The sequence below is a fragment of the Lepagella muris genome, assembly GCF_004793975.1.
GTDB lineage: Bacteria > Bacteroidota > Bacteroidia > Bacteroidales > Muribaculaceae > Lepagella > Lepagella muris.
This window is the reverse complement of sequence record NZ_SRYB01000028.1, coordinates 1-57,671: the sequence shown is the minus strand read 5'-3', so window position 1 is coordinate 57,671 and position 57,671 is coordinate 1. Positions and strand designations below refer to the sequence as shown.

Below are 57,671 nucleotides of genomic sequence, written 5' to 3'. Positions count from 1 at the left end.
GGCACTTATGAGTTCGGCTTCTCACTTGGATCAAGCATTAAGCTTGTAAAAGTTGCATTTAGTGGTAATGATGGTGTTGAGTTATACAGAGGTGTGGTATTTGGCGCCATTAAATACGATGGTAAATGGCTCGCCGCACGTATAACTAAGAATAGTGATAAATAGAAAACAACAACCGTTTAGTAGTCATATACTTTTTAGTATATGACTACTAAACCTTACTAACAATCAAATGAAAACTAAACGAAAGAACAATGATATAGAATTGCGCTCTGAGAAAGTACAAAAACTTTTAGGCGAAGTTCCATCCTCTCTTGTTAGATGGGGTACAGTTGTGATAGTAGCTATTTTCTTAATATTATTACTTGTTCTATGTTTTATGCCATATCCGTACTCAAACGGAGAAAGTATAATGTTACATCTTTTATCCAACTAATTGATATCAATATGAATAGAATCGTATATTATCTAATGGTCTTAGCATTGGTTATGCCAATAAGTGTAACCGCTTCTGAACTGTTGGTCCAACGATTTGAAGGAGAAATATTCGGAGGATTGACACTCCCTTTGGAATCCTATCATAGAAGTAATACTCAAATCAGTGGAGCCTTTGGTATTGAAGGTCGTTATAATTTCCCTAACACCAAATGGGACTGCGGTCTTATGATTGCCCTTTCCACAGCCAGACATGGATATAATCATCTCTATAGCGATAACTATGACAGGTGGCAAACTAATCGCACCCTTTCATTTGCCGCTTTAACTAACTATAATATTCGTCAAGGTCGAATTTTTAATCCATTTTTTGGATGTGCTTTAGGGGTTGCTTTCAATGATGTTGTCGGAGATAGATATTTTCCGTCAAAAGGTGTCTCTATGCTGTTTGCACCACGTGTTGGCGTTGAAATTATTAGGCACATAAGGATTACAGGACAGTTCAATATCTGCAGAAAGGGGTATAATAATTTTAGTATTGCAGTAGGTTTTGTCTTGGGCGGTCGACCAAAAAAAATTCATAAATAGAATGAAGAAGTTGCTATTATCCATTTTCGTTTTAGGCATTTGTTTTCTTGAACTCAAAGGAGATAATGTGCCTAATCGATTTTCCGCAAATGTCCATGGAGGTATTTATGCAAATGAGCAAGCTTGGATCATTGAGCCTGAAATGTTATGGCATTTTCATAAACTTTCGGGAATTTCTTTTGGCATCGAGCTTACCAGACAATATAACCAACCAAACCGACAAGCTATAATAGATGGACATGAGGCCGAATTAACGAATAATGAGCGAAATATAGGATGGATAGTTTTCAAGCCTGCCATTATACTCAGAACACCAGACTTATGGTTGAATACTTGTGATGATATGCATCTATGGTTACAAACATCAGCAGGAATCAGCCTTGCTTGCCCATTTAGCAACTCCCTTACATATGAAATTAGAGAATTTAATGGGAATATGGGGACAACTATTGCATATAGGGAATTTAAGAATAATGGTTTAAATTGGTTTTATTGGAATAGTAGATTTAATATTAACTTTTCCTTTGACCGATTCATTTTAGGTGTTGGTTATGGTATTTCCAACTTTGATTATTATTCCTGCAGGCGAAATGTAATATTGGGAAATAATATAAAATTCTATGTTCCTCGAAGAGAATTAAGCCATAGTATATTCATCTCCTTTGGATATAAGTTGTAGATATGTTTTTGAAAAGGTTTAAATTTAACAATGGCGGAATAAACATCCAATATTGATTTGGTGTGTAGAAAAGATTTAATAGCATTTCCAACAGCTCCCGGCGAGATGTCGGGAGCTGTTGTTAAAAGATATTATTATATAATGTTTAAAAGACTAAAGAATCAAAGCAATGAACAAGATTTTGATTGTAGATGCCTCCGTATCCGATAGCAGGGTCATGTCCAATCTTCTTATGAAGGCGGGATATGACCCAGTTTGTGTGGAGAGCTTCGAGAGCGGGAAAACGGAGGCGGCGAAGTTACCACCCGGCGCGGTCATCGTCACGGCAATGCGCCTTAACGACGGTACCGCGACGGATTTCATTGATTGGTTGAAACTGCACGGCATAAATCATCCTGCAATAGGAATCATTGACGGTTATAACGCTACACAGATACACGAGATTTTACGCGGACACAGGGCAATCGACATCATCCAATATAAGGCACTCGACAAAACGCTGGTTGAGACAGTTCAAAAGTACGCGGCCGAAAACACATTGACTACTCCGGAGAATCCGATATTTCCCCGTCAAAGCGAGGAATACCGTCTGATATTGGAAAAGGTAAGGAAGATAGCACGTACAAATCTCAACATCCTTATAGTCGGAGAAAACGGAGTCGGCAAGGAGCCGCTCGCGGAGGAAATCTACCGTCAGAGCGACCGAAAATACAAACCCTGCGCCATCATAGATGCCCTCGTCCTTCAGCACCAGTATTTCGATGCTGCGAGTATTTATGAGGACCTGAAACTGATGTTGAGGAAATCAATCGGAGGCACCCTCATCATCGACCATTTCCATTTCATTAGTCCCGATATACTGAATATCATATCAGAGATATTGAAGACCGAGAAATATGACATCCGATTCATCAGTATCGCAGACAAGAAACTGCATACCAATTCAGAGATAGTCAAGTTCGGTTCGTTTCTTCATTACAAACTGTCACAATACGTTATCACGCTACCGCCGTTAAGGGACACCCGTGACGACATCATCCCTTTGGCAGAGTTTTTCTTAGACCTGTATTCAGAGGAGCTCAAGCTGGAGATAACCGGGTTTGATAATCCGTCGAAAAAGAAACTGCTTGTCTATGATTGGCCGGGCAATATAAGGGAGCTGAAAAATGCCGTGAGGATAGCGGCAATCGAGGCAACCCAAGATGTGATAACAGCAAAGGATCTGGACTTTGACAATCCCGGAAACGGACCTCCTCCACGGTTCGCTCTAAGGGATGACGGTGACGAGAGGAACCGCATCATCGCTGCCTTGACACAAACGGGAGGTCGGCGCAAGGAAGCAGCGGACTTGCTGAAAATCAACCGTAATACCCTCCAGAACAAGATTAAGAAATACGGTATTGACATAAATTTCAAATAAGCGAATTGGTCAATCCGTGAAAAATTCGTAATTTTGCATTGAAAATGTAAATACAAATGACCGTAGAGTCGGTCATTACAATCTAATACATAACATAAGATTCTCTATAGTTCTGATGGAAATCTGGTAAATTGACATTGAACGACACTATAGGTACGAACTTATGCTATGCACTCGCATAGCGTACGTTTGCCTATATCGTTCACGGCATTACCAGAGCCGCCATTAGTATAGCGTAAAACGTGCGCTATTTTTATACTTTATCTTGCACAATCTTGCCTATTTTTTAGGCATCCGCCAATGGATTAGGCGTTTGCCGATTGAATCGCTTTTTTAACACACCGTTAAACAAATACCCTAATACGCATATTATCAACAACTTCCATATTTTAACATTCCTCAAATAATCCATCCGGTTTGTTTTATAGTTCTTATCACTGTGATTCTAAATAAAACATTAAAACAAACTATATGAAGCACTTAATACTTCTGCAATCATCATTCTTCGCCCACGTCAGGGAGGGGAGGCATGATCTTATGGGCATCTCGCTGTCGGAGTTTAAGGAAACCACAACAGCGATGTGTTATGCGCCGGATGTAATCTGGCATGATGTCCACTTCTCCCTATCCTACGTTCAGGAGGAACTGCAATTATTACTCCAGACGGTCGCCACTGAAATCTCCAAATTCATCCACCACGCAATCTCCTTTCTCGGTCGCATGATTGAGCATGTACGCCTGATGATAACCCATCCGCCGCTTCCGACCAAGAAAGACAACTCGGCACTGAGATCACTCGCCATAAAAGGGAAACTCAGCAAAGCCGACATAGTGCAGCTCGGCAGAGCAATACACGAGGCGGCATACAACAACACAGGCGTAAGCATATACGAAGTAATATCAGGACTCGCCGCTTTCTTCGGAATGGAGATAAGCGAGGCATATGCCCACACCTGCTATGCTGATATGAAATACCGCTCCAAGAAAAGCTATTCAGACTTCATCGACAAGCTCCGCGATGTGTTCCTCGCCAAGATAGAACGCGACATCGAAAAATCCGGGAAGTAACCGCTTGCTACATATATGAAACACACGACCCCGACATTGCTGCCGGGGTCGCCTTGTATATGGGGGGAGAATTTCTCACTTGTTGTTGAGCAGATGGCACAGCGCCGGGTCAGAGGCAATCCGCTGTTTTTCAGAACTGACAATCATCCTCACCTCCGCCTTGATGCGGTCGTAGTTGGCTTTGATACAAGCATCCATACAGTCGTTGCCCTCGTTGTCTACAAACTCATGGATTACGGGGATAGGCTTATAAACCTTTGTCTCAGCCGCCACGGTATCATTGTCAACCACAATCTCGGCGTGAAAGATTTTCTGGTCTATGCGCTCGTTGAAGTTATCGCATACAGCCCCTACAAACATTCCTTGCGTGAGCGTGGAGATTTTGCTCGCAGGTATTAGTGAATCCATCTGAGTGTTGAAAGAGGTTGATACATCATTCCTGTTAATCGAAATCGACTGCCGCTTCTGGAGAACCTTTCCGAAACGCTCAGAAAGCGTCTTGGCGGTGGAGCCTACCACCTGCCCGGAAAAGATATTGCCCACGGTATTCATCACCACTGCCGCCTCCGGCTTTCCATAGTCGCGCTCCAACTGGGAGAAATCCTGAAAGCCGAGACACACGGCAACCTTGTTGCTTCGCGCCGTGGCTATGAGATTGTCCAGCCCCTTGAAGTATATCGTGGGGAGCTCGTCAATTATCACTGAGGACTTTATCATCCCCTTCTTGTTGATCAGCTTCACGATGCGGGAATTGTACAGTCCGAGTGCCGCCCCGTAGATGTTCTGACGGTCGGGATTGTTGCCTATGCATAGTATTTTAGGAGCTTTCGGATTGTTGATGTCAAGTGTAAACTCGCTGTCTGACATAACCCAGTACAACTGAGGCGAAATCATGCGGGTAAGCGGGATTTTCGCCGATGCAATCTGCCCCATAAGCTGCTCCGCCGCGCCGCCCAGCCATGCGTCCATGAACGGCGAGAGATAGTTCTCCAGTTCAGGGTATGATGTAAGAATAGGAAAAATATCCTCATAAGGGCGACATAGGAACTCTATGGCATGGGGGAAGGTACAATATCTGCCATCCTCATACAGCCGGAGATACCAGATTATAGCCGCCAAGAGAATAATCGGAGACTCGACGAAGAAATCGCCCTGCTTCTGCACCCACGTTTTGTTAAGATTCAAGAGTATGGTGTATGCCGATTCGTATGCGTCCGATATATCGGTCATGAACGCCGGATGTATGGGGTTGCACCTGTGGCTGCGCCTCGGATCGTCAAAGTTTATGACATAGAATTTAGGCGCGACACCGTACTTCTCAATATACTTTCCTTTGTTACGGAGCATCTGGTTGTAGGCTATTATTGATAGGTCGGCATACTTGTAGTCATAGACATACATCGAATAGGCTTTGGCTATCTGCTGGCGGATAAAGCTGTTCACCACGGCATACGACTTGCCGGAGCCTGGAGTGCCGAGGACTATCGTGGCGCGAAACGGGTTCACTACATTCACCCAACCCTTGTTCCATCGCTTACGGTAGTAGAACTTAGTGGGCAGATTTACCGAATACTCGTTGTCCAAAAGCTCCGTTTCCTGTTGGAAAGATTCGTTCTCGTTGTTGAAGCGGTCGTCCATCATGTTGTTCTTCAACATTCGGCTCATATACACTCCTCCGATAAGCATAAGGATGTAGCCTATGACGGTTGTGAATATGTAGCACAGGTGCCAGCCGATACCCGGCATCCACCAGTTTAGAAAGAAAAGTGCCGCTCCTGCCGAGAGAAAAATCCAGATATGGATCCATTGTATTTTCTCGTTCTTCACGCCCTTTGTGCCGAAGCATGAGAGGCTGAGGAACAGGAGCGTCCACCATTTAGAATTCCACGGAGAGCTGAACAGTCCGCTTTCATTGAAATTTCGGAGAACCTTCATCGTCTCCGGGTCAAACCGCCAGTTACCGATAAGGTCATGGCAGAACCAATAGATATTAGCAACCACAAGGATTATGCTCAGACCGCGGAGCAGGTCCATAATCTTAGCCAATGCCCTGAGATCATCTTCTTGTTGTGACATTTTGTTTGGGTGTTAATGGTTTTACAATTTGGGGCCGCGACGCTTTTTCTTCTTGCGCCGCTGCATCTCGCGGTAGAAGGCTTCTTCCTCGGCGTTGAAGCCGGGCCCAACTTGGAAAAGGTCAAGACCGGGAAGCGTCGGGGCATTGTCATAGTCGTTGGGGCTTTGCGGCCTGTAACTCTGCGACTGCGCTGAATCGGAGGCATGAGGCGGCGTTTCATCATGTTCCGGCTGTCGTGAGGTATCGGTTTGTGACTGCCGCGTATCCTCAGTTGCTGTGTTATCTGCTTGTGGCCGCTGAATTTCGGCAATCGGCTGCGCCGGCTGCTGTTCCTGACTGTTGAATCTGTTTTCCAAAGCGTTTGCAGAGAACTCCTTGCCAAGACGGGAACCGTTCAACACGGCGAGGTTGTTATGGTCTATGAATGTGACACCATAAATCCTGCCCTCGTCGGTATAGCGGAACACCACATCAATCCTCGCCTCTTTAAGACGAGATATGAAATCATCCTTGCCGGTGCAGGCGGCAAGCACAGGAGCAACTATCGCCCTTGTCTTCTTCGGGTCCACCTTTTCTTTCGCCCGGAGAAACCTCTGCTCGATGGCATCACGTCCGGCGAACTTGCCGAGACGGGAGGATTTGAAAGGTGTCGCAATTGTCGCGCCGCTGTCATCGGTGGCGAAATAGACAAGCCCGTGGTACTCGCGTCCGTTTACCTTTCCGTCGGTCGGCTCACACCTCACATTATATAATGAGAGAATTGCGTTGTACTCGCCGATGGTCTGGAACCTGTAGCGCATACCTACCATCTTCACCGTGTTGGCAAGCTGCCGCTTGATGTCGCCTGAAGGGTTTATTTTCCTTATCGGCATATCCGGGGTGATTTTCTGCCGTTCGGATGAGCGCAGATTGTATTTCTTCTCCAGATCGCGGCATATATCCTTGCTGCGGTAGAAGTTATTTTTGTCAGACACACATCTTCCGTCGGTATCGACTCGGAGCGCTACGATATGTATATGGTGGCGGTCTATGTCCATGTGCTTATAAACCATATAAGGCATATCGCCGAAGCCCATCCTTTCCATATACTCGCGGGCGAGTTCGGTGTATTCCACATCGCTCAAACGGTCGTCGGGATGCGGATTGAGGGAGATATGCACCATCGGCCGCTCCGTGCGCGTGGAGGTTGGCATCCAGCTTCTGAAATCCTGATAGGCGCGGTTGATGTTTACCTTTCCCGTGCCATCGTTGTAGATCTTGTTTGTGGCAAGCAGCCTGCCGTTCTCCTTGTTGATTTTCTCCCCGTTGTAGCAGAGCGCACGATACAGCGAGTTACCTAACGATATTTTTGCAACCATTCGGCATCGAATTTTTCGGCGAGTTCAACGATGCGGTGGCTCACTTTCACAAGCTCGCCTGTCACTTTGACAAGCTCACGGAGCATGGCGGACGAGCGAGAGGATGTGTTGTGGCCCTCCAGTTCTCTTACCGCACGGTCGTAGGTTATTCCGATGGTGCGGTACATTGCGTTGAAGTCGGAAAGCCTGTCGATGAAGATTCTGGAGTTCTCATCAACATAGAATACCTTGAACGGCTTTCCGAAAAGCTGCAATTTGATGAAGGCGGACAATGATTCCACCCCCGATTTCTCGTGCATCGCCTGAAGCTGCGACTGCTCCACGGCGTTGAAGTTGACCGAACAGCGGTACACCGTAGGATCAAGTTTGGGATGCCTCCCTGCGTTTCTGTAATTTTTCTGATTCATAAAATTTGGAGATTTTAGTGACTTGTGCCGGAAACAGGCCTGTGTGCACCGCAGGTTCCAAGTTCAGGGGAGTGCGACTTCGGAGCGGCTCCCCCCGGTGTCAACCGCAAGGGTGTTGTGCTGCAATTTTAATTGTTTGCAGCGGAACACATACCTTGCAGGTTTCATGTGAAACTCCCTTTGCCTAAAAAATCGGCTTTCAATCGACAGCATAGGAATCGGTGCCGGTCATTACCGAAAAATATGCCTTGCGTGTTGCTGAAAACAGCCGGATTTCCATGTCCGGGGATATGCGGATATACAGGTATGTTCCCGACACTGCAAAGTTACAGCCAATTTTGCGTCCGCACACCATACCCGGATTAGTCACAATCAGTCAACCATTAGTCAACATACTCCACAACCCTCGGATTGTTAGGAAATTAGAAAATTTGAGCGTTACTTTGCAGAGGAATTGATGGAAAAACGGACTGATGAGCCGGTCAATTCAAAGGCTCATAAAACGGTTGATTCATTCCCTCATCGAACATTGAATTTATTAAGGAAGCCACGGGTTAAGGCATCGTCTGATTGAAGAATCAGGCAACGGACAAATGCAGTGGTGAATTGCCGGAACAATCAATTTCCGGATTGAAGAATTTTCAAATCCATCGGCAAATTCATCAATGAGTATCTGTAACACGATAGATTTATAGACAACCCCCTATGGCTTCCACACAAGGAGATTTCTCTCGGATATAAGACCGGTCAGCTCACAAGAGATGAATCCCTTTCCATGCTATGCGGAATACAGGCCGACAGCGAAATGTAGCAATCAGTGCTCCCCCCAGACAACAAATTTTCTAACAGTTAAATCATTTTTGAATGGCAAAACCACTCTATGTGGCTGTCTCCACTCAAAAAGGTGGAGCCGGCAAAACGACACTTACGGCGGTACTGGCAAGCTACCTCTATTTCATCAGGGGAATAGACCTAATCGCCATCGACTGCGACTATCCGCAGAACAATCTCGCAGACCTGCGTGACCGTGACTTTATTCTCGCCGAAAAGAGCAGGAAGGTGAACGAGATAGTTTTCCGCACTTGGAAGGCGCGAAACGGCTGTGCATACGACATCGTGAGGTCAACCCCGGAGGATGCCCTCGCCGTGGCGGAGTCATACGCCGCCATGGAGAACCCTCCGCGTATCATTTTCTTCGACTTGCCAGGAACGGTGAACAACAACTATGTGATAAACACAATCTCGCAGATGGATTATGTGTTCTGCCCGATAACCACCGACCCTATGGTTATGGAGACCTCGGTAGCCTTCGCGAACATAGTCCACAACACGCTCATCACGACCGCGAAGTCGAAAATCAAGGGCTTTTATATGCTCTGGAACAAGGTGCCCACCCGTGAGCGTAGCGATCTGCAATGCCTTTGCGAGCAGTTCATCGGCACTCTGGGCATACCCGTAATGGAAACGGTGCTTCCAGACAGCACCAAGTTCCGCAAGGAGGGTCAGGGTGAAAAGCGGTTCAGCGTGTTCCGTTCGACCATACTGCCACCTGACAAGGCATCCCTGAAAGGGAGCGGCATAGAAGAGGTGGTGAATGAAATAATGGGCATAATGGGGATCTGACTATGGCTTTGGACGAGAAAGAAATCAATGAACAAGGAGAACAGTTCCTCCATGCGCTGCGCCCCAAGCCGACCCCGCCCGCCTCCACACCAAAGCCGGAGAAAGAGCCGCGTGAGGATAAAAACAAGGAGAAAGCAAAGTCTTCATCCAATGGCGACGAGGAGCGGTATATGGACACCTATATCCGCAATAAAAGCCTCAATTTCCGCAAGGGACCGGGGCAAGCGCTTATCCACAAGGATATACACACGGTTCTCAACCGCATCGTGAGCATAATCGGCGACAACGAGATAAGCGTGTCGCAGTATGTGAACAATGTGCTGGCAAGACATCTGGAAGAATATTCCGGACTGATAACAAGATTACTAACAGAAAAATTCAAGGCAGAAATATGAATAAAAAAGTCAATGCGGATGATGTGACAGCATACTGCGATGCTTTCCTTGCACCTTGCCGCATACCGGGAGGCGGTCGTCAGGTACGCATCTCGGACAAGACCGCAAGGCAAATCTCGCTGATCATACATCTATCGGGCGTAGAGACTGCTACAATCGGCGGTTTTGTGGAGAATGTCATAAGCCGGCATCTTTCCACCCATGAGGATGTGGTGAAGGCTATGCTGACAAATCCGCCCGTATTAAAAATCCCCAAACAGTAACTCAAACTCAAACACTATGTTTTTCAATAACAAAAAGAAAAAGACACCAAAGAAAATTTCGTTCACAGGCACAGCCGTGGTGGACGGACAGCCGGAAAGCCCGGACACGAAGGCAGAGGCCCGGTATCTCGACCGCTTCCTGTCGCGCAACCGAATAGAAGCGCCGCGCAAAGGGATATTCGTCAACCGCGAACTCGTACACCGTATAGCCAAATACGCCGCTGTGATGGGTCAGGGGGAAGCGTCCATCGGCGCGTATGTCGAGGAAATCATACTGGAGCATCTGGAGCGCAACGCCGCGACAATCAAGTCTTTGTTCAACGCAAGCCCCCTCACCCGCCTATGAAGTCACTGCTGGTGCTCATTCTTATCACGAATATCGTGATAATCTGGATATTCTTTATCCGGGGTAACGTGAAGTTCAACATTGACAGGGAGAAGGACGGAGTGCGGGCGGAAATGGAGATTAAAGCCGATTCTCCAACGGAAACGCCCGACAATGAGGATGCGCTTGTTACCAAATCCACCATCCATATCTCTGAAATCCGCGCTGCGGTGGCCGATATGCTTCCGGGCATGGTAAGGAACGAGGTGCATGAGGCCCTTCAGGAAAAGGACACGGAGTTTGATGACGACTATAATGCACGTCACACACCGGACACAGCATCCACATCCCGATTCACTGCTGTCAAGGATGTCAACAAGGCATTTGAGGACAACCGTACTGAAGGACCCGCCGAGGGTCAGGAGGCTGCCCCGGCGGAGGATGACGAGAGCATCCCGGCTTTTGACGAGCTTGACCGTAACCTGAAAACGCTGAAGGATGGCAATGCAACCGAACAGGAAAAGAGCAACGCTGTCGGAGCCATGCTGAGCGTTGACGGAACAAATCTTGTGATGTCGCTCCCGGAACCGTTGCACTCCAATTTCATCAACCTTATTGCTGACTACACCGCCAAACAGATTGACGGCGAGGAAACAAAGGTATCGGAATCTAAATCCGAAAAGCCGAAACCTAAGCCGAAGCCAAAGAAGGCAAAGGAATTGCCGGACAGCATCGACGACTTCCGCATCAGCGACTACAAGAAATAACCCACTAAAAATCCCAACAACTGAATCAAAACCCGTGACGGGGAACTATCCAATCCCCCGCACACAAAACAAAAAAGATTTTATGATTAAAAGAAAACTTTTCACCCTGCTGCTTATAGCGGCAACAGTATCAAACTCATTCGCTGCCGGCAACGGCATGGCAGGTATCAACGAGGCCACCTCTATGGTGAGTTCTTATTTCGACCCAGGGACGAAATTGGTGTACGCCATCGGCGCGGTGGTCGGACTCATCGGCGGTATCAAGGTCTATTCCAAGTGGTCGTCAGGCGATCCTGACACAAGCAAGACCGCCGCTTCGTGGTTCGGTGCCTGTATCTTCCTAATTGTGGCCGCTACCATTCTCCGCTCATTCTTCCTCTAACCTCCTGCTATGGCAGAGTATTCGATTAACAAAGGCATTGGAAAGAGTGTCGAGTACAAGGGATTGAAGGCTCAGTATCTGTTCATCTTCGCCGGAGGTCTGCTCGGTATGTTCGTGGTGTTTGTCATCATGTATGTTGTCGGCATCTCGCAGTGGTTCTGCATAGGCTTCGGCATAACTGTCACCTCAATCCTTGTGTGGCTCACCTTCCACCTCAATGCCAAGTACGGGCAGTACGGGCTGATGAAACTGGCGGCTGTGAAATATCATCCGCGCTACATCATCAACCGTCTGCGCCTTAACCGACTGATAAAAGGAAGAAAATGAGAAACACGTTAAAAGCGACCACACTCGAAAGCAAGCTGCCGCTGCTTGCCGTGGAACACGGTTGCATCATCTCAAAGGACGCGGACATCACCGTGGCCTTTGAGGTGAGCCTCCCGGAACTGTTCACAGTCACCTCGCAGGAATATGAGGCGATGCACTCGGCATGGTGCAAGGCGATAAAGGTATTGCCGCATTTCTCGGTGGTACATAAGCAGGACTGGTTTGTCAGTGAGAGTTACAAGCCGGAACTTCAAAAGGACGACTTATCCTTTTTGGATAGGAGTTTTGAACGCCATTTCAATGAGCGTCCGTATCTGGCTCACAAATGCTACCTGTTCCTGACAAAAACCACAAAGGAGCGTATGCGCCAGCAGAGCAACTTCTCCACCCTCTGCCGTGGACGAATAACACCGAAGGAGCTTAATCACGAGATGATCGTCAAGTTCATGGAATCGGTGGAGCAGTTCGAGCGAATAATCAATGATACCGGCTATATAAAGCTGCGCCGATTGAGCGATGATGAGATTGTCGGCACTGACAATTCATCGGGTATCATCGAGAAGTATATGGCTCTCTCAATGGGCGATGTAAACTGCCTTGAAGATATAGACCTGTCGGCAAAGGAAATGCGCATTGGCGACAAGATGCTGTGTCTGCACACGCTGTCAGATACCGAGGACTTGCCCGGCAAGGTCAGCACCGACAACCGATATGAGCGGTTATCAACGGATAGATCTGATTGCCGATTGAGTTTTGCCTCTCCCGTTGGGCTGTTACTCCCATGCAACCATATCTACAACCAGTATGTGCTGATTGACGACCACGATGAGAATCTGACCCGCTTTGAAAAGACTGCCCGTAATATGAACAGTCTTTCAAAGTACAGCCGAAGCAACGCCATAAATAAGGAGTGGATTGACAGGTATCTAAATGAGGCTCACTCTTACGGATTGACCTCCGTCCGTTGTCACTGCAATATAATGGCATGGAGCGACGATGCCGAGGAACTGCGCCGGATCAAGAATGATGTTGGTGGTCAGCTCGCCACTATGGGATGTATGCCGAGGCATAACACCATCGACTGCCCGACACTGTTTTGGGCGGCGATGCCCGGCAATGAGGCTGATTTTCCTGCCGAGGAAAGTTTCTACACTTTCATTGAGCCTGCGGTCTGCTTTTTCACCGCTGAAACAAACTACCGTTCTTCGCTCTCGCCATTCGGCATAAAGATGGTTGACCGCCTTACCGGAAAACCTATCCACTTGGATATAAGCGATGAGCCGATGAAAAGAGGCATAACCACCAACCGTAATAAGTTCATACTTGGGCCGTCAGGTAGCGGAAAGTCATTCTTCACCAACCACTTGGTCCGGCAGTATTACGAACAAGGTACCCATGTGCTACTGATTGATACCGGCAATTCCTACGAAGGGTTGTGCAACCTTATCCACAACCGCACGCACGGCGAGGACGGCATCTACTACACCTATACGGAGGATAACCCTATATCTTTCAACCCGTTCTACACTGACGATGGAATTTTTGATGTGGAAAAGAAGGATAGTATCAAGACACTGCTGCTGACGCTGTGGAAGTCGGAGGACGACCGCGTGACAAAGACCGAAAGCGGTGAGTTAGGCTCGGCATTGTCGATGTTCCTTGACAAGATGAGCCGTGATAGAGACATCGTGCCATGCTTCAATTCGTTCTACGAGTTCATGCGCGATGACTACCGCACGGAAATGGCAAACCGTCCTATCCCCATCTACAAACAGGACTTCGACATTGACAATTTCCTGACAACCCTACGCCAATACTATCACGGCGGTAGATTTGATTTCCTGCTCAACTCAAAGGAAAACATAGACCTGCTCAACAAGCGGTTCGTGGTATTCGAGATTGACAGTATAAAAGAGAATCGCGAATTATTCCCGGTGGTGACAATAATCATCATGGAGGCTTTCATCAACAAGATGCGAAGGCTCAAAGGTATCCGTAAGATGATAATCGTGGAAGAGGCTTGGAAGGCTTTGTCAACGGCAAACATGGCAGAGTATATGAAATACCTCTTTAAGACCGTCCGAAAGTATTTCGGTGAGGCGGTGGTAGTTACGCAGGAGGTTGATGACATCATATCGTCGCCGATTGTCAAGGAAACCATCATCAACAACTCCGACTGCAAGATACTTCTCGACCAGCGCAAGTACATGAACCGCTTTGACCAGATTCAGGAACTGCTTGGCCTGACCGACAAGGAGAAGGCGCAGATACTCAGTATCAATATGGCGAACAACCCCAACCGCCTCTACAAAGAGGTATGGATTGGCTTAGGTGGCACACAATCCGCTGTCTATGCCACGGAGGTGTCGCCGGAGGAATACCTCTGCTACACAACCGAGGAAACTGAGAAGGTTCAGGTGCTCAACAAGGCTGCGCAACTCGGTGGCAACATCGAGAACGCGATAAGGGTGCTTGCCAATGAAAGGAGGGAAGGCAATGTATGAAGGCTATGAGACTCTTGACACGTATTGCCGCAATATCCGGCGCAATACTCGCGGTCCTCCTGACCGCTGCCATTTGGCTTTTCACAATCCTCGCAAGAATAATAACGGGCATAGCCCGCAAAATCAGATAACCACAAAATCCAAAGAAAGAATGAAACAACTGAAATTTCTATTCCCGATAATCGCCCTGTGCCTGTTGCTCGGCACAGGCAGGGCAAACGCCCAGTGGACGGTCATTGACCCGTCCAACATCGCCCAAAGCATCGTCAACTCGTCGAAGTCGCTGGTGCAGGAGTCAACCACCGCGAAAAACATGGTGGCGAACTTTCAGGAGACGGTCAAGATCTACCAGCAGGCGAAGAAGTATTACGACGCCCTCCGCGCCGTCAACAACCTCGTCCGCGATGCCCGCAAGGTGCAGCAGACCGTCCTGATGCTCGGCGACATATCCGGCTACTATGTCAACAACTACAAGAAGATGCTGACGGATCCAAACTACACCTCAGCGGAGTTGTCGGCAATCGCCTCCGGCTACACGAGGATTCTTCAGGACGCCACCGGCGTGCTGAACGACCTGAAGCAAGTGGTCAATATCACCACGCTCTCCATGACCGACAAGGACCGCATGGATGTGGTCGATGACTGCTACAAGGAGATGAAGCGGCTGAAATCGCTGACGCATTACTACACGAACAAGAACATATCGGTGTCGTATCTCCGCGCGAAGAAGAAGGCGGACACCCAGCGTGTGGTGTCGCTCTACGGTGACGGTTCCGAAAAATACTGGTAAGCCATGATTTGCGCCATTGATTTCTCAAACCTCCACACAATCCTGCGCTCGCTCTACGATGAGATGATGCCGCTGTGCGAGGATATGGCGGGTGTGGCACAGGGCATAGCCGGACTCGGGGCATTGTTCTATGTGGCCTACCGTATCTGGCAGGCGTTGGCGAGGGCTGAACCGATTGATGTGTTCCCGCTTCTCCGTCCTTTCGTGATAGGCTTCTGCATCATGTTCTTCCCGACTGTGGTGCTCGGCACCATCAACTCGGTAATGTCGCCGATTGTGCAGGGCACCGCCGGGATGCTGGAGGGTCAGACCCTCGATATGCAGAAGTACCGCGAGGAGAAGGACAGGCTCGAATATGAGAAGATGATGCGTGACCCCTCCACCGCCTATCTTGTTGACGATGCCGAGTTTGACAGGCAGATTGACGAACTTGGAGTGACGGAAGTCGGCACCGCCGCCGGAATGTATATCGAGAGAGGTATGTATAAGGTCAAGAAAGCCATCAGCAATTTCTTCCGCGAACTGCTGGAGATGCTGTTTCAGGCGGCTTCGCTGACCATCGACACTATTAGGACATTCTTTCTCATCGTACTTGCGATACTCGGTCCGATCTCATTTGCCTTGTCGGTGTGGGACGGTTTCCAGCACACCCTCGTCCAATGGATATGCCGATACATTCAGACATATCTGTGGCTGCCTGTGGCTGACTTGTTCAGCACGATACTCGCCAAGATACAGGTGCTGATGCTCCAGAACGACATTTCGGAACTGACGAACAACCCCAATGCAGACCTTGACGGGAGCAATACCGCGTATTGTATCTTTATGATTATCGGCATTATAGGTTACTTCACGATTCCCACTGTTGCAGGCTGGATAATCCAAGCCGGAGGCATGGGCAGCTACAACCGCAATGTGAACAACGCCGCATTGCAGGGAGGCTCATGGGCAGGTAGCATTGTCGGCGGAGTGAGTGGAAACGCCGTCGGCAGAGCCGGGAAACTGCTCAAATAGCCTATGTCGGTAAATTTCGCAGACCCTCTGAACAAGGAAGGTCTTACCGTCCTGTCGCTCTTCGACGGGATGTCCTGCGGAGCCATCGCATTGCATGAGGAAGGGATAAAGGTCAGGCATTATTTCGCGTCCGAGATAGACAGGCACGCGATAAGACAGACAAGCCACAACTTTCCGTCCATCGTGCAATTGGGAAGCGTTACCGAAGTCAGGGCCTCCGACCTACCACCGATTGACCTTCTAATAGGAGGCTCACCCTGTCAGGGATTCAGCCTTGCCGGGAAACAGTTGAATTTCAACGACCCCAGAAGCGCCCTTTTCTTCGAGTATGTCCGCATACTGCAAGAGATCCGGGAATACAATCCCGGCGTGAAGTTCCTGCTTGAGAACGTGGTGATGCGCAAGGAGTACGAGAACGTGATAAGCGACCGTCTGGGGCTGTTTCCCGTGATGATAAACTCGGCTCTCGTGTCGGCGCAGAACCGGGAGAGGCTGTACTGGACCAACATCCGCACGCGGTCCGTTGAAAACCTCTTTGACACTTCGGTTTACACCGACATTCCACAGCCGACCGACAAAGGGCTATATCTCTGCGACATTCTTGACGAGGATGTGCCGCCGAACTACTTCCTGACTCCCGAACAGATACGCAGGCTGGATGAAATCAGGGAAAGCATGGAGGATACGGACGATGAGCCCTACTGCGGCGGCGCCTCCCTGTTCGAGGAAGATGTCGGGGTTGACACATTGGACGAGGCGATAGCCCGGAGCCGCGCGGAATCGGCAGCGAATGACAGCGTGAGGATCATATCCGGCACGATAGTGTCCAAAAAATTCGGCGGTGGCATCCGTCTCATAAAAAGCGGCAAGGCCGGATGTCTTCTGGCAAGCGCCAAGATAGGAGGATGCGGGCAGGATGTGTGCGTGTTCGTCAAGGGCGACGAAACCGCCGTCCGCCGTCTTACAGCGGCCGAATACTGCCGGCTCCAGACAATTCCCGAATGGTACGAATGGGTGTGTGACGAGAGCAAGATGTGCAAGATGCTCGGCAACGGGTGGACTGTTGACGTGATCCGCCACATATTCAGATTTCTAAAAAGTTAAAATCAAAAAATCAAATGGAATTCAAATCACTGAAAAATATCGAGACATCCTTCCGGCAGATAAGGCTGTTCGGCATAGTCGTGGTGTCGCTCTGCGCACTGGTCGCGGTCGCCTCGGTTGTGCTGTCGCTGAACTTCGCCGAGAAGCAGCGAGAGAAGATCTATGTGCTTGACAACGGCAAGAGTCTGATGCTCGCCTTGTCGCAGGATATGGAGCAGAACCGCCCGGCAGAGGCGCGTGAGCATGTTCGCCGCTTCCACGAATTGTTCTTTACACTTTCTCCGGATAAGTCAGCAATTGAGCACAACATCAACCGCGCCATGTCGCTGGCCGACAAAAGCGCATACAACTACTACTCGGACTATGTGGAGAAAGGGTACTACAACCGCATCATAGCGGGGAACATCACTCAGGTGCTGAGGGTTGACAGCATTATCTGCGACTTCAATGACTACCCCTATGATGTGAGGACCTACGCCCGGCAGATGATAATCCGCCAGAGCAACGTGACGGAGCGGTCGCTGATAACCCGGTGCCGTCTCGTCAACTCCAACCGCTCGGACGACAATCCCAACGGATTTCAGATCGAGGGGCTGACGATACTTGAAAACAAGGATCTCATAACAACAAAAAGAAGTTTATCCCAATGAAAGAAAAAATCAGAAAAATCGTGTCGCCCTTATATAATAAGGTGTGGCACTCCCCGAAAGGGAAAATCAGGGAGAGAATCAGGAAGGCGTGCGACGACCTTCCCCGCAACCAGCGGCTGATGGTCGTGAGTGTGCTGCTCTCCGCCTTTGTCCTCGTCGCCTTCTTCGTGTTCGGAAACGCCTGTTACAAAATGGGCGCAGGACATGCAAGAAAGTCAATCGAGATAGAGCATATCAGACAAATGGAACTTCCAACCGAAAAAACTCCCGCCCATGAAGATGCTCGATGACCTCCGCGCCCGGCTCACACCGAAGACCCCGGCAGAGCGTGAGCGGCTGAAAAGGATTGTCGTATATACGGTGCTGTGCCTCTCGTGCCTCGTGTGCATCTGGCTGATTTTCGCCCCAAGCGGCGATGATGATGCCGTCAAGGGTAAGGCGAACACAGAACTCCCCGACGGCACAACCGAAGGTATGCCCGATACCAAAATCAAGGCATACGAACAGGCGGCGGATGCAGAACAGAGGGCTTCCCAACAGGTCAACCTCGTCCACCTCTCGGAGTCGCTCGACACAATCCGTCAGTCTGCCGACACCGTTCCGGATGAAATCCAGACTTCGGCTGAAGCATACCAACAGGCTCAGGCATCCTTGCAGGACTTCTACATTCCTGAAACATCGGAAGCCGACTTGCAGGTGGCTGAGTTGCAGGAGCGCATCGCCGAACTGGAGATGCAGCAGTCACAACCTGACTACGGCAAATCCACTCCCAATGAGATGGAGTTGCTTGAACGCTCCTATCAGCTTGCCGCGCAATATATGGGCAACGGCAATGCCAACGGCGGGAACTATCCGCCTCCGGCTCAGTCGGAGGAAAAGGGGAAACGCAATGTTCACCCCGTGGCGCAAGTCAACCGCAATGTCGTTTCCTCGCTGTCGGCATCATCATCAAGAGGCTTCAACACCTCGGTAGGCGGTAAGCCGACAACCGTAAAGAACACCATCGCCGCAGTCGTGGCTGCCAATCAGAGCGTGGTTGACGGGGAGAGTGTAAAACTCCGTACTAATGATCCGATGTGGATTGGCAACCGTCTGATACCGCGCAACACCACCATAACCGGATCCGCCCGTATTCAGGGAGAGAGACTTGAAATCGAGATCACCTCGGTGGAGTGTGAAGGCTCTATATATGAGGTGGAGTTGCAGGTCTATGACTCCGACGGTCAGGAGGGCATCAACATTCCACAGTCGATGGAGAGTGACGCACTGCACGAAATAGGTGCCAATATGGGCAGCACGATGGGCAGTTCAATTAACATCTCCACCAATACGGGGGCGCAGATAGCATCCGATGTCGGGCGAGGACTCATCAACGGTGTAAGCCAGTATCTGACAAAGAAGCTGCGCACAGTGAAAGTCCACCTCAAAGCCGGGTACCGTGTGATGCTCCACCAGCCCGAAGATTTATAAAAACCACTAAAACCAAAAATAAAAAGATGAAACTGAAAACATTTATCATTTCCGCCATAGCCGTAATCGGCATGGCAACCACCGCCTTTGCAAAAGGCAAGACAACCACCGATAACACCGATGTCAACATTTCGCCAGACACTGAAGCGGTTGCCGAACACGACATGAATGTGTACGGACCCGGCTACACCGACGGTGACAAGTTTGAGGGCTTGACCCGAAAGGTCGGCTTCGACTGTATGATACCGCCTCACGCCTTAGAGGTGTCGTATGACAAAACGACTCATATCATCTTCCCGGCTGAAATCAGCTATGTGGATCTCGGCAATGAGAACCTTGTCGCCGGACTCGCTGACGGCGCGAAGAATGTGCTGCGCGTCAAATCCGCTTTCAAGCGGTTTAAGACGGAGACAAATCTCTCGGTGATAACCACTGACGGCTCATTTTACAGCTTCAATGTGAAATTTGCCAAAGAGCCTCTCTTACTCAATATCGAGATGACTGATTTTCTTCACGATGGTGAGGCTGTCAACCGCCCCAACAACGCGCAGGAAATCTACTTGGAGCGTTTAGGATCGGAGTCGCCCATGCTCGTGAAGCTGATTATGAAGTCAATCCACAAGCAGAACAAGCGAGAAATAAAGCATATCGGAAGCAAACGTTTCGGGGTGCAGTTCCTTTTGAAGTCAATATACACAAACAATGGGTTGCTCTATTTCCACACAGAGATCAAGAATACCTCCAACATTGCTTTCGATATTGACTACGTATCATTCAAGATTGTCGATAAGAAGGTTATCAAGCGTACCGCCATGCAGGAGCAGGTTTTGGAGCCGTTACGCGCCCAGAACTATGTGACGGTGGTGAGTGGAAAGCAGTCGGAACGCACTGTGTTCGCTTTGGAGAAATTCACCATTCCTGATGACAAGCAGCTCGTTATTGAGGTCGCTGAGAAAGAGGGCGGTCGCCATCAGTCCTTTGTCGTGGAGAACGAGGACATTGTGAGAGCCAATGTGATTGATGAACTTTCAATTCAGTAAACTATGAGAAAAGCGATGATAATTATCGCTGCCATGCTCAGCTTCTTCGGAGGCCGGGCAATGGCCCAGCGATGCCTCCCCGGAATGTCGGCTGTCGAGGTAAATGCAAATATGGCTGACGGATTCTATACCGGCAACTCCCGTAACTGCGGTTACTCTTTCGGAGTGTACTATTCAGTATTCAAAGGCAACGCGAACACTTGGAGCTTCGGTGGGGAGTATCTCCAGACATATAAGCCCTACGGCGAGAAAGGTCGTATCCCGGTGGCGCAGTTCACGGGCGAGATTGGCTACAATCTCCACCTCATCAGTGACTATTCCCAGACTTTCCACCTCTACGGCGGTTTGTCGGCTCTCGGTGGTTACGAAACAGTGAACTGGGGCGAAAAAATCCTGCCCGACGGGTCCACGCTCCACAACGGCGATGCCATCATATACGGCGGTGCAATTACTCTGCAAGTGGATTTTTACCTGAGCGACAATTTTGCCCTCGGTGTCAATATCAAGGAGCGGTTTGTCTTCGGCAACTCGACAGGTCATTTCAGATTCAGCTATGGTGTGCAACTCAAATATGTGTTTTAGACGATGAATATTGACGACATCCGTAATATCTCCCTTGTGGATTTCCTCAACCACCTCGGCTATCAGCCCACCGGACGCGACAGCAAAGGTCTATGGTTCTATTCTCCACTGCGCAGTGAGAGAAAACCATCGTTCCATGTCAACCCGAAGAAAAATCTTTGGTATGATTTTGGCTCCGGAAATGGCGGCGATATATTCTCCCTCGCAGGGGAAATAGCCGGAACAACCGACTTCATCCGTCAGGCGGAGTTCATCGCCGAGAAGATGCAGATGCCGGTGGAAAAGCCTTACAAGCCGATGCCATTCAAGGAGGAACCTACATTCTCCAATGTGGAAATCTCAAAGCTGGAGCATCTGGCATTGTTGAAATACCTCGCAGACCGTGGCATACCGAAAGAAATCGCCCAACGATACTGTGTGCAGGTGGACTATGAACTTCACGGTAAGCAATATTACGCTATCGGCTTTGAGAATATGGCGCACGGATTTGAGTTGCGGAATCCTTTCTTCAAGGGGTCATTTCCACCGAAGGCTATAACGCATCTCGCCAAAGGAAATGCCAGATGCTGCCTATACGAAGGCTTCATCGACTTTCTTTCAGCGGAGAAATTCGGCTTCAACGACTATAACGATGTGATTGTGCTAAACTCCGTGGCAAATCTCGGCAAGGCAATCCCGTTGCTCAATGACTATTCGGTGATACTCTGTTTCTTCGACAATGACGCCGCAGGACAAGCCGCCTTCTCCAGACTTGAAAAGGAGTTCAGCACAAAGGTCTGCGACAAATCTTCCCTCTACCCAAACCACAAGGATCTCAATGATTACCTTATGGCTCAAATCCAAAAACAAAACAGAAAACCAAAATTAAAACTCTGAAAGACAATGAAAACAATTCTCAATAAAATCGGCGCAATCCGCGTCACCCCCGTCCGTTTCTTCGGATTCTGGGCAATCCTTTTTGCCCTCGTGTTCGCTCTCTCGTCATGCAATGACGACCTTGACGTGCAGCAGTCCTATCCCTTCACCGTCGAGGTGATGCCCTACGGCGACAAAATCACAAAGGGTCAGACCGTGGAGCTGCGCTTTGAAATCAAACCGGAGGGCAACTATGCCAATACCCTCTACACAATCCGCTATTTCCAATATGACGGCGAGGGAATACTCAAACTCGTCGATGGTCCGGTGCTGACAAACAATGACCGTGTTTTACTCGAAAACAAGACCTTCCGCCTGAACTATACCGCCAAATCCTCCGATGCCCACAAATTCCTCGTGGTGATTGAAGACAACTTCGGCTCTACACCATGGGAACAGACCTTTGAGTTCAACGGAAAAGACTTCGGCGATGACAACAGCGGCGGAGGACTAATAGTCGGTCCCATCGTTCCAATCAATCCCGTAATCGTCACAGAAAATCAGTAAAACAATGAGAAAAATACTGTATATCATCATCGCGCTCATGGCGACCTTGACCGCCTCTCAAGTCCATGCCGCGACCCAAAGTTGCGCCCCAGCGCAACAAAAATCTGCATCAAAACCCAAGCGAAACATCATGGACTTACCGCTTGTAGAACGTGCCATCTTGATTATCAAAAAATTTGAGACGCTACACGATTTGCGTCATCTTCCTTATTGCGGATATGGTCACAGAATATGGCCGGGCGAGAAACTGCCGAGATATCGAGCCTTGACCGAACACGAAGCAGACGCGCTTCTCCGCAAAGACTTCCGCAAGCTCTGCAACATGTACGCCCATTTAGGTCGAGACTCCGTGTTGGCCGCTGCCTTAGCATACAACATCGGCCCCGGTGCCGTCAACAAAAGCACCTTCTACAAAAAGCTGAAGCGAGGCGACCGTGACATCTTCCGCGCCTACACCTCCCATTGCCACTACAAAGGCAAGTTCCACAAAGGCCTCTACACCCGACGCCTCACCGAACTCGCCGCCCTGTACGTCCCATAATCAAACAAAATGGTCTATGTCTTACTGATTTTCAGAAGGGCATAGACCATTCTTTCAATCTGGAATATCCAGTTTTATATCATTCCACACTCAATGAAACACTACTATTCGTTTTTGTTAACTTAAAAATTAATCGTAGTAAAGTTTGCCCTGACCATGACATTTAGGACAACCGATTCTTTCGTAAGCTTTACCATTCTTATCCATCCACACTTCAACATATCCTTTTGCCATACAATTAAGGCAGAGGGATTCTTCTTTAACTAAATTTCTGATTCGATTACGAATAATTTCAGTTTTTGGCGACACATGATGCGCATTATCTGGCAAAATAAAGGGAGAAAGTGCAATCTTATTGATTGAAATAGAATCATTCCCATATAAAGCCATATAGTCTGTATATATGAGCGTCCTCTCCGACCTATATTGAAGAAATTCCTCATATGCTTTGGTTAACGCCTCATTGAATATATGTCCAATGCCATGACAATCAAAGCAATCACTATTCAATCCGTTGCATGACGGACAAATAGGTTGTGACTTAGAAATCTCCTTAATTCTATTTACAATTTCCATGCGCCGGTTTCTTAGTTTTTCCAATTCATCAATATAATATTGTTGTTCATGTACCTTTCTCCCTTCTCGTACTATCTTACATCTTACTTCGTAAAGTTTATCGGAACGCTCTTTCTCAAATTTCTCTTTTTCTTTTTTTGTTTGTTCCAGTCTATCTCTTGCTGCTTTTCCTTCTTTCTGCTCTTCAATGGACAATTCTTTATAAAGATCTAATGCTTCGGGAGTTAGCTTATGACAAAATCCTTTGCATTTATCACAAACCACTTTCCCCAAAGAAATCGTATAAGGATTCTTTGGGAAAACGTATGACTCTTTTCCATCCACATATCCGGTTCCATTACATTCCGGGCAGGTAGTCCAATAGCGACCAGAACTTTTATAAATTGTCTTAGGGGATAATGGAGGTCCCTGACTGCGCCGTGCTTTTTTGTGGGTGCCACCTTTTGCTAATTTACCTATGAGTGCAAACAAGCCTACGACCAACAAAATATATATCCATGTCGGAGACTTATGATAAGGATCATCAGCCATTCTTCCATCGTATTCAGCAAATGTATATATGGGAATGAATAAGCCAAGCAATATAGTGGTTAAAATCCTATTCATATCAGTCAATGTTCCATTCCGCCTCAGGATTCCCATCAAAAGCTTCACGGTATCCTTCATTTTCAAAATATCTTCGTTCTTCCTCTTCCTGCATGGCTTGATATTCTGAATATCTACGTTCGCTTTCTTCATTTTCCCATTCTTCAATTTCTTCTTCCCACTTGTCAACGAACTGTATTAAAGAATCCATTCGTTGGTCATATTGGGTGTCAGGAGCATCTTTCAATGTCCTGAGAACATTGGGGGAAACTCTTACTCGTTTCAATCGAATGAGGCCATCGATATAAGGGAAATCTTTTTCCAAGAGTTCCTTGATAGTCATCCTCTCGGAATGTTTTTGAATGCCATGAAGTTCAACATAACGAGTTCCCCAATATGGGCTATTGTCAAGCACGTATACCGAAGACCCCCATATACTGAGTTTTCCATCTACAGAAGTAATGTCTCTATAAATATGGTGAGCGTCATTAGCCACCCAAAGTTTGTCAAAGAATGACTCGTTTACAATATCTTCGTATTCATCTTCCCATTGTTCTATAACGCCAGAGTCAAGATGAAAATAGTTGTGTCTACATAACTTAAGCAGAGTTTGGCGACGATTGTCCATCAAGTCATATATATCTGAACCAGCGAAGTTCCCAACGCTTATGATGCCATGAACATCATTAAAAAAGTCTGGGCTTTTGGTTAATTTTGGTCTCCAATCTTCAATTCCATGTGGAAATTTATCGTATCCCACAGATAAAAAATGAACTTCGTCCTTAGGCAAATTTGGATGATATTTTTGAATTTTGGCCTGTTTATGTGCATAAAAGAATATATCACTGCCTCGAATTTCAATTCTATCTACATTGTTGACAATTAATTGTCTCTTTTTCTTAACGCTATAAAGACCTCTGTTGCCAGCGTTTATCCACGGATCGTCTTCCCATTCATCTTCTGGTGAATAATCATAGCAGGAAGACCAATCTGAATTGCAAGATTCTCGATATTCTGCTGCTGGATCCACTTTGTGAGTTAAAATATAATCAGGGGAAATGAACTCATCAAAGCCTTCAAACTGAGCTCTCCCAAGAAAATTGCACTCATTATCCATGATTCCGCCAATATAAATACGGTCAAATGGATGTGCCTTATTTACCATATCGTCATCAATGTCATATCCACTCCCACAATCGTCCCAAAATCCATAATATAAAACTTTGTCAGTTGGTTTTCCTTGAAAAGAAAGTCTTTTGAAATAAGGACCATTGAAATAATCCTTGCCGTCCGGGTGAGTTTTTCCATCCAAGAAAAATTTTTTACGTCGTTCTTGGTCATATTTGAAGTCTCCGAAGTCCAGCAATGGCTTGTTACCAAACCGATCCATCAAATAAGAATAGCCATACTCATAGTCGAGGTAGGTTATAATACCTACATCCCCGACAAAACCCTCACTGCCATTCGAAAGTATTTGTTCAAAACATTCCTCGTTCTCCCTTATTCGGTCAATTATTTCTTGGGGCACCCTTTCTTCGGGCTTGTATATTTTCGGATTCATTGTTGTATTCAGTTTTCTTATATATATCAATTTTGGAAAAAGGTAAATAATAAGACTATCGATAGCTCCCTTTGTTTTTATCTCCCTAAAAAATCATAATCGCCGTCAAAGCCGTCCGGCATATCTCCATACATACCATCGGTCATTGCATCCCATGAATCTCTTAGATAATCATTATAATCACTATCATCGCAGGAATATGATTTCTCCGGCTCCATATCGTTAATTGAGAACCAGTATCTTCGATGGTTGAATTTTCCGATTCTACTTACACGCATTGGATTAAATTCTCTTGCGACCTCTGTTTTTATCCAATTAACACTATTTTCAAAGGCATAACCATGTAGTGTATTATCATTTTCATTGATATGGTACATCAACAAGAAATGATTACGGAAAGAATGTTCCATAGCAGAACGAGACTCTTCAATTCGTAATTGAATGCCTTCATTAACAATATCCTTTGATGTTAAATCAAATAATGATATAACAAATTCGCCATGGTCGTTCGCCAATACTCCAATGAAGAAATTACCAACGGGATAAGTAAGGGCATGGAACTTGGGAGATACTACAATCTGGTTATTCTTGTCTATTATGCCCACATTATATTTATTATCCATTACAAAGAGGAGATTATTTGAGATTACATCTATTTTGAGATAACTTGTAATGCGTTCTCCTGTGGCAATATTGATCGCCTCACCACCTCCCTTGTCAATAACCCACCCATTCTCGATATGGTACTCATGCTCTACAAGAAGGTTTAACGGAAAGTTGATGCGGTTAATCACCTTCTTATCCTTATCATTAACTTCTTTTGTCCAATAAATTTTAGTACCATGTTTTATTTGAAGGCTTTCCCCATTGGTTTGCGGCAATAGAGTTTTGAGTTCCGGAGTTACAAGAAGCCAACGACCGACTCCATATTCAAAAGAATATTCATCAAATCCGTATTCTTCTGTCCATGTCTTCCATTTTCCGCCAAAGTAGAAAGCCCATATATTATCTCCCAAAGAATACTGTGAGAATCCTTCAATAAGTAATTCCCCTACGGAGTTATAAAGTGCATATTTGCCTCCGAATTTCTTATAATAGTGGTTTTGGCCATAGGTCATAAAACCGCCCTCATAGCCTGCGAGGACATATTCCCCATCAATTTTGATGTAGTCGTATTTCACCGGGACTATTAATTTCCCGGATGTGTCATAACATCCCCATTTAGCATATAGATAATCTACAATGCAGTTTTCTCTCGGGCAACCGCCTCTTGCAACAATAACACGGTCTTCTTCGAGGATGATATGTGAATAGAGACAGGGGACTACCTCTTCACAAGTTTCTGTGTCCAGAACTCCCTTAAGCTCAGAAAGAGCATCGCTCACAATCTCATATTTATCTTTAAAAGGAACTTGCTCCGAATATTTAATACGGCTTTCTCTTCCGTTGTGTTTAAGAATGCCCCAATAGTCACCAATGCGCACATTAAATCCACCATGCTTGCCCTTGCCTCGGAATTGAATTTCATCGAATTTGAAAGGAATAATCACATCATCGTTAAAGTCCGCGAATCCGAATTTATCACCAATTTGACAAAGGATAATTGAATCATGGATGCTAAAGTGACCATTGTATTGATGTTGCCCTCCCAATATACATTCTCCACGTGTATTGAGAAGTTGGGCACATATTCCTTCCTCTCCAAAATAACTCTTATATGAGTTTTGTACCTCAAAGTATATAAACATCCCCATCATTCCATATATAGGCCTAACTGAATGGTATGACGGTAATATATCGATATTTTTCTCTACTCTGAAAAAGCTTTTGCAGTATAGTTTTGGTGAGAATAATTTCACACCCCAAACTCCGTCAACTTTGTAATACAATAATCCTTCTCCATAATACTTTGCCTCATCAAACTCCATTGAAAGGCTATTGGAATCGGAGCCGGTTGAAATTAGTCGGAATTTATCCGCTCTTTGAATCAAATATTCTTCTGAGGTTATAGGAATGACCTTGTCTACATTTTCTTCAAGGACAAATCCGTTTTCAATGCTAAATATATTCTCACCGTTATTATTTCGAGTGACAAATGTATTTAAATTGGATTCTCCTTTTTTACAACAAGCGATAGTTCCTTCAGAAACGAAGAAATCATCACGGACAATTATCTGCTCAAGATTAGTTGTGTCAAGAGGATGATTCTTGCTATACCTGAATGCAACTCCATTCTTTTTGTTCCAATTCCATACCCAATGACTACCAATCTCATCTTTGTTTGACTCGTCAATGATGTTGCCTCTAATTTCAAGATATTCTGAAGGGAGTATGTTGTTTCCGTTAGTCCCAATAATCCCAATTTTTCCGTTATACAGCACAATGATTCCAGACGACATTAGCTTCATATCGTCATATATCTGTAGAACTATACTTTTACCGGTTAAGTCGCGAAGGCCATATTTACCTCTTTTGTCTTTTGAGATTAAAGTGCCATTTGGTGTAATCTGAATGAATTTCAGTTCTTTTTCAGCCACCCACCTTTGCAACTCAAGATTAGGATTTAGGAGAATGAGATTGTCAAGTATGAGCCAATTGTCAAAGGTGTCAATTTGTTGGTCTCTACGCCAAATTTGTATTGGCGTGCTTAACGTTTCATTCTTGCTGTTTTTCCAAATATACGGATTGCCATCAAAATTAAGATGATCCATATTGTGGTTCCTACCCCAATCATATTCAGCGTTATCGTAACATCTGAATGCGGGATAACCAGTTAAAGCAATCGCCCCATACTCTGTCGGAATAACCTCTCTACCATTCCAATCTACGACACCACACATAAAATGGGAATGTGCCCCCTTACCAACGACAACAAAATCTTCGTTCCATGCAAAGATATTATCATATTGTGGTGAGAGCAAGACATCCCCATCAAGAGACATAAGCCCCCATTTGTCATCTTGCTCGAACATGAAGACATCCTTTATTGGAATCTTCACATCCTCATATAAAGGTGGCACAAGTGTTGTCCCACTTTCAAGAGCAAGGCCATATAGAGTTTTGCCTTGTCCTTGTTCAGAAGAAATAATTATAATGTTGTCGTTGGTACTCATTACTCGTGTGTTTGTCCGTTTTCAACAACTTCTCGGTAGTCTTGGTCATCAATAATTTGACGGAGTAGACTGCGGAAGTTGCCTTGGAATCCTTCATTCTGGTTGTATTCTCGATAAAGGGAATCGTCGCTACGACGCATACGCCTCATCACTGTATCGACTATGCGGTTGAAGGCAGCATCGGCTTCATCACGGTCGGGATTGCCAACAATCTGTGACTGATACTGGGGTGTGGCTATGATTTCCCTTGCCACACGATACATCTTCACCCGGCGCTCGTCGGCAGGTGCATCCCAGCCGCTGAACCATCTCTCATTGAAATTGGAGATGATTATGTCAAGCTGTGAACGGGAGTCATCATTTGTTCCGGCACCGGCCATATTTGGCGAGTTGGGGTCAAGGACGGCTCCTGCGGCATCAAGAACAATCTTCTCGTTGGATGCGGTGCGACGCAATGCGTAGGTGTTCATGTCAACACTTTCGAGCAAATCGCTCAAATCATCTCCGGGAACCGTAACTTTCAACAGTGGAATGAGCTGGCGCAGGAACCAGTACAATTTCTCCCACTTGATGTTCTCAAACGGCATGATAGCGGCTATACGTGAATACACTTTGACGAACTGCTTGCATTTGATTTTGAAATCGGGTTTGCCGTTCTCATCCCATTCTATTTCATTCTCGAAGCGTTCCACGGATCGGTCCAGTATAGGCGACAGTTCATGAGCCTCTGCCCCATGCTGATAGAGGTCGTTGAAAGGATTAACATCATCCTCTTCCGTAAATACTCCGGCATCAAGTATGGCCGCACGGAGATCATGGAGTACATTGATGTTTGTTGGCTCGGAAAGGGAAGTGCATGTAAAGAAGGGGTCAAAGGCAGCCTTCATATCGTCAAGTTTATTATAGAAGTCGATAACGAATACGTCATCGGCTGTCTTTCCAAGCTTAGGAGAAATTCTGTTGAGACGGGACAAAGCCTGCACTGCCAAAACGCCGTCAAGAGGCTTGTCGATATACATTGCTGAGAGTTTCTCCTGATCAAACCCAGTCAGATACTTGTTAGCTACAACGAGTATCTGATAATCATTGCAGTCAAGCTTCTCCGGTGTCTGCACATCGGGGAAGCCATTTATTCCGGATTCGGTATATGAAATGCCATCGACTGTTTTCTCTCCGGAAAAGGCGATAATTGGTTTGTAGGGCAAATGTTGCTCCGCGATGATGTTGCAGAGCGCCTTGTAATAGCGTATGGCACATTCAATGTCGCGTGTCACCACCATAGCCTTTGCCTGTCCTTTCAGACAACGTGCACGATACACTTTTGCATCGAAATGTGCAAGCATCACCTCGGCCTTCTCCCGAATGGTCTTCGGCTCACGCTCCACTTTGCGGCGAAGTTTTTTCTGAGCTTTCGCCTCGTTGTATTCCGGATTGTCCTCAATAGACTTGGCAAGTTCGTAGTAACTCGTATACGTGGTATAATTCGACAGAACATCTATGATAAAACCCTCCTCGATGGCTTGTTTCATTGAATAGAGATGGAATGGCTTGAAACCTCCATCCGCCTGCTCTACGCCAAACCGTTCAAGTGTCTCACGTTTCGGTGTGGCAGTAAACGCGAAGTATGATGTGTTGGGGCTCAATTTCCGTTCCTCAATGAGCTTTGCTATAATTGAGTCAGTATCCTCTTGGTCTGAATCGTGGTCACGGTAAACTGTAGCGTTCATCTTATCGGCAGCTATACCGCTCTGGCTGCTGTGAGCCTCGTCAATCACCACAGCGAAGTTGCGGTCACTCATATCGGAAATTGCCCCACAGATATAGGGAAATTTCTGTATTGTCGTTATAATGATGCGTTTGCCATCCTCAATCGCTTTTTTGAGCTGACTACTGCTGTCGGCATGGGCGATAATCTTGTCGCTTTTTGCAAATGCCCAAACGTTGTAGAATATCTGGCTGTCAAGCACCCGGCGGTCGGTCACGATTATCACCGACTGATAAAGCTGCTTGTCAAGAGCCTCGGCACGGACGGCATCAAGAGTTGCCGGACACACCTTTATAAGGTCGAATGCCAGCCAAGTGATGGAGTTGGATTTTCCCGAACCGGCTGAGTGTTGAATCAGATACTTACCTCCAACGCCTACATTGGAAACGGTGTCACTCAGTTTTGACACTACATCGAGTTGGTGGTAGCGTGGGAAAATCAAACCTTTTGCATTTTTCAGCAGGTGTGGCACCTTTTTGTGCTTCTTTGCCTCACCATAATCCACGAGCGCGAAGTTCTGTATAATGTCTGAGAGTGTATCAGGAGTGAGTATTCGCTCCCAGAAATAAGCCGTTTTATGCCCGTCGGGGTTTATAGGGTTACCGGCACCCTGCCCATCGGGAAGCCCTTGGTTGAAAGGCATAAAATATGTTTTTGCTCCTTCGAGGCGTGTGGTGAAATACACCTCATCCTTGTCGAGAGTGAAATGAGCCAAACATCTTGCAAACCTCAGAAGGGTATCTCTTGGGTCGCGGTCTTCTCGATACTGCTTCTGCCCGTCATAACGAGCCGTCTGGTGCGTAGCCGGGTTCTTCAGTTCGATAGTGAAAAGAGGGATGCCATTGATGAAAATCACCATATCAATCTCGTTGCCGGGATGATACTTGCTGTAACGCTGCTGACGTGTAACTGACCATTCATTGGCTGCATACTGCTTGTGGCTCAATTCGCTGTCGCTCAACGAAGGACGGGTATAGAACAAGCGTAGAGTGATATTGTCTATCTCAAGATCGGTTCGTAGGGTGTCGAGTATTCCCTTGGTAGAGAGTTTGCGGTCTATCTCTTTTTCCACGATAGTTTTCAAATCGCCACGTCCTCGCCACTGGTCAAGAATACCCTTCTGGGTTTTGTTGAGGAAAGACCACAGACGAGTGGTGTTGATGGCCTTGTCACGGTTCATTTCATCGGAATGCCCCGGGAGAAAACCGTTGTTGATACCGTATGGGGTGAACGGTTCAGCTGCATGAGAATTATCCCACGCAATGCGCTCTTCGAGAGTTGACCCAGTAAGCCTACGCTCAATCAATTTCTCCAATTCCACTTCAAGCATTGATGTCTGTGTCATATCACTTTTACCTTTCCGGTCACGATTTCGTTAATAATAATGTTTTTACGCTCTCGAAGCAAATCAATGAGACGTTTTTGCTGAACTATGGCTAAATCTATGCCTTTGGTATTGTAATCAAGATATTCCACCAGATTCTTTTGCTCCTCCAATGAAGGAATGGGCACTAAAAAATTCTTCACAAGAGTCATATCTGCATACTGGAATGTGGTAGTATTGGCAGTGTCACGACAATACTTTCCGAGGACATACATATAGTAAAAAATAAACTGCGAGTCAAAACGAGCAGACAGCGATTTGCGAATCTTTAGATTCGCAAATCGCTGATTCGCAAGCGAATCAGCAATTAACATAGCATGTTCGCCTATGGAGGCTGTACAGATAGCCATAATAAAAGAACCGGCATCAAATGTACCTCCGTTATTTAGGGCGGCAGGGGTTATATATTGAATAGCCCTTTCAAGTTTTCTGCCTGATTTACGAATATCCTCCATTCTGAACCAAGGGATAGTTCCATTGCTCCAAAAAGAAGGATTGATTTTTGATGGAGTGTAACCATTCCTGAATTCAAAAACGTGACGAACAGGGATTGTTTCCCAGTGGGCAGGGATTTGGCCGAGCCATTCGATGCCGGATTCGCGGAGAGGCACATTTGGATTGATGCCACGGGTAACGGCCTCTGTAATGATAATCTTGCGACGTTCCTCCAAAGCAGCAATAATCCGTTCCTTTGCTTCAATCGCCTTGTCTATTTCCGCAATGACATTATCCAAATATTCTACGATTGCCTCCTGCTCACAAATCGGAGGAATAGGTATTTGTAGATATTTAATGTCGAACCAACTTAATGACTGTCTTAATCCGGAACCATATCTATAAAGTTCTTTGGATACGTCCCAATAATACAATACGTAATGAAGATATATAGGGTTATTCCCACGTCTCGGAATTAATCCTAAATATGCTCCTGATATTATGCCATGATGCCGAACCAATCCCGTTCGCAGACTAACTTTATCATTTTGAAGATCTGTACATCTAATGATTATGAAGTTTGGGTCTATTATTTGATAATTCGAGTAATTATCCGGAACGAGACCCTCATCTTTGTTTATCTTTGGAATTATACGTCCATAGCTTAATGACAGTACAAAGCTCTCTGAATTGTCCCAATTTTTTCTTTTGTTCTCTAAAAAAATTGCCTTTCCCGGCAATAGTTCCCAATGGCTCGGAATTTCTCCAAGCCATGCTTGCCCACTATTTTTATATTCCGAATAAGTTTCCATCAGTCTTCGCCCTCCTTGTCTTGAAGCAGTCGAGCCTGCTTTATTCGGTTTTGCGCACGCTCCACGGCTTGTTGTAATTTCTGTTCAAGAATGCGGCGGTCAGGTAGTTTTGTAAGATAATCTGCCACCCGGATGTTGCTCTCGTGGAGGTGCATTAGCTCTACATGCTCCTCGTTCTTTCCGGCGCATAAGATTAGACCGATGGGCTTGTTCTCGCCTTCAAGCATCTCATATTTTTCTAACCAGCGCAGATAAAGCTCCATCTGCCCCTTGTAGGCTGCCTGGAACTTCCCTAATTTCAAATCCACAGCGACCATAGCCCGCAGCCGGCGATTGAAAAAGAGCAGGTCGATATAGTAATCCTCATCGTCAACCGATATACGCTTCTGACGTGCCATGAAAGCGAAGTCGTTACCCATCTCTGTGATGAACTTTTGGAGTTCACTAACTATGGCTTCTTCAAGGTCCTTTTCAGAAAAGTTTCCCTCCAATCCGAGAAAGTCAAGGAAATAAGGGTCATGAAACGCAAGGTCTGCCGACATCTTACGCTCATTCTTCAAAAGTTCTAAATCTTGGCGTATTACTTCATCTGGTTGCTTGGCAATTGCCGTGCGTTCATATAGCATACCGTCAATCTTGGCTTTGAGGGTTCTCTTTGACCATCGTTGGTCAGCAGCCATAGTGAGGTAGAACTGGCGCTTCAAGTCATCTTCGATTGATAAAACTTGTAAGAAATGAGACCATGATAATTTGGACACCACTGGTGTCCAAATTGAAATATCAGGAAATACTGTGGCAAATTGTCGCATTCTGTTGAGGTTCTTCTCTGAAAACTCTCGACCTCCGTATTCTTCGGTGAGTTGAGTTGAGAGATTTGCCACGATTCGTTTGCCATAAGCTGCACGTGTACCCTCGATAAACTCCCGGTTTATTCGTTCTCCAATGTGCCAGTACATCATGGTGAGTCCTGAATTGACAGCTAATGCCACTTGTTGACGACATGTATCTATCAATCGACGTATGTCGGTAAGGATATTATCTTGCTGGATGGGGTTCTGAATCTGTTCCATGTGTTATCCGAGATTAAGGAGTGAGACAAGGAGGCGGCTGCTCTCCTTTTCGAGGGTTACAAGTTCTTGCTGATTCTCGGCAAGAGTGCGTAGCGGAGCCGGTTTGTAGAAATACTTGTTGAATGAGATTTCACACCCGATAAGTGTTTTCGGAAGGTCAATCCAAGCATCTGAGACATATGGTTCTACTTCGCGTTTGAAATAGTCAAGAACAGCGTTGGATACCGGCACTTCCTCTTTATCAGAGAGTGACGTGTCGCTTTCATAGTGAATGAAAGAGCCTTTCCCTGATGGATAGTAGCCATAATATGGCAAATCTTCCGGCTTGACGTTGAAAGTCTCCGTAAGCAATTCGATGTCCTTGCTTTTGATCTTGACAGTCTTATCTACAACCGGGGCTGCCTCGGGGTCGGCTTCACTCATTGTCCGAGCAATTGTCTTTAGACCTGTCTTATCTATCAAGATGCCAAGCTCAGACACAACCGTTGTAAGCCTATCGGTAAACAGAGCATAGTCCATGAACACTTCCTGACCAATCTTGTCGGTCAGTCTGACAGCAATCTCCGACAATGCGCGGCGAGATTTCCATTTGTTAGGGTCAATAAGTTCACGGAGTTTCTTGTCGGTTAGCTTAATATCATTACTTTGGAGATATTCACGTATCTCCATGATGTTGTCGTTCAATCCCTCGAACACACGGCTTCCGTAACTGTCGTACAACCAGCCGGAAAGTTCACGATTTCCTTTATCAAAAAGCAGTTCCTCCGCTTTTTCATAATTCATCTGCGAACGGAGACGAAGTGGGCGAAGCACAGTGACGCTAAAGTAGCGGAAGTCATCGTTGTCGAATATCTTTGATGTGACGGGAAAATCGGTCGATGCCTCACACTCCATGAAGTTTAAGTAGGCTTTAATGATATGTCCACGCATTGTTTGGGTTATCTCGCAGTTGCGCTGACCCTGATTTTTGCGCAGGGTTTCAGAGGCTTGCGAAGCATCGATGAGCTGCACCTTTCCGCATCGCTGCGGTTGCTTGAAGTTTGTCAGCACCCAACAATAGGTGGAGATACCTGTGTTGTAGAATATATTGTTGGGTAGCTGGATTATCGCGTCAACCATATCGTTCTCGACAAGGAAACGGCGAATGTTGCTCTCGCCACTTCCGGCATCACCGGTGAAAAGCGAAGAACCATTGTGGATTGAGGCAGCTCGCGATCCTTGAGGCTGAAGCTGGAGTGACTTCATTTTGTCGACAAGTTCCATCATGAACAGCATCTGTCCGTCGCTGACACGTGGCACAGAGGCATTGTTCTCAACCACACCAATATAGTTTGGCAGAGGTACATAAAAGCGTTCGTCAAGAAGAGTTTTCTCATCAAACATCTTCTTCTTGTCCTCACCCCATGATTTCCCATAGGGCGGATTGGTGAGCATAAATCCAAACTGCTTACCTATACGTGTATCTTCGGGGACAAGAGTGTTGTCAAGATGAATTCCTTCCGGGTCAACACCCTTTATGATAAGGTCAGATTTGCAGATGGCAAACGTTTCCGGATTGACCTCATTGCCATTCAATCTGATGGCCGAAGGGTCAACGCCGAGGTCTATAAGGTAATCATGTCCCTCGGTAAGCATACCTCCGCTGCCACATGCCGGATCATAGAGGGTGATGATTTTAGGCAGGTCATCCTTGATGGGTGAGAAAACGAGGTCGCATAGCAAGGCGATAACATCGCGAGGAGTAAAATGCTCACCTGCCTCCTCGTTGTTCTCCTCATTGAAGCGACGCAGAAGTTCCTCAAAGATGCCACCCATGCCGATATTGGTCAAAGCGGGAATAATCAACCCGTCAGGGTCGGATTGTGGTTTATCGGTGAGGTTGAGGTAAGGGTCAGTGATACGTTCAATAATAGCGAGAAGCCTGTCGCGATCTGTCAGTTTGCGAGCTTTAGCATAAAAGTCGAAACTCTTCAGCACCTCCCCGACATTCGGGCTGAACCCATTAAGGTATTCTATAAAATTGTTGTGTAGGGCTTCCTTGTCGCCGGTTGCCTGTGACTTCAGCCTTCCAAGAGTCCATTTACTGGTATTGTAATAGTTCTGTCCGGCTGCCTCCATCAAGGCACCTGTATCAGTGAATTTCTCGCGAGTCTGATATGAAAATTCTTCCTCGACTGCCTCCTTTGTCGGTTCGAGGAGTGCGTCAAGGCGGCGAAGCACAACCATGGGGAGAATGACATCACGATACTGGCCACGCACGAACACGTCGCGCAGCACATCGTCTGCGATACTCCAAATAAGGCTCACCATCTGAGCATGTGAACTATCCAATGCCATAGCTTATTTAGTTATGAATTTGTCGAACAGTTTTTCCCAAGACTTTATAACATCAGCATCGATTCCTTTGGCTTTCAAGATTCTTGTTTTTGTCGTTTTAGCGAGTTGAACCTTGTAGCCATGTTCCAATTCAATTCCGTTAGATTTGGCAAACGCTTCTATCTGGGGAATGATGGGCTTTGTCTTGTCGTAAACTTCTTCGAACTGTTCTTCCTCATCGTCAATGTTTTCAAAAAGTTTGTTAATGCCTTTTTGTAAATATTCAATCGGAATTAAATCTTCAACTTCTGTATTTTCAACATTAGTGAAGGATGCCACTTCCAAAATACTTCCCTTACAATCCTTATACAATCCACTGGTTAATTTTGACTTTGCATCTTTACCGCTTTTGTCGGAGTCCACGATAACGATTGGAAGTTTACCTTGCTTTCCTCCAAGAAGGCTTACTACACCCTGAATTCCTCTGACGCCTCCGGATGGAACAAATATACATTCTTCCTTTGGAGCGAACTTTTTTTCAGCGATAAGAGCCTGTTTAATCGCACTAAGGTATATTTGGTCAGAAGGGCCTTCGACGATTATTGGCTTACACCCTTGAAAAAGAATATCCGATACGCTTAGTCCTAATGCGGCATGAACCGCGTAAATTGATTGTTCATTGAGTTTGTCATCGCTATCCCGAAGATTTGCAGACGCAACTGTATAGCCATCTCCATCAACATATACGACTTTGCATCGGTCAATGTTGTTTGTGTCAACAATGAAGGGCGAATGTGTTGTATGAATGATTTGATTATCCTCGGATAAACTGTTGAAAAACTTGCTCAAATCTTTTTGAGCTTTGGGATGCAATGTTAACCCAGCTTCGTCTAAGAGAAGTATAGCATTCTTATGTTGATATTTACTTTCCACGAGAAAAATCAGAAAGAAGCTAATAAACCATTGAAGGCCGGTGCTTCGTTGGTCAAGTGAAACCTCATCGGGACGCTTGTTGTCTGATACCCATATGGTAAAATAATCGCCATCTGCATTGAATCGAAACTTATAATTTCCCTGCTTCCACCAGTCCGCAAATTCTCTTGTTAATTTGGTCCCGGCAGATTGTAGAAGAATTGTTCTTTCTTCTTTGGCCTTTTCTGCTTTGCATATTTCGTCTTCAGTAGGGTTATGGTTAGTAGTCCGATAACTGTTACCCACACGCTTTGCCGCCATGTCCTTTGGATCAAGGCCAAGTTCTTGTATCTCTTCAGGTTGTAAATCGACGAATTTGAATAAAACACTCATAGTGCGAATCTGCTCATCGCTTTTTTCTATTCCAGCAACAGTACCTCCATTAAGCCAAGTCGTCACATGAGGGAGATAAAGACGAGTTGATAGATTTCCGTAGTTTGAGTAATAGACGAACTTAGGCATGAGATTGACTATTGCCTGAGACAGTTTCTTTCCGTCCAAAACCGTTTCTTGTATATCATCCTCGTCTGACTCATTGTCAGTATTAGGAGCAGCTTCATCTGATTCGATTACAAGTTCTGGAGTGTTTTTAGGGTACGAAACAGTATAGTGACCATCGAAAAAGCGAGTTACTATTACAGAATCAATATTGCTTATTTCTTCGCCATATTCTTCATTGACAGCATCCATATCATCCTCGGTCAACTGAAACTCGGCAGTAATAAATGGAGTTATGTTTTTTTCGTTACGGATTGTCGTCAATCTGCTTACAGGAGCATCGTGTAGAATATCAATATTTCCACCTGAAACCGGATTGAGTTTCCAAAGTGCGAGTAGCAGATTGGATTTGCCCGCTTCATTTACACCAACAAGGGTGGTGACATCTGAGCAGGTAATCCATCCGGAATCTTTCACCGATTTGAAATTTTGAACTTTATATCGAGTTAAAATCATACTTCTATAGTGCCAAAAACTCCAACATAGCATCTGAAGGCCGACCAAAGCCCGTAACGACTACACTGGAGTTTTCGAAATGTTGTTCGGCTCTCGCCGTTTGTTTTTAGTAATTACATGGCCGATTCAGATTTCTCGTCACTATGAACTGCAAAGTTACAAAATTTTCATGACTTATCAAGACTTAATTTAATCGGTTTGAAACCTGATATGAATGGGTTGTCAATGGATATGGTATGCGGAGAGATACCCTCGGCTGATAATGATTCCATCGTTTTGGCGTTTGCAGGAGCATTTACAGGAAAAGAGTTCAATAAAGGACACGCAAATATCGCTGGCGATCATGTGGCAGGTGGAGTGCGCCATAAGGGTTATCGTTGCAAACGTAACACCGGGGCTTTTACTTGGTCGGCTGTCTCCGGCCCTCAATTCCATTATCAAGACTATTCAACTGAACTTGACAAAGCAGCATCTGAGGACGGCATGGGTTTCGCGCAAGAAATGATGATACATAATGGTAAGGCAGTTAAAACCACTCGTCCGATGGGCAATCGAAATGTATTCCGTGCATTATGTCTTGATTCAAAAGGTGATTTGGCATTATACGAAAGTCAAGGAATCGTGACCTTTGGCAACTTCATTGAAGCATTACTTTCGCAAGGTGTGAAAGAAGCCCTCTATACAGATATGGGGCAAGGTTAGAATTACTGTTTCTATCGTCTCAACGCCAATGATTCATCCCCAAAGTATCTACACAACCAACCGTTACCATCCGCATCAAACTTTATAATTCTCAAAATCAAATAGGATTGTTCCGATGCCGCCTGTGGCGGCGAAATTTTCTATAAAATCGCAGTGTTCTGAAAGAATTGTCACTGCGGTTTCTTTTTCGCCTTTTTCTTTCCCCGCCTTGGCTCATGAAAGAAAAAGGCCCCGCCAACTGCTGAGGTCGGCGAAGCCTGGGATAGACTATGGCGTGTCTATGGTTACTGCGGTGTGATTTCCTCAACGACTATCGTGAGCGAGTAGCCGTCATTGTCTATCATCTGAAAAATGGTCTGAGTGTCCTCGGAAACATATCCGTTGGGAAGATAGAGGCTGTATTCCTCTATCTCGGCTTCCTTCGCTTTGAGTGCCTTGTGGAAGTCCGTGTATAGTGTGTGCTTGTCGGTGGTCTCATAGTCGGAGTGTTCCAAAAGGACACTGACAAGATAAAATGTTTGTTTCATAGTAGTTGGGGATTTGTGGGGTTGATGTTATGGTAGATTATGTCACATTCAATCACATCGGTGGGGAGTCCGAACAATGGACAATGTGTGAAAAAAGGGTGATAGTTGCCTTCTTCATCGGCGATTGGAGAGATAATCTCCACCTGCCAATTCTGCATCCATTCGTTGATGATTGAGATTTCTTCCTCGTTGAGTCCGGTCGCATCGCCATTTACGCAGTAGCAAAGTGCCCATTCCGGTATGCTTTCTCTTGTCTTCATTGTCTTTTGGTGGTTGTGACCTCCGACACTGAGGTCGGAGGTCGGGTTGAACTTATGCTGTCTTTCTCTCTTTGAGTAGGTCGGTGTTGTCGCTGATTAGTTTGGCTATGCGGTCGGTGTACTCGCACACTCCGTTGGCAAAGGCTCGGCATTGGAGGATTGAATAATCCTTCAGCGAGATTTCAATGGTGGCGATTGTTTTGTTGCCAATCTTGGCGGTGAACACCAATGAGTCCTTTTTAAGATAGTAGCTTGATGAGCCTACGCAGATATGCTGCCTTGTGCCTTCCTCGTAATACTCGGCTACGGAGTTGAGGGTGTGGACTACGATTTCTCCGTCAGTCATCACAAGTCCGAGATATTTTCCTTTGAGTTTGGCGAACTCGGCTTCATCGGCTTCCGCTCTCTTGCGGTCTGCTTCCATCCGTTCCTTGATGCGCTGACGCTCAACCTTTGCGATATACTCATCGTGGGCGGCTTTGAGGTCGGTGGGTGCTACCAGCTTGGCGTTACGGAGGTCTTTGCCCATACGCTCCAACATCCGTATGTAGTCAAACCACGTCTGCGAGTCGTCGATTTTATATCCAGCTCTCCTTGCTACCTTGAATGTGTCCCAATAGTGGTTGATGTCATGGGGGTGGTAGCAAAGGTGACGTACCAACTCAATCTCTCCGGCTTTCATCAGCGTTTCAGCCTTTGGGTTTGTGAGCAATTGGGTGAAAAGCGTAACGGGATTGATGCGGTGGCAGTATCCCTTGAAGCCGTTTCTTTTCAGCGTGTCGGTTGCCTTGATGCGAGGGTAAACCCATTCATCGGATATGCGTTGGAAAGCCTCGTTGTCCTTGCGGATTTCAAAAGGTGAGCCGAAAGCGAAGGTGTCAAAGTAATATCCTCCGAAAGTGCGGCATAATCCCACGACTGTCTTTCCTCCTTTGGGGTCTATCCAATACTGACCTATCTCCAGATATGCGGGTTTGGCTTCCATGCCCTTGCGGAACTCGGCGAGAAGAAGGTACATCCTCACCACTTGATACTCTCCCTTCGTGGTTATCACGTTGAAATAGGCTTTGTCGGTATAGACTCTCTTGGTGGTGGTCTTGACCTCCAACTTTCTTCCGCAATGTGGGCAGGTGGTCATACCCTCGTCTGCCGTCCATTCGTGTCCGCACGACATGCATACCGCCTTGCCGTTCTTCAGCCGATAGGCGTAATGGTTGATGGTGCTGTTGAACGCCCATTGCTTTTGGGGAGGGGTGAGCGGACGGAGTTGTCCGCTCAATGCCATTATCTCTTTCTGTTTCTTGGTCTTGGGTTTCATAGCTGTATGGTTTTAGAAGTCTTCTCCGAAGAGATTGCCTTGTTGAACATTGATTTCTGACCCTGCTTTGGGTGCGGTAGCCTTCGCTTGTGGCTTTGGCTGGTTCTGTCTGCGGAGTTCACGGAGTTGCTCCTCCCTGTACTGCTCCATAGCCTGTGCCTTCATCTCGGCTTTGTCCTCATCGGATAGTTCCGGCTTGCCCACCACTATGTTGCAGTTGACATTTCCGCAGTCCTCTATCTCGTTCTCGTCAAAGTAATGCACCAATAGGTTCATCACCATAGCGTCATCCACAACGCATAGACCGCTTTTCTGCACTTGGGCGCATAGGTAGTTCACCGCTCCCTCCATTGACTTGTTGGGGTTTGCCATTTTGATAGCGAACATCGGCTCTGCGATGCAACGCTCTTGCAGCATCCGCTGCATTACCTCTATTGCGGAGGTTGATGATTTCATAGTCTGTGCCATAGTCGTAATATTTTATAAAGTGAGTAACCAAAAGATTATCAGTAAGGCGGATATGATTGAGATAACCCAACCCACGCCTCGGAATATCGGTCTGATGAATATCCACAACGCCAAACCGATTGTTGATGCGATTATGAGGATTAGCACCCTTGCAACCCTTTTTATGCGGTTGAGGCTGGAGATGGATGCTTTGCCTCGTCTATCTGATATGTTGTTGTCCGTTTTCATCGTGCGACATTTTTTTTATGCGTCTATCGACTATCGAAGTTTTGCTTGCTCGTTGAACGACCTCCGTGTCAGGCACAAAAGGGATGTTCGCCCTCGGTGGAAAAAATACAAGCTGACCGCAGGGAGGTCTGGAGATTTTTTCTGCCGAAGGGAAAAGAATATCCCGGCCGGACACGTTCAACGGACCGAGCAAGCAATCACTTCCATAGTTGATGGTACGGCAATAAACTGGAGCGAAGACCCCGCGCCGGTGAAAACGGACATCAACATATTGGTACGGAATATTTTGAAATAAATGGTACTGAGAAAAAAGGAATGGCACTGCCCAACCCCGGAAAGGCGAGTCTATGCGTGCAACAGTGAGGCACGAACCGTGGAGCGCATTGTCTCGCCCCGTTGGTTGCTGACAAGCGGAGAGTGGCGCGGCGGTCGTAAAAATCCTTATCAGGCAACGGCGGTCAGGAACACGGGGCAGAGCCGGAAAGTCTTGTGGCCGCGCGTCAGCGTATCGCCACGAGGCGTTGGCTATGCCCGGTGTTCAGCCGTTGCCCATAGGCGTATGCGGACAACGGGTGTTAGGCGAAGCCCGTCACCTTTTGTCGGCATAACGCCGCCAACCCGGAAGACTGCCACACCTCTCTCCGCTTTCGCAGGTACATAAAAACTTACCGCTTCAATCCCATTGTTAGCCTTGAAGCGGTAATAATATTCATAATGTAATTCCTACAAATCCGATTATATGTTTCATGTCTTGTAACAAAGAAGTTGATGGTATAAATTGATAATTCAAACCAGATGTGTTCACTTTTTTTGTGAATATGGAGAACTTTTATTACCTTTGCAACGTAATACAAGTGAATATGGAAGTACGATTTGACAAGCAATATCTCAAAGATTTGTATGAAAATGGCGATGCCGGCAAAAAGCACCGCTTTCAGCCTCAAATCGTCAAACGCTATATAAGAGTGGTAGATCTTATGATTGAATCCAATAATGTGGCGGCTCTTCTTCCGTATAATTCGTTGAATTACGAAAAACTGCATGGCGATAAGGAGGGACTGTCATCCGTCAGGGTTAATGATCAATATCGCATAGAATTTGAAGAGATTATAAACGGAACCGAAGTTATCGCCTCAATTGTAAATATAACAGAATTGTCAAATCACTATAAATGAATTTCAGATGGAAGCCGTACAACAGAATATGATTGCAAACAATCTTACACCTGTCTATGCAACTCATCCCGGAGAGATCATAAAGGATGAACTGGAGTTTCGTGGCATATCCCAACGCAAGCTTGCGGAGGATATGGGCATCCGTTATACTGTCCTGAATGAAATTCTGAACGGTCATCGACCATTGACAGAGAAGACCGCATTGTTGTTTGAGGCTGCATTAGGTATTGATTCAGAACCTCTGATGAGGCTTCAGACCAAATATAATATGCAGACAATAAAACAGGACAAGACCTTTATGGAGCGTCTCTCCAAGTTAAGACATATTGCAGCGTTATAAATTATTAAGTGGAATATGCTTATTTTTGTTATTAAAATCTAAAATGAACCTTCGGACTTGGTAATGTGTCCGAAAGTCACTATTTTTGCATATAGGATTGGTGCTGTCCGCAGAGGCGGCGGCAGAGTCGAAACATGGACAGTAGAAGTCCGGCACTAAATCGGCACAATCGTGAATCTGAATACATCTATCTGTTTGATATAACTGCATTTAGACAGCGTGGTTCAACCCCCTGTCTTTCCGCTTGTAAATATTTAAAATCCTGTAAGTGATTTACTTGCAGGATTTTTCATTATGGGAATATTAACTGAAAATGCCATAAAAGCGCCCCGTTTTGGCATAGTTGTGCTACAGCCATACTACACAATCCGCTATACGGAAAGTGTAGCACAAAACAAGCTAATCTTCCAAAGGCAAACGTCATTATCTTTTAGCCGATATCGCCCTCGTTGGCGAAGCTATAACCCTTGCAATGAGAACAAACTATAAAAATTCAAACTTCGACCAATGAAAAAGATAAGAAAAACGTCTACAAAGATTATGCTTTGCATCTTGAAGTCAAGAACATGCTTTGCCTTGGCATACGGACGTCAACGTCTAACTTTGCAACCCCAAATTCCCAAGGTTCGACACACGAAGTTTTGAAGTAGAATATTATAAAAGGTAATCAATAGCTTAAACATTAAGTCCATCCCGGATTGTTATAAGTGTATGAAAACTTATATGAAACCTACAAAAGAGGTATTGCGGCAACGCTTGACACCGCTGCAATACGAAGTGACGCAGAACAGCGCCACGGAAAGACCATATTTCAATGAGTATAATGACGAATATCGTCCAGGCATCTATGTGGACGTTACAACAGGCGAGCCATTATTTCTTTCAACAGACAAGTTTCGGTCAGGCTGCGGCTGGCCGGCGTTCTCACGTCCGATAGACGATAGCTTGATAGAAGAGGTTACGGATCTTTCTCACGGCATGAACCGCGTAGAGGTTAGAAGCAAGACCGGAGATGCCCATCTCGGTCATGTATTTCCAGATGGTCCACGCGAAACAGGTGGGCTGAGATACTGTATAAACAGTGCGTCATTGAAGTTCATTCCCGAAAATAAAATGATAGAGTTCGGATACGGAGATTATCTTCCTCTTCTACAAAAGTAATCGCCGTCGGCAGGCCGGATTTATCCAATTATAACGGGTACCTCGTTTTAAGAATAAAGCCACGTCATCGGATTTTGCTCCTTTGGGGTGGCTCTCGCTATGATAAGGAATTGTTGACAAACTTTTTACAAAATTATCCTGTGTATATTTGTGTTGCGCATTCAAAACTATCCCGTAATATATTTGCCAAATGGGAGGAGTGATAGTATTTTTGCAATTATATAACTTACAAAGAAGGTCAAAAACCAACAACTATTACGGATGTCAAGGTACCGCAATATGGGGTTAACAAGGATAAGTCATGACAAACAGCAAAAATCTCTATGCCTAAGGAAGAGGTTATGTCCATACTCGTCCTTTACACGAAGATTGACATTAAGATAATAGTCCTCCTTTTGGTCCATCGGTACTGTCTTCAGAAATTGTAAGAAACACAATTCATCTATATGTCTTTTTTCAATGTCCTCAGGCACAATAAGATTATAAACTTCATCTTCCCCATATAGAATTAACTTGATGTCCGTTTTTACTATGGACGATATTTAGCTTCTCAGCAGTTTTACCAAAGCAGATGTATCCGATACGCTCTTTCAGATCACTGACTCCAGCTATTGAATTTTCAATCTCCGCATACATATCGGCAATATGACAATAATGTGAGAAACAATCAATTAACTGGCTCTTGTCATTATAATTTTGATTTATAAATAATGAATCAAGTTTGTCTTTACCTGTCATGCTCATATCAATAATGATTATAAATCAGTATTTCGTGTTGGAAAATAAGTCATTAATTCTACAAATTTAATAAAAAATATGGTTATTTGATATTCATCTAAACTTATTCTTCCTTAGCCAAGATTAAATACTATCCTTTGGTCTGCTTATGGGCATGAACGAAAGGCGAGCAATTGCAGCTCCGGCAGTCCATATCCTTTGATGTCTTCCGGTGAGTGAATGGCGTTGAGGTCAATTTCCATGGCAAACACTCTTTATGAGATTGATGAGTTTGGCTGCGTGATCATCCATCTTTGCATTGACGGCATCAAGCTCCTCCTGTGTATCCAATCCATAGTACATAGACCCGTAGGTACCTACTTGACTCAAATACTCAATACCGCATAGCCAGCAGGTGGCCTTCATTGGGAGTGCCATTTTCTCTATATCCTCTCCCGAAGCCCCCGGCAGATAGTTCTTTTCCGGTGCCCCGCATGTGAAAGAGTCGATGAATTTCTTACCTTTAAGTTTGTCACCGCCGGGTCCGAACGCGAATCCCATCGCGAAGACATCCTCCACATACTTTTTGAGGATTGAGGGGGCGGAATACCACCATATAGGGTACTCGAAGACAATCAGATCCGCAGCGAGCAGACGGGTCTGTTCTTTCTCCACGTCAATTTTGAAATCTGGATAGAGCTCTGCCAAGGTGACAATCTCCACATCCTGAAGCTGTGCTTTCACATCCTCAAGGATTCTCTTATTGTCCATTGACATCATAGGTGCTCCATGGCCATTGATAATAATTACTTTTTTCATATTTTTTGTTGTCAGTTTTATACCTATAACATATAAAGGATGTGAAAAGTTGAGGAAATTTAATTATAATTTGTTGATACTGATTATATTATCATATACTGATAAAAACCTCCCTATATGATTGTCTGCGAGATAGCCTATCTGAATGCAGAGCGAGCCTGAGGGCCGCGCCCAATATGAGGGAGATATTATCACAATACTATCTGTATCCGACAGCTTTTCGAGTAATTCGCTATATATTCCTGTGTTGAAGACACACATTCCGGTTTCTTGACACTTGTTGCAGGCTATACAGCCGGTGACAAATTATTGCCTATAAGTGATTTTATGACTAACTTTACAGTATAAAAATAGAAATGACATGTACACAAGAAAAAAGACTCTCGATCTTGATTGCCCATTACGGCTGGCCATGGGGTTCATCGGCTCCAAGTGGAAGCCGTGTCTTCTGTTTGAATTGCGCAAAGGTCCTCTACGTCCAAGCCAACTGCACAAGTTGTTGAAAGAGACACCTTCAAGAGTGCTGAATCAGACTCTGAAAGAACTTGAGGAGGATGGCTTCGTAAGCAAAAAGATATATCCTGAACTGCCTCCGAGATCGGAATACTCGATAACAGATATTGGAGTCAGTTTTCTCCCTGTGATTGATACAATGTTTGAATGGGGAAAGCAATATAGGGACTCTATTATAAATACCGCGAAATAGAATGTTGGGGACAATAAACAGAGAAGACCGCATTGTTATTTGAGGCAGTATTGTCAACTATATTAATTTCTTTGGTTTAGAGCATGGCATCTGTAATGGTATAGCCTTCAGGGACTTGTCGGTGTGCATCGCACTGGGAAGTCATTTTAGGGACATTGAACGGGAGTCATGTCGTGAACTTTAGCCGGTTAGAGGAGGTGGATTATTGCATTGTAGATACCGTCATCGTCCCCGGATGTGGTCACGTAGTCGGCAATCTCTTTCAACTCTTCGTTGGCATTTCCCATTGCCACGCCGATTCCGGCTTTTTGGATTATTGACATATCGTTGCCCCCATCGCCGAATGCCATTGTCTCGTCGATGCTGATACCTTGTCGGGCAATTATATCCAGTAGTCCGTTACCTTTATTGGCATCTTGTGCCGTTATGTCAGTGAAATCAGGATGCCATCTTCCGGAGATGCAACCTTTTAGATATGGCATTATTTTCTCCTCTTCCGCTTTTGAGATTACGGGGGATAATTGCAGGATGCGTTGGCGGAGAATAGGCTCGATATTGTTGTCGGTCCGTAGATTCTGCACGTTGAGCAATTGACGGAATATGCGCTCGGAGTCCTCATTATTATTATACATTGTAAGATCTTTTTCGCCTACCAGCATGAAGGGGAATCCGATTCTGTCGGATAGCTCAATCATTTTCATCACATCGTCGTGCGGAATAGGTCTGCAAGAGATCACTTCATCTCCATAAAAGCAGAGAGCCCCGTTGGTCGTTATATATCCGTCGATAAGATGTTTTATCTCACTGAGGTTCGTGATAAGGGGGAGAGGGCGTCCTGTGGAGATATAGATCTTCACGCTTTTGGATTTTGCCATCTCAATGGCTTTTATTGTGGAGGCAGGTATATGGTGAGTCTTGAAACTCACCAAAGTGCCGTCGATATCAAAGAATATAGCTTTTATCATATTGTAACACGTTGGCTTGATTCTGGAAGAGAGGTCTCGCTGCAACACCAGTCAGACCTCTTACTTATATCATAACGTTCAGAATTACAAATTTACAAATATTCTTTTATAAAATAAAATCGTGGAATGCCTTTGAGAATGCCGATATTGCCGCCTAATGATACGGTCGTGTAGTCAGGATTGTGGGTAGGGAAATTTCAAGATGACATTTTGCAATGATGGAAACGGATGTGGGTGTTGTCGGATATATGTTGTATAGCATTTTTATAAGAAATAATGTTAGATGTTTGTTATATTGATAAATCCACATAGAAGACATTTAAATTCCTATAAAGATATGGCAGAAGATAGAATCATACCCCCTTCTGAACTGATCATAAATGATGACGGTTCGGTTTTTCATATCCATTTGCGTCCTGAGCATCTGCGGGACAATATATTGCTTGTAGGCGATCCGGAAAGAGTCAACATGGTAGCGTCTTATTTTGATGAGATAGACTATGACATCAGTTCCCGCGAATTTCATGCCATAGGTGGTAGATACAAGGGGAAGGATATAATGTGCATATCTCACGGCATCGGACCCGACAACATAGAGATAGTGCTGACGGAGCTTGATGCTTTGGCAAACATTGATTTCAAGACGCGTAAGGTGAAGCCCCACCACTGCACGCTCAATCTTGTGCGTGTCGGCACGTCCGGCTCTCTGGTCTATGATTTGAAGATAGGGGATTTCGTTGTGGCACAGAAGGCGATCGGTTTTGACGGCATCCTGAATTTCTATGCCGACAGGGATAAGGTTTGTGATCTTGACTTCGAGAAGGCATTCTGTAGTTATGTGGCATGGGATCCGACATGGGCGGCTCCCTACGTGGTGGATGCTGATGCAGATTTGGTGGATAGGATAGGAAAGGACGATATGTTGCGAGGTTATACCATAGCAGCCGTAGGATTCTATGCACCGCAGGGTAGGGAAGTGCGGTTGAAACTTAAAGATCCGCATCTCAACTCGAAGATAGAGAGTTTCAGATATGACGGCCGTCCGGTCACAAATTTTGAGATGGAGTCTGCCTGTCTTCAGGGAATGGCGCGATTATTAGGTCATAAGGCAATGACTGTGTGCTGCATTATTGCCCAACGTGTGGCTGAAGATGTCAACACGGATTACAAGCCGTTTGTCGGAAATCTTATCGAGACTGTTTTGCAGCGTTTCTGATTGTGAGAAATTGAAGAAGTTGATAATAGATTTGAATATTCGATCGGGGGAGAGGTGCTGGAATCTCTTCTCCGATTCTTTTTTTTCTCCGGGTTTTAACCCGCTGATTTATTACATGTTTAAGATGCGGAGAACCGGTTGCCGGGATGACGTAGCAATATGCCGTCAAATTCCATTTCACCGAGAGTAGCCATCAATCTTGGCATGGGGATGAGTGTCAGTTGGTGTATGCGGTCAGCCTGCATCGGTTCGGAACTGTAGCGTATTGTCTCATACACGAGTTTTGCATCTCCGTCAAGTTCAGGGAAGAGATTCCGTTGCCGAGTGTCGATGTTGAGGTCAAGAGGCTGCCATCCTGTAAGTTCTATGAGGTCGGCGGCAGAGGTTATAAGATGAGCTTTCTGCTTTCGTATAAGCATATTGCATCCGGAGCTATACTGGTCGGATATCCTACCTGGAAGGGCCATTACGTCTCTTGAATAGGAGAATGCTGTGTTGGCGGTAGACATCGCGCCCCCTTTCACGTCGCTCTCAACGACAATGGTGACGTCGGAGAGTCCGGCGATAAGCCTGTTTCTCTCAAGGAAACGTTGTCGGTAAGGTTGGTCGCCGAAATGATATTCCGAGACGATTGCACCCCCGGATTGTATTATGGTCTTTGCGAGACTTCGGTGAGGAGCCGGATATATCATGTTGAGACCATGCGCCACGACAGCCACAGTCTTTACGTTGGCATCGAGGGCAGCCTGATGCGCAGCTGCATCAATGCCGAAAGCCAGACCGCTGACCACTACAAGGTCGGGGAAATATGGCGCAAGATCGCTTATGAGACGTTTGCAGAAATCAAGCCCGTAGGGTGTTGACCGCCGGGTGCCGACGAGATTCACGATATGCCTTGAATCAAGATCGGCATCCCCGAGTTTATATAGCACCACAGGTGCGTCAGGAATCTGGGCGAGTCTTACCGGGTAATCATTGTCGAGAAGGGAGAGTGGGGTGATGTGGTGGCGTTCGATAGCTTCCAGCTCCTTCAATGCCCTGAATATCGCCTCGTCGCGCTCCATCTTCTCAAAGCGGTTTCCTTGAGAGAGACGCAGTGCGTGCGCCAGTTCCGCAGTCTCCATAGTGAAGAATTGTTCGGCGGAGATACCTTTGTCGATAAGCGTGCGCAATAATTCAGCATCCGCTTTTTTTAGGAATGAGAACGCGAGTTTCCTTATAAGGTCAAGATCAGGCATATATGGGAATTAGGGAATTGACGTAGGTTTACCGGATATATTTTGCAAACACTTTTGCAAGATCGTCACCACGTGACAGCTTGCCATCCTTCAGCACGACCACAGTCACGATCCCTTGCGCTACGGTCTCACCGTTTGTCTTTATGATATCTTGATGGAAAATGAAGCGCGGACCTTTTCTTTCAAGTCGCAGGCAACTCAGGAAACTGTCGCCGCCACGTAATGACGTGATATATTCCACCTCGATTTTTCTCACCACGGCGTCAATCCCTTTATTATGCATCTCGATAAACGACATGCCGGCATCGGCGCAAAATTTATGTCGCGTATGCTCCATGTAATGAAGATAGTTGGCATTGTTGACTATCTGTTCGCAATCCAGCTCATAGTCTCTTACCTCCATATCCATTATGAAGCAGTATTTCTTATTGTTTGATTTTAGAAGTCTCATATAATTTTTTAGTCGTTGTCATGAATCCGATATTTTATCTTGGGTTCATGTGATGTTTCAAATTATTTATCGGTGATTATCTTTATCGCGTCAGCCATATCGCCATCCTTTTCAAAGGCAGACAGCGGAATCCAGAGGAATCCCCCATCGTCCCCCTCTATAGGAAATATTACGGAATTGGTTCCCGTCTTATATTTGCCCAAACGGGAGTAGGGGATATGTCGGGAAGCGGTCTCTATCAATTCAGGTTCGGATTTGGCATTATCATCGGCATGCTCATTATCAGGAATGGTTTCCGGCGGCGATAACAGAGAGACGTATACCTCGTCAGGAGAGAAAGAGAGAGTATGCGGGATTGCGTTTACCACCGACAACGGTTTCAGACCATGATATATGTAGAAGAAGGCGATGATCATCGGCATGATAATAAATATTATCATCAGAGTGACGACAGTCCACCTTAAATCATAAATAAAAGAGAATATTACGGAAATCAATACAAAAGCGGTTGCCGCTGCAATCCACGGCATACCGTAGAGCCACGTCATCTCTTTTATGAAAGAGGATCTGTTCATGCGGAATACTTTTGTCTTGATCATCTCAAAGGGTGGTTCTTAGTTATGTCAATGATGGTGCTGCTCCAAGAGAGTGGCGCGTTTTACTTTGCATCACGTATCTCCCGAACTTTCCGATATGTCTCGAGATTTTTCGGTACAAGGGTCTGCACATATCCGGTGCCCTCCTTGTTGAATAGTTTTGACATGTCTATATATTTATTGCCGTTCCCCTTTTTTATTGAGAATACCTTTGCCTTGCGTGCCTGTGCCTTATCTCCGATTTCAGAATGACCGTTTTTGGAGAGTCCGCGCAATCCGGGAGCCACTCCGTCAGGCATGCACCTGACCGCTACAATCTCAGAGCAAGGGGCATAGCCGAGACCTGTCCACATGATATATTGTTCGGCAACCTCCTTCGGGGAGATGATCTCAGATTTTTCTATCGGTCGGCATCCCTCGATCACAACAGTGGCAGTGGTTGTGTAGCGTGGGATGAAATCCTGATCCACAATCCATCTTCCTTCCCCCTCGGAGAAATCCTTCTGCATTAGGTCGTGCCAAAAGGAGCGGCTAACAGTCTCCGTGAGTATTTCGGGAGTTATCCCCCCCTTCTCCCGATAGGGAGCAAGAAGATGACAGGCGGTAGCCTCTCTGACGAATCCGAACCCTTCGTTGGGGCGTCCCGTATGGCTGTAGTTGGTGCGGACGATCACTCCATCTTCTGAATCAGAAAGGTTGATACGGTTAAAGGAATGATTATTCGTCTCGAAATAGGCACCGTCGCCGTATGCGTCGATTACACCGAAATTAGCCTCCACCCCCATCGGACGGGGAAGAGTGTCGAGCAGATTTGCAAAATCATCTACCGTGCGGCACTTTCTCAGGGCTATTGTCATCAGATACCCCTCACGGTCCATCTTCGATTGCGGCACGTTGTCATCCTTTATATTATAGGAGGCGGTATTCATGATTGCGAATCCGGCATCGTTCATCCCCATCCAAGCCTCCTCAAGATTCTTGTCTTCGGCATTGAAGAGGGCGACGTAAGAATGTTCACCGGCATTTGTAGCCACGTATTCCACTTTATTGTCGGCTTTGCTGGTATCTCGGTTTTTCCAAAGCAACGGACGTCCGTAGGGATTGGCTTTTGCTGCGATTATGGCAGACGTGCATGCGACAGCATCGACAGCTCCGATAATCGATGCCATAGATAAAACGATAAGGAGAATGTATGTTTTTTTCATTATTTTACGTTTTAAGAATTGGAAGACTGAATTTCCGAAGAAGTCCGTGGCATTTCCCCTCTAATATCAGGAAAATATGGGAGTAAATGGCTCGGCAACTGAAATTTTTACAAAATTAATAAAAACTTTGATATTAAAAATGGAATTTCCAAAAGACCCCAACATTCTTTTCAGTATTATCAATATGAAACTCCGCGACGGTGATTATGAATCGTTATCGGATTTGTGTGCCTCGCTGGGCTATGACGAGCAGGAGGTGGTCAGCACATTGCAGAAAGCCGGTTTTGAATATAATGGTGATATCCGTCAGTTCAGATGATAGATTCCTTTTCGAGAATTCATTATCTCCGTCAAGTCATTTGACTGAAGTTTCGCAAGCTGCACTTCAGTGGTTTAAAGTTTATAGTTTAAGGTTTAAGATTCACGAAAATCCACGAATCTTTTCATTATACAAAATTTAATGATCATAAACCATAAACCATAAACCATTTGAAAGAATAGACTGTAAAAAGGATAGATTGTAAAAGGATAAGCCACCAACGTTTTTTTTGAGTGCAATCATCTGCGGTAGCAGTGAGTGACTGAAACGTTGGTGGCTTATCCTTTTTTAAGAAGTTGTCTAAACTTATTTCTTAACCTTTCGGAATAAGTTTATACAACTTCAAAGATTAGAGATTGGAGTAGGATGGGGTGAAAGTGTCTCCGTATGAGATATTGCCGGAAGAAGCCCCCCTTTTTAACCATTTCACGCGTTGTGCGGAAGTGCCGTGATTAAACGTTTCCGGCACGGCGTATCCTTGTGCCTGCTTTTGCAGATAGTCGTCTCCAATCTTGGATGCCGCGTTAAGACCCTCCTCAATATCACCTGGTTCGAGCGAACCAAACATCTCATTGTCATGATACGCCCAGATTCCGGCGTAGAAATCAGCCTGTAGCTCAGTGCGCACGCTCATTTTATTGGCATCTGTGGTCGACATCCGAGCCATCTGACTATGTGCATCAGAAAGAGTGCCGAGCAGATTCTGCACGTGATGCCCCACTTCATGAGCTATGACGTAGGCAAATGCAAAATCTCCCCCGGCTTTCATCTGATGCTCCATCTGCTCGAAAAATGAAAGATCGATATAGATTGTCTCATCACCGGAGCAATAGAACGGACCGACGGCAGATGTGGCTTGTCCGCAGGCTGATTGCACGGCATCGGTGAAGAGTACCATCTTCGGAGGACGGTACGTAAGTCCCATCTTCTTGAATTCCTGAGTCCACACATCCTCCGTGCCTGCCAAGATCTGTTTGGCGAAGTTGGCATATTCCTCCTCCTGGGCAGTCGGTTTATAATCCGACCGGATCTCGTCGGAAGTGGCGAATGTGCTATTCTGATTTAACACGGAGATAGGATTCCCACCGGAAATCCATACGATAAGGGCGGCAATGATAAGTCCGCCGATTCCACCGAATCCGGCGATTGTTTTAGTCCTTCGGGAAGAGCCTCTCCTGTCTTCCACATTGTTGCTGAACCGTCGTCCGTCAAGTCTCATAATCTGAATTATAAAATATGAAGAAAAATAAAATTACACTCTGACTGCCTTATACCGCGAAAAATTACTAAAACAACAAGTAAAAGGTATGAGGCGATAATTTTAACAAGTGTCCTAATAAGTAACGTAAAAAGGAAGAAAAAATATTATTCATATAGGCTAAATGTTAATCGGTGTTGAATATACTTAAACAGATGTAATGTATCCAACATAAGGTATTCTGTAGCGTTTTATAAGTACAAAAAGCAATGAAGCAATATGGATTAAGTATTCAAGGTTTCGTGAGAAAGTTTGAATGCGGTTTAAGTTTAGTTAGATATAGTTTATAGTGGAATCGTGATAGGGGCGTAGTGGAAGCGCCCCTATCTTTTTTTCTCGGAATGAATCATCATCTTTTTTGTGTAGATTGTTTGTGTGTTTATATATAAATAGGTAACTTTGTATTCCGAATTTTTCATGAGGTAAATATTGCCGTGTGATTGAATTGATTCGAAAAAAAAGGAGATGAAACTTCAAATCTGAACGCAACAACAGAAACAACGAGTAAACAACGAGTTATCTATTTCATTGCAACATGAAATCTAATTATACAGGTATATGGCTGCTGCTTACATGCGCTTTGGCCATAATGATTTTTGTAAGTTTTTCCGACGACATATCGGTAGGAGGATGGACTGTCAAGAAAGCACCGTTTGCAGAAACGATTTATCCATGCAAGTTTACGGATACTGAGCTTAACGGATACCGTACCGTAACGCAAGACAGTATTAAGGATTCCCTCAAAGAATTTAAAGTGGTGGAAACTGACAGTATGCCCAAGTCAATATTTATGTTTGGCGACTCAATGACCTATAATCTTGCCCGCCGCCTTGCAAAATATGCCAAGCAGAACGGTCATGAACTTCATGCCGTTAACTGGGATTCAAGCAATACTAAGATATGGGCGGAATCAGATACTCTTGCATATTTCCTCAATAAGTATAATCCCGACTATATATTCATATCGTTGGGAAGCAACGAGGTCTATTTCAAGGATCCAACAAAAAGAATGCCTTACGTGAAGAAAATACTATCATTGATTGGAGATATCCCCTATGTATGGATTGGACCTCCCAACTGGAACGAGGAGACAAAGATCAACGATATGCTTGAGGCTACATGTGCGCCGGGTTCTTTCTTCCGCTCACAGGGTATGAAGTTTGTCCGCCAGCAAGATCATATCCACCCGACACGAGCTTCTTCCGAACAATGGATGGATAGTATAATGCGGTGGTTGCCGAAATCCGCCCATCCCATATTGGCAGTTACTCCCTCCGACAGCATAAAGAAAGTGCAAAATAAGGTAGTGTTCCTAAAGGCATTAAACAGATAGTAAGAATTATGGAGGATATAAGTAATTTATTTGATCCCAAATATATCTCGCCCATTCAGGAGGCAGCTAAAAATATATGGCATCTTTTGGCTTACGATCCCTCGGCCCCGATGCTATTCTCGAGTGGATTGTTCTGGATGCTCTTCATCATCTTCCTGCCGATTTATGCGATGCTTAAAAACCGCCGGGGGCAGATGGTGCTCTTTGTGGTCTGCTTCTCATTATATTTCTATTATAAGTCGAGTGGCTTCTTCTTTCTGATGCTGATTGCCACGTCAATGGTCGACTGGTTCGTGTCGCATATCATATACCGTCTGAAGGTGAGGCGAGCCAGACTGTGTATGATGTGGTTCTCCATTATAATCTCTCTCTCCATATTGGGATATTTCAAATACGCTAATTTCTTCCTTTGGAACTGGAATCAGATGGTGGAGGGTAATTTCCAACCGTTGGATATAATCTTGCCGGTAGGCATCTCTTTCTATACTTTCCAGTCGATAAGCTACGTGGTTGATGTCTATAAAGAACGTATCGCCCCGACTGAGAACTGGCTTGACTATCTGTTTTTCCTTTCATTTTTCCCCGCGCTTGTGGCTGGCCCGATAGTCAGGGCTGATTATTTCCTCCCGCAGCTTGAGCGTAATGAACGAGCATCCAATGCCGACATCTGGGGAGGGTTGTGGCTCATAATCATTGGCATAATAAAGAAGGCAGTCATCGCTGATTATATTGCCCAATATAATGACCTGGTTTTTGATGAGCCTTCGTTGTATACCGGTGTGCAGGCATTGATGGGTGTATTGGGATATACGATGCAGATATATTGCGACTTTTCCGGATATTCCGATATGGCGATAGGTCTTGCCCTCTTGATGGGATTTCATCTCGGCATAAATTTCGATTCCCCCTATCAGAGCCGGAATCTCACGGAGTTCTGGCGGCGGTGGCATATATCGTTATCATCATGGTTGAGGGATTATGTCTACATACCACTGGGCGGAAATAGAAGGGGAGTGTTCCGCACGTATCTGAATAATTTTCTGACAATGCTTATCGGTGGACTTTGGCACGGAGCTGCGTGGAAATTTATATTCTGGGGAGCAATGCATGGTGTGGGACTTGCCATTCATAAGGCATGTCGTCCTGTGTTAAGTCGCATTCCGGATAATTTTTTGACTATTTTTATAGGATGGTCTATTACCTTTGTGTATGTGTCGTTGCTGTGGGTGTTTTTCCGGGCGTCTGATTTTGCAACATCCGTACTTATAATAGAGAATATATTCCGAGATTTCAATCCGGCACAGATTCCTCAGTTCTTTGAGGCGAGAACGGAATGGTGTGTGATGATGATTATCCTAATAATATGCCATTTCCTGCCGCAACAGTGGGCGGATGTGTTGCAGTCGCTCTTTATAAGGATGAATTGGGTGCTTAAATTGATAATATTCCTTCTGACGGTTCAGCTTGTTGTTGAATTTATGTCGGAAGAGGTAGCTCCGTTCATATATTTCCAATTTTGATTAAGATAATATATAAAAAATACACGAAAAAAAGCCGTCGGGATAGCTCCTAACGGCTTTTTTGTTGTCAAAACGGTTTTATTATAACGTCAGAATTCCGGATAAAGTTCTATCATTAACAATTCTAAACAGAATTTAACATCCGTTGATTCGGTTTATTCTCAATCTATTAAGTGGAATATTTCAGAATAATATGCTCTACAACATAAAAACATTTGCAAAACGCCGGAAATGGTTGTAATTTTGCATCCGCAATCGGGAACGGAGCCACGGCGACTTCCCGGGAGCGACAGGAGAACATTGACAACAATGCCACAGGACAATGACCGGGACGGTGATTCGTTCCGGGCCATACAGACAGAGACAAGGAGACAA

Annotated in this window: 57 protein-coding genes and 2 pseudogenes (1 of these 59 running past the window's edge); 35 read left to right on the top strand and 24 right to left on the bottom strand. The window is 45.6% G+C overall.

Features of this window, described 5'->3' with window-relative positions:
* From E5331_RS15640 to E5331_RS15615, 5 genes are all read left to right on the top strand, one after another.
* Window positions 1-165 carry the 3' end of a hypothetical protein gene (locus E5331_RS15640; RefSeq protein ID WP_135986220.1) on the top strand. 1,380 nt of this gene lie to the left of the window's left edge, so 165 of the gene's 1,545 nt are visible here — the last part of the coding sequence; the start codon falls outside the window, past its left edge; the stop codon is at window positions 163-165.
* A gap of 282 nt (window positions 166-447) precedes the next feature.
* The gene (locus E5331_RS15630; protein ID WP_135986223.1) at window positions 448-1,023 is read left to right on the top strand and encodes a hypothetical protein; all 576 of its coding nucleotides are present in this window, start codon (window positions 448-450) and stop codon (window positions 1,021-1,023) included.
* A gap of 1 nt (window position 1,024) precedes the next feature.
* Window positions 1,025-1,702 carry a hypothetical protein gene (locus E5331_RS15625; protein WP_135986225.1) on the top strand — a complete coding sequence of 226 codons (678 nt, stop codon included), beginning with the start codon at window positions 1,025-1,027 and terminating at the stop codon, window positions 1,700-1,702.
* 169 nt (window positions 1,703-1,871) lie between these two features.
* The gene (locus E5331_RS15620; protein ID WP_135986227.1) at window positions 1,872-3,122 is read left to right on the top strand and encodes a sigma-54-dependent transcriptional regulator; all 1,251 of its coding nucleotides are present in this window, start codon (window positions 1,872-1,874) and stop codon (window positions 3,120-3,122) included.
* A 471-nt stretch (window positions 3,123-3,593) separates the two neighbouring features.
* Complete coding sequence (locus E5331_RS15615; protein WP_135986229.1) at window positions 3,594-4,190, top strand: RteC domain-containing protein; 597 nt, start codon at window positions 3,594-3,596, stop codon at window positions 4,188-4,190.
* 75 nt (window positions 4,191-4,265) lie between these two features.
* Here E5331_RS15615 and mobC read toward each other — a convergent pair whose 3' ends face one another.
* From mobC to E5331_RS20470, 4 genes are all read right to left on the bottom strand, one after another.
* Window positions 4,266-6,266 (bottom strand): conjugal transfer protein MobC, encoded by a 2,001-nt coding sequence (mobC, locus tag E5331_RS15610; protein WP_135986230.1) that lies wholly within the window; start codon window positions 6,264-6,266, stop codon window positions 4,266-4,268.
* Between the two features lie 21 nt (window positions 6,267-6,287).
* A complete protein-coding gene (gene mobB, locus E5331_RS15605) occupies window positions 6,288-7,625 on the bottom strand; it encodes a conjugal transfer protein MobB (protein WP_135986232.1) in 1,338 nt (445 codons plus the stop codon).
* Entirely contained in the window at window positions 7,604-8,032 is a 429-nt protein-coding gene (locus tag E5331_RS15600; RefSeq protein WP_135986234.1) for a plasmid mobilization protein, read from the bottom strand. Before E5331_RS15600 ends, mobB begins: the two co-directional genes overlap by 22 nt.
* A gap of 199 nt (window positions 8,033-8,231) precedes the next feature.
* A complete protein-coding gene (locus E5331_RS20470) occupies window positions 8,232-8,402 on the bottom strand; it encodes a hypothetical protein (RefSeq protein WP_168355269.1) in 171 nt (56 codons plus the stop codon).
* A 494-nt stretch (window positions 8,403-8,896) separates the two neighbouring features.
* Between E5331_RS20470 and E5331_RS15595 the strand changes: the two genes are divergently transcribed.
* The 19 genes and pseudogenes from E5331_RS15595 to E5331_RS15505 all read left to right on the top strand — a co-directional run bounded on the left by E5331_RS15595 (window position 8,897) and on the right by E5331_RS15505 (window position 23,231).
* Window positions 8,897-9,655, top strand: coding sequence for a ParA family protein (locus E5331_RS15595; protein ID WP_135986236.1), 759 nt, complete (start codon window positions 8,897-8,899; stop codon window positions 9,653-9,655).
* A gap of 2 nt (window positions 9,656-9,657) precedes the next feature.
* The gene (locus E5331_RS15590) at window positions 9,658-10,050 is read left to right on the top strand and encodes a DUF3408 domain-containing protein (protein WP_135986237.1); all 393 of its coding nucleotides are present in this window, start codon (window positions 9,658-9,660) and stop codon (window positions 10,048-10,050) included.
* The gene (locus tag E5331_RS15585) at window positions 10,047-10,313 is read left to right on the top strand and encodes a DUF3408 domain-containing protein (protein WP_135986239.1); all 267 of its coding nucleotides are present in this window, start codon (window positions 10,047-10,049) and stop codon (window positions 10,311-10,313) included. Before E5331_RS15590 ends, E5331_RS15585 begins: the two co-directional genes overlap by 4 nt.
* Before the next feature lie 16 nt (window positions 10,314-10,329).
* Window positions 10,330-10,659 carry a DUF3408 domain-containing protein gene (locus E5331_RS15580; protein ID WP_135986241.1) on the top strand — a complete coding sequence of 110 codons (330 nt, stop codon included), beginning with the start codon at window positions 10,330-10,332 and terminating at the stop codon, window positions 10,657-10,659.
* Window positions 10,656-11,405 carry a hypothetical protein gene (locus tag E5331_RS15575; RefSeq protein ID WP_135986242.1) on the top strand — a complete coding sequence of 250 codons (750 nt, stop codon included), beginning with the start codon at window positions 10,656-10,658 and terminating at the stop codon, window positions 11,403-11,405. Before E5331_RS15580 ends, E5331_RS15575 begins: the two co-directional genes overlap by 4 nt.
* A gap of 82 nt (window positions 11,406-11,487) precedes the next feature.
* Window positions 11,488-11,787, top strand: a complete 300-nt coding sequence (locus E5331_RS15570) for a DUF4134 domain-containing protein (RefSeq protein WP_135986244.1) — start codon at window positions 11,488-11,490, stop codon at window positions 11,785-11,787.
* A gap of 9 nt (window positions 11,788-11,796) precedes the next feature.
* Window positions 11,797-12,114, top strand: coding sequence for a DUF4133 domain-containing protein (locus E5331_RS15565; RefSeq protein WP_135986246.1), 318 nt, complete (start codon window positions 11,797-11,799; stop codon window positions 12,112-12,114).
* A complete protein-coding gene (locus tag E5331_RS15560) occupies window positions 12,111-14,618 on the top strand; it encodes a TraG family conjugative transposon ATPase (RefSeq protein ID WP_135986248.1) in 2,508 nt (835 codons plus the stop codon). Before E5331_RS15565 ends, E5331_RS15560 begins: the two co-directional genes overlap by 4 nt.
* 151 nt (window positions 14,619-14,769) lie before the next feature.
* Window positions 14,770-15,408: a DUF4141 domain-containing protein gene (locus E5331_RS15555; protein WP_135986259.1), complete on the top strand. Its 639-nt coding sequence runs from the start codon at window positions 14,770-14,772 to the stop codon at window positions 15,406-15,408.
* 15 nt (window positions 15,409-15,423) lie between these two features.
* Window positions 15,424-16,422, top strand: coding sequence for a conjugative transposon protein TraJ (gene traJ, locus E5331_RS15550; protein ID WP_135986261.1), 999 nt, complete (start codon window positions 15,424-15,426; stop codon window positions 16,420-16,422).
* 3 nt (window positions 16,423-16,425) lie between these two features.
* Window positions 16,426-17,526 carry a DNA cytosine methyltransferase gene (locus tag E5331_RS15545; RefSeq protein WP_135986250.1) on the top strand — a complete coding sequence of 367 codons (1,101 nt, stop codon included), beginning with the start codon at window positions 16,426-16,428 and terminating at the stop codon, window positions 17,524-17,526.
* Between the two features lie 14 nt (window positions 17,527-17,540).
* Window positions 17,541-18,176: a conjugative transposon protein TraK gene (gene traK / locus E5331_RS15540; RefSeq protein WP_135986252.1), complete on the top strand. Its 636-nt coding sequence runs from the start codon at window positions 17,541-17,543 to the stop codon at window positions 18,174-18,176.
* The gene (locus tag E5331_RS15535) at window positions 18,173-18,466 is read left to right on the top strand and encodes a TraL conjugative transposon family protein (protein WP_135986254.1); all 294 of its coding nucleotides are present in this window, start codon (window positions 18,173-18,175) and stop codon (window positions 18,464-18,466) included. Before traK ends, E5331_RS15535 begins: the two co-directional genes overlap by 4 nt.
* A complete protein-coding gene (traM, locus tag E5331_RS15530; RefSeq protein ID WP_135986256.1) occupies window positions 18,450-19,646 on the top strand; it encodes a conjugative transposon protein TraM in 1,197 nt (398 codons plus the stop codon). The genes E5331_RS15535 and traM overlap by 17 nt, the downstream gene beginning before the upstream one ends.
* A gap of 188 nt (window positions 19,647-19,834) precedes the next feature.
* A pseudogene (traN, locus tag E5331_RS15525) lies at window positions 19,835-20,686 on the top strand (conjugative transposon protein TraN); the annotation flags it as partial.
* Between the two features lie 3 nt (window positions 20,687-20,689).
* Complete coding sequence (locus tag E5331_RS15520) at window positions 20,690-21,268, top strand: conjugal transfer protein TraO (protein ID WP_135986258.1); 579 nt, start codon at window positions 20,690-20,692, stop codon at window positions 21,266-21,268.
* A 3-nt stretch (window positions 21,269-21,271) separates the two neighbouring features.
* The gene (locus E5331_RS15515; protein WP_123484819.1) at window positions 21,272-22,144 is read left to right on the top strand and encodes a toprim domain-containing protein; all 873 of its coding nucleotides are present in this window, start codon (window positions 21,272-21,274) and stop codon (window positions 22,142-22,144) included.
* A gap of 6 nt (window positions 22,145-22,150) precedes the next feature.
* Window positions 22,151-22,690 carry a DUF3872 domain-containing protein gene (locus E5331_RS15510; RefSeq protein WP_123484820.1) on the top strand — a complete coding sequence of 180 codons (540 nt, stop codon included), beginning with the start codon at window positions 22,151-22,153 and terminating at the stop codon, window positions 22,688-22,690.
* Between the two features lie 4 nt (window positions 22,691-22,694).
* Window positions 22,695-23,231 (top strand): lysozyme, encoded by a 537-nt coding sequence (locus E5331_RS15505; RefSeq protein ID WP_135986203.1) that lies wholly within the window; start codon window positions 22,695-22,697, stop codon window positions 23,229-23,231.
* Window positions 23,232-23,360: 129 nt separating this feature from the next.
* Here E5331_RS15505 and E5331_RS15500 read toward each other — a convergent pair whose 3' ends face one another.
* The 8 genes from E5331_RS15500 to E5331_RS15465 all read right to left on the bottom strand — a co-directional run bounded on the left by E5331_RS15500 (window position 23,361) and on the right by E5331_RS15465 (window position 38,774).
* Complete coding sequence (locus E5331_RS15500; protein WP_123484822.1) at window positions 23,361-24,413, bottom strand: hypothetical protein; 1,053 nt, start codon at window positions 24,411-24,413, stop codon at window positions 23,361-23,363.
* Window position 24,414: 1 nt separating this feature from the next.
* On the bottom strand, window positions 24,415-25,953 hold the full coding sequence (locus tag E5331_RS15495; RefSeq protein WP_123484823.1) for a hypothetical protein: 1,539 nt from the start codon (window positions 25,951-25,953) through the stop codon (window positions 24,415-24,417).
* A 77-nt stretch (window positions 25,954-26,030) separates the two neighbouring features.
* Window positions 26,031-29,066, bottom strand: coding sequence for a WG repeat-containing protein (locus tag E5331_RS15490; RefSeq protein WP_123484565.1), 3,036 nt, complete (start codon window positions 29,064-29,066; stop codon window positions 26,031-26,033).
* On the bottom strand, window positions 29,066-32,176 hold the full coding sequence (locus tag E5331_RS15485) for a type I restriction endonuclease subunit R (protein ID WP_123484566.1): 3,111 nt from the start codon (window positions 32,174-32,176) through the stop codon (window positions 29,066-29,068). The genes E5331_RS15490 and E5331_RS15485 overlap by 1 nt, the downstream gene beginning before the upstream one ends.
* A complete protein-coding gene (locus tag E5331_RS15480; protein ID WP_136013281.1) occupies window positions 32,173-33,462 on the bottom strand; it encodes a restriction endonuclease subunit S in 1,290 nt (429 codons plus the stop codon). Before E5331_RS15480 ends, E5331_RS15485 begins: the two co-directional genes overlap by 4 nt.
* Complete coding sequence (locus E5331_RS15475; RefSeq protein WP_123484568.1) at window positions 33,462-34,532, bottom strand: PDDEXK nuclease domain-containing protein; 1,071 nt, start codon at window positions 34,530-34,532, stop codon at window positions 33,462-33,464. Before E5331_RS15475 ends, E5331_RS15480 begins: the two co-directional genes overlap by 1 nt.
* A 3-nt stretch (window positions 34,533-34,535) precedes the next feature.
* Window positions 34,536-36,869: a type I restriction-modification system subunit M gene (locus E5331_RS15470; protein WP_275441258.1), complete on the bottom strand. Its 2,334-nt coding sequence runs from the start codon at window positions 36,867-36,869 to the stop codon at window positions 34,536-34,538.
* A 3-nt stretch (window positions 36,870-36,872) separates the two neighbouring features.
* A complete protein-coding gene (locus E5331_RS15465; protein ID WP_275441257.1) occupies window positions 36,873-38,774 on the bottom strand; it encodes an AAA family ATPase in 1,902 nt (633 codons plus the stop codon).
* A gap of 198 nt (window positions 38,775-38,972) precedes the next feature.
* On the opposite strand from E5331_RS15465, the gene E5331_RS15460 reads away from it, so the two are divergent.
* Entirely contained in the window at window positions 38,973-39,476 is a 504-nt protein-coding gene (locus E5331_RS15460) for a hypothetical protein (RefSeq protein WP_123484570.1), read from the top strand.
* Between the two features lie 284 nt (window positions 39,477-39,760).
* Here E5331_RS15460 and E5331_RS15455 read toward each other — a convergent pair whose 3' ends face one another.
* From E5331_RS15455 to E5331_RS15440, 4 genes are read right to left on the bottom strand one after another with little or no spacing between them, the layout of a single operon-like run.
* On the bottom strand, window positions 39,761-40,003 hold the full coding sequence (locus E5331_RS15455; RefSeq protein ID WP_123484571.1) for a hypothetical protein: 243 nt from the start codon (window positions 40,001-40,003) through the stop codon (window positions 39,761-39,763).
* Window positions 40,000-40,263 carry a DUF6926 domain-containing protein gene (locus tag E5331_RS15450; protein ID WP_123484572.1) on the bottom strand — a complete coding sequence of 88 codons (264 nt, stop codon included), beginning with the start codon at window positions 40,261-40,263 and terminating at the stop codon, window positions 40,000-40,002. Before E5331_RS15450 ends, E5331_RS15455 begins: the two co-directional genes overlap by 4 nt.
* 52 nt (window positions 40,264-40,315) lie before the next feature.
* Window positions 40,316-41,581: a PcfJ domain-containing protein gene (locus tag E5331_RS15445; RefSeq protein WP_123484573.1), complete on the bottom strand. Its 1,266-nt coding sequence runs from the start codon at window positions 41,579-41,581 to the stop codon at window positions 40,316-40,318.
* Between the two features lie 12 nt (window positions 41,582-41,593).
* Window positions 41,594-42,049, bottom strand: coding sequence for a PcfK-like family protein (locus E5331_RS15440; protein ID WP_123484574.1), 456 nt, complete (start codon window positions 42,047-42,049; stop codon window positions 41,594-41,596).
* Between the two features lie 52 nt (window positions 42,050-42,101).
* Between E5331_RS15440 and E5331_RS15435 the strand changes: the two genes are divergently transcribed.
* The 5 genes and pseudogenes from E5331_RS15435 to msrB all read left to right on the top strand — a co-directional run.
* The gene (locus E5331_RS15435) at window positions 42,102-42,572 is read left to right on the top strand and encodes a hypothetical protein (protein ID WP_123484575.1); all 471 of its coding nucleotides are present in this window, start codon (window positions 42,102-42,104) and stop codon (window positions 42,570-42,572) included.
* Complete coding sequence (locus E5331_RS15430) at window positions 42,573-42,938, top strand: hypothetical protein (protein ID WP_135986201.1); 366 nt, start codon at window positions 42,573-42,575, stop codon at window positions 42,936-42,938.
* Between the two features lie 199 nt (window positions 42,939-43,137).
* Window positions 43,138-43,452 (top strand): type II toxin-antitoxin system RelE/ParE family toxin, encoded by a 315-nt coding sequence (locus tag E5331_RS15425; RefSeq protein WP_123484591.1) that lies wholly within the window; start codon window positions 43,138-43,140, stop codon window positions 43,450-43,452.
* A gap of 7 nt (window positions 43,453-43,459) precedes the next feature.
* Window positions 43,460-43,792 (top strand): HigA family addiction module antitoxin, encoded by a 333-nt coding sequence (locus tag E5331_RS15420; protein ID WP_123484576.1) that lies wholly within the window; start codon window positions 43,460-43,462, stop codon window positions 43,790-43,792.
* A 720-nt stretch (window positions 43,793-44,512) separates the two neighbouring features.
* Window positions 44,513-44,953, top strand: a pseudogene (gene msrB, locus E5331_RS15415) (peptide-methionine (R)-S-oxide reductase MsrB); the annotation flags it as partial.
* Window positions 44,954-45,442: 489 nt separating this feature from the next.
* Here the strand turns inward: msrB and E5331_RS15410 are convergent.
* A complete protein-coding gene (locus tag E5331_RS15410; protein WP_123484578.1) occupies window positions 45,443-45,697 on the bottom strand; it encodes a hypothetical protein in 255 nt (84 codons plus the stop codon).
* A gap of 225 nt (window positions 45,698-45,922) precedes the next feature.
* The gene (locus E5331_RS15405; protein ID WP_136013280.1) at window positions 45,923-46,489 is read right to left on the bottom strand and encodes an NAD(P)H-dependent oxidoreductase; all 567 of its coding nucleotides are present in this window, start codon (window positions 46,487-46,489) and stop codon (window positions 45,923-45,925) included.
* A 361-nt stretch (window positions 46,490-46,850) separates the two neighbouring features.
* Between E5331_RS15405 and E5331_RS15400 the strand changes: the two genes are divergently transcribed.
* On the top strand, window positions 46,851-47,195 hold the full coding sequence (locus E5331_RS15400) for a winged helix-turn-helix transcriptional regulator (RefSeq protein WP_123484580.1): 345 nt from the start codon (window positions 46,851-46,853) through the stop codon (window positions 47,193-47,195).
* A gap of 188 nt (window positions 47,196-47,383) precedes the next feature.
* Here the strand turns inward: E5331_RS15400 and E5331_RS15395 are convergent, their stop codons facing one another.
* Window positions 47,384-48,160, bottom strand: coding sequence for a Cof-type HAD-IIB family hydrolase (locus E5331_RS15395; protein ID WP_123484581.1), 777 nt, complete (start codon window positions 48,158-48,160; stop codon window positions 47,384-47,386).
* Window positions 48,161-48,497: 337 nt separating this feature from the next.
* Between E5331_RS15395 and E5331_RS15390 the strand changes: the two genes are divergently transcribed.
* Window positions 48,498-49,376, top strand: a complete 879-nt coding sequence (locus E5331_RS15390; RefSeq protein WP_123484582.1) for a nucleoside phosphorylase — start codon at window positions 48,498-48,500, stop codon at window positions 49,374-49,376.
* Window positions 49,377-49,495: 119 nt separating this feature from the next.
* On the opposite strand, the gene dprA is transcribed toward E5331_RS15390, so the two are convergent.
* From dprA to E5331_RS15370, 4 genes are all read right to left on the bottom strand, one after another.
* The gene (gene dprA / locus E5331_RS15385; RefSeq protein ID WP_123484583.1) at window positions 49,496-50,614 is read right to left on the bottom strand and encodes a DNA-processing protein DprA; all 1,119 of its coding nucleotides are present in this window, start codon (window positions 50,612-50,614) and stop codon (window positions 49,496-49,498) included.
* A 28-nt stretch (window positions 50,615-50,642) separates the two neighbouring features.
* A complete protein-coding gene (locus E5331_RS15380; RefSeq protein ID WP_275441256.1) occupies window positions 50,643-51,065 on the bottom strand; it encodes an acyl-CoA thioesterase in 423 nt (140 codons plus the stop codon).
* A gap of 62 nt (window positions 51,066-51,127) precedes the next feature.
* Window positions 51,128-51,640 (bottom strand): hypothetical protein, encoded by a 513-nt coding sequence (locus E5331_RS15375; protein WP_135986199.1) that lies wholly within the window; start codon window positions 51,638-51,640, stop codon window positions 51,128-51,130.
* An 83-nt stretch (window positions 51,641-51,723) separates the two neighbouring features.
* Window positions 51,724-52,866: a carcinine hydrolase/isopenicillin-N N-acyltransferase family protein gene (locus E5331_RS15370; RefSeq protein ID WP_123484585.1), complete on the bottom strand. Its 1,143-nt coding sequence runs from the start codon at window positions 52,864-52,866 to the stop codon at window positions 51,724-51,726.
* Window positions 52,867-53,005: 139 nt separating this feature from the next.
* Between E5331_RS15370 and E5331_RS15365 the strand changes: the two genes are divergently transcribed.
* Complete coding sequence (locus E5331_RS15365; protein WP_123484586.1) at window positions 53,006-53,185, top strand: DUF4250 domain-containing protein; 180 nt, start codon at window positions 53,006-53,008, stop codon at window positions 53,183-53,185.
* A gap of 349 nt (window positions 53,186-53,534) precedes the next feature.
* On the opposite strand, the gene ypfJ is transcribed toward E5331_RS15365, so the two are convergent.
* Complete coding sequence (ypfJ, locus tag E5331_RS15360) at window positions 53,535-54,404, bottom strand: KPN_02809 family neutral zinc metallopeptidase (protein WP_123484587.1); 870 nt, start codon at window positions 54,402-54,404, stop codon at window positions 53,535-53,537.
* A 574-nt stretch (window positions 54,405-54,978) separates the two neighbouring features.
* On the opposite strand from ypfJ, the gene E5331_RS15355 reads away from it, so the two are divergent.
* Window positions 54,979-55,776 carry an SGNH/GDSL hydrolase family protein gene (locus tag E5331_RS15355; protein WP_135986197.1) on the top strand — a complete coding sequence of 266 codons (798 nt, stop codon included), beginning with the start codon at window positions 54,979-54,981 and terminating at the stop codon, window positions 55,774-55,776.
* 8 nt (window positions 55,777-55,784) lie between these two features.
* Complete coding sequence (locus tag E5331_RS15350) at window positions 55,785-57,296, top strand: MBOAT family O-acyltransferase (RefSeq protein ID WP_123484589.1); 1,512 nt, start codon at window positions 55,785-55,787, stop codon at window positions 57,294-57,296.
* Window positions 57,297-57,671 lie beyond the last annotated feature (375 nt).

Coding starts and splice junctions, on each gene's coding strand:
- E5331_RS15630 (WP_135986223.1), top strand. CDS start 448: ATGAATAGAATCGTATATTATCTAATGGTCTTAGCATTGGTTATGCCA.
- E5331_RS15625 (WP_135986225.1), top strand. CDS start 1,025: ATGAAGAAGTTGCTATTATCCATTTTCGTTTTAGGCATTTGTTTTCTT.
- E5331_RS15620 (WP_135986227.1), top strand. CDS start 1,872: ATGAACAAGATTTTGATTGTAGATGCCTCCGTATCCGATAGCAGGGTC.
- E5331_RS15615 (WP_135986229.1), top strand. CDS start 3,594: ATGAAGCACTTAATACTTCTGCAATCATCATTCTTCGCCCACGTCAGG.
- mobC (WP_135986230.1), bottom strand. CDS start 6,266: ATGTCACAACAAGAAGATGATCTCAGGGCATTGGCTAAGATTATGGAC.
- mobB (WP_135986232.1), bottom strand. CDS start 7,625: ATGGTTGCAAAAATATCGTTAGGTAACTCGCTGTATCGTGCGCTCTGC.
- E5331_RS15600 (WP_135986234.1), bottom strand. CDS start 8,032: ATGAATCAGAAAAATTACAGAAACGCAGGGAGGCATCCCAAACTTGAT.
- E5331_RS15595 (WP_135986236.1), top strand. CDS start 8,897: ATGGCAAAACCACTCTATGTGGCTGTCTCCACTCAAAAAGGTGGAGCC.
- E5331_RS15590 (WP_135986237.1), top strand. CDS start 9,658: ATGGCTTTGGACGAGAAAGAAATCAATGAACAAGGAGAACAGTTCCTC.
- E5331_RS15585 (WP_135986239.1), top strand. CDS start 10,047: ATGAATAAAAAAGTCAATGCGGATGATGTGACAGCATACTGCGATGCT.
- E5331_RS15580 (WP_135986241.1), top strand. CDS start 10,330: ATGTTTTTCAATAACAAAAAGAAAAAGACACCAAAGAAAATTTCGTTC.
- E5331_RS15575 (WP_135986242.1), top strand. CDS start 10,656: ATGAAGTCACTGCTGGTGCTCATTCTTATCACGAATATCGTGATAATC.
- E5331_RS15570 (WP_135986244.1), top strand. CDS start 11,488: ATGATTAAAAGAAAACTTTTCACCCTGCTGCTTATAGCGGCAACAGTA.
- E5331_RS15565 (WP_135986246.1), top strand. CDS start 11,797: ATGGCAGAGTATTCGATTAACAAAGGCATTGGAAAGAGTGTCGAGTAC.
- E5331_RS15560 (WP_135986248.1), top strand. CDS start 12,111: ATGAGAAACACGTTAAAAGCGACCACACTCGAAAGCAAGCTGCCGCTG.
- E5331_RS15555 (WP_135986259.1), top strand. CDS start 14,770: ATGAAACAACTGAAATTTCTATTCCCGATAATCGCCCTGTGCCTGTTG.
- E5331_RS15545 (WP_135986250.1), top strand. CDS start 16,426: ATGTCGGTAAATTTCGCAGACCCTCTGAACAAGGAAGGTCTTACCGTC.
- traK (WP_135986252.1), top strand. CDS start 17,541: ATGGAATTCAAATCACTGAAAAATATCGAGACATCCTTCCGGCAGATA.
- E5331_RS15535 (WP_135986254.1), top strand. CDS start 18,173: ATGAAAGAAAAAATCAGAAAAATCGTGTCGCCCTTATATAATAAGGTG.
- traM (WP_135986256.1), top strand. CDS start 18,450: ATGAAGATGCTCGATGACCTCCGCGCCCGGCTCACACCGAAGACCCCG.
- E5331_RS15520 (WP_135986258.1), top strand. CDS start 20,690: ATGAGAAAAGCGATGATAATTATCGCTGCCATGCTCAGCTTCTTCGGA.
- E5331_RS15515 (WP_123484819.1), top strand. CDS start 21,272: ATGAATATTGACGACATCCGTAATATCTCCCTTGTGGATTTCCTCAAC.
- E5331_RS15510 (WP_123484820.1), top strand. CDS start 22,151: ATGAAAACAATTCTCAATAAAATCGGCGCAATCCGCGTCACCCCCGTC.
- E5331_RS15505 (WP_135986203.1), top strand. CDS start 22,695: ATGAGAAAAATACTGTATATCATCATCGCGCTCATGGCGACCTTGACC.
- E5331_RS15500 (WP_123484822.1), bottom strand. CDS start 24,413: ATGAATAGGATTTTAACCACTATATTGCTTGGCTTATTCATTCCCATA.
- E5331_RS15495 (WP_123484823.1), bottom strand. CDS start 25,953: ATGAATCCGAAAATATACAAGCCCGAAGAAAGGGTGCCCCAAGAAATA.
- E5331_RS15490 (WP_123484565.1), bottom strand. CDS start 29,066: ATGAGTACCAACGACAACATTATAATTATTTCTTCTGAACAAGGACAA.
- E5331_RS15485 (WP_123484566.1), bottom strand. CDS start 32,176: ATGACACAGACATCAATGCTTGAAGTGGAATTGGAGAAATTGATTGAG.
- E5331_RS15480 (WP_136013281.1), bottom strand. CDS start 33,462: ATGGAAACTTATTCGGAATATAAAAATAGTGGGCAAGCATGGCTTGGA.
- E5331_RS15475 (WP_123484568.1), bottom strand. CDS start 34,532: ATGGAACAGATTCAGAACCCCATCCAGCAAGATAATATCCTTACCGAC.
- E5331_RS15470 (WP_275441258.1), bottom strand. CDS start 36,869: ATGGCATTGGATAGTTCACATGCTCAGATGGTGAGCCTTATTTGGAGT.
- E5331_RS15465 (WP_275441257.1), bottom strand. CDS start 38,774: ATGATTTTAACTCGATATAAAGTTCAAAATTTCAAATCGGTGAAAGAT.
- E5331_RS15455 (WP_123484571.1), bottom strand. CDS start 40,003: ATGAAACAAACATTTTATCTTGTCAGTGTCCTTTTGGAACACTCCGAC.
- E5331_RS15450 (WP_123484572.1), bottom strand. CDS start 40,263: ATGAAGACAAGAGAAAGCATACCGGAATGGGCACTTTGCTACTGCGTA.
- E5331_RS15445 (WP_123484573.1), bottom strand. CDS start 41,581: ATGAAACCCAAGACCAAGAAACAGAAAGAGATAATGGCATTGAGCGGA.
- E5331_RS15440 (WP_123484574.1), bottom strand. CDS start 42,049: ATGGCACAGACTATGAAATCATCAACCTCCGCAATAGAGGTAATGCAG.
- E5331_RS15435 (WP_123484575.1), top strand. CDS start 42,102: ATGATTGAGATAACCCAACCCACGCCTCGGAATATCGGTCTGATGAAT.
- E5331_RS15430 (WP_135986201.1), top strand. CDS start 42,573: ATGGTACTGAGAAAAAAGGAATGGCACTGCCCAACCCCGGAAAGGCGA.
- E5331_RS15425 (WP_123484591.1), top strand. CDS start 43,138: ATGGAAGTACGATTTGACAAGCAATATCTCAAAGATTTGTATGAAAAT.
- E5331_RS15420 (WP_123484576.1), top strand. CDS start 43,460: ATGGAAGCCGTACAACAGAATATGATTGCAAACAATCTTACACCTGTC.
- E5331_RS15410 (WP_123484578.1), bottom strand. CDS start 45,697: ATGAGCATGACAGGTAAAGACAAACTTGATTCATTATTTATAAATCAA.
- E5331_RS15405 (WP_136013280.1), bottom strand. CDS start 46,489: ATGAAAAAAGTAATTATTATCAATGGCCATGGAGCACCTATGATGTCA.
- E5331_RS15400 (WP_123484580.1), top strand. CDS start 46,851: ATGTACACAAGAAAAAAGACTCTCGATCTTGATTGCCCATTACGGCTG.
- E5331_RS15395 (WP_123484581.1), bottom strand. CDS start 48,160: ATGATAAAAGCTATATTCTTTGATATCGACGGCACTTTGGTGAGTTTC.
- E5331_RS15390 (WP_123484582.1), top strand. CDS start 48,498: ATGGCAGAAGATAGAATCATACCCCCTTCTGAACTGATCATAAATGAT.
- dprA (WP_123484583.1), bottom strand. CDS start 50,614: ATGCCTGATCTTGACCTTATAAGGAAACTCGCGTTCTCATTCCTAAAA.
- E5331_RS15380 (WP_275441256.1), bottom strand. CDS start 51,065: ATGAGACTTCTAAAATCAAACAATAAGAAATACTGCTTCATAATGGAT.
- E5331_RS15375 (WP_135986199.1), bottom strand. CDS start 51,640: ATGAACAGATCCTCTTTCATAAAAGAGATGACGTGGCTCTACGGTATG.
- E5331_RS15370 (WP_123484585.1), bottom strand. CDS start 52,866: ATGAAAAAAACATACATTCTCCTTATCGTTTTATCTATGGCATCGATT.
- E5331_RS15365 (WP_123484586.1), top strand. CDS start 53,006: ATGGAATTTCCAAAAGACCCCAACATTCTTTTCAGTATTATCAATATG.
- ypfJ (WP_123484587.1), bottom strand. CDS start 54,404: ATGAGACTTGACGGACGACGGTTCAGCAACAATGTGGAAGACAGGAGA.
- E5331_RS15355 (WP_135986197.1), top strand. CDS start 54,979: ATGAAATCTAATTATACAGGTATATGGCTGCTGCTTACATGCGCTTTG.
- E5331_RS15350 (WP_123484589.1), top strand. CDS start 55,785: ATGGAGGATATAAGTAATTTATTTGATCCCAAATATATCTCGCCCATT.